The organism is Pandoraea nosoerga (genome assembly GCF_902459585.1).
GTDB lineage: Bacteria > Pseudomonadota > Gammaproteobacteria > Burkholderiales > Burkholderiaceae > Pandoraea > Pandoraea nosoerga.
Genome location: NZ_CABPSC010000001.1, coordinates 622,043 through 664,052, shown reverse-complemented (window position 1 = coordinate 664,052; position 42,010 = coordinate 622,043). Strand labels below are relative to the sequence as shown.

36 protein-coding genes (1 of these 36 only partly in view) are annotated in these 42,010 nt (G+C 67.7%); 28 read left to right on the top strand and 8 right to left on the bottom strand.

Features of this window, described 5'->3' with window-relative positions:
* The 10 genes from PNO31109_RS03050 to PNO31109_RS03010 all read left to right on the top strand — a co-directional run.
* A partial coding sequence (locus PNO31109_RS03050; RefSeq protein WP_150554130.1) for an efflux RND transporter periplasmic adaptor subunit occupies positions 1 to 1,104 on the top strand: 1,104 nt, incomplete at its 5' end.
* A complete protein-coding gene (locus PNO31109_RS03045; RefSeq protein WP_150554129.1) occupies positions 1,101 to 4,262 on the top strand; it encodes an efflux RND transporter permease subunit in 3,162 nt (1,053 codons plus the stop codon). The genes PNO31109_RS03050 and PNO31109_RS03045, both read left to right, overlap by 4 nt.
* A gap of 489 nt (positions 4,263 to 4,751) precedes the next feature.
* Positions 4,752 to 5,390, top strand: coding sequence for a type II secretion system protein (locus PNO31109_RS03040; RefSeq protein ID WP_174966247.1), 639 nt, complete (start codon positions 4,752 to 4,754; stop codon positions 5,388 to 5,390).
* Positions 5,391 to 5,428: 38 nt separating this feature from the next.
* On the top strand, positions 5,429 to 6,109 hold the full coding sequence (locus tag PNO31109_RS03035; protein WP_150554127.1) for a toxin co-regulated pilus biosynthesis Q family protein: 681 nt from the start codon (positions 5,429 to 5,431) through the stop codon (positions 6,107 to 6,109).
* Positions 6,110 to 6,156: 47 nt separating this feature from the next.
* Complete coding sequence (locus PNO31109_RS03030; protein WP_174966246.1) at positions 6,157 to 7,980, top strand: secretin GspD/PilQ domain-containing protein; 1,824 nt, start codon at positions 6,157 to 6,159, stop codon at positions 7,978 to 7,980.
* A gap of 1 nt (position 7,981) precedes the next feature.
* Positions 7,982 to 9,388: a type 4b pilus protein PilO2 gene (gene pilO2, locus PNO31109_RS03025; protein ID WP_150554125.1), complete on the top strand. Its 1,407-nt coding sequence runs from the start codon at positions 7,982 to 7,984 to the stop codon at positions 9,386 to 9,388.
* On the top strand, positions 9,378 to 9,860 hold the full coding sequence (locus PNO31109_RS21825; RefSeq protein WP_174966245.1) for a hypothetical protein: 483 nt from the start codon (positions 9,378 to 9,380) through the stop codon (positions 9,858 to 9,860). The genes pilO2 and PNO31109_RS21825 overlap by 11 nt, the downstream gene beginning before the upstream one ends.
* On the top strand, positions 9,844 to 11,568 hold the full coding sequence (locus PNO31109_RS03020) for a GspE/PulE family protein (RefSeq protein ID WP_174966244.1): 1,725 nt from the start codon (positions 9,844 to 9,846) through the stop codon (positions 11,566 to 11,568). Before PNO31109_RS21825 ends, PNO31109_RS03020 begins: the two co-directional genes overlap by 17 nt.
* 42 nt (positions 11,569 to 11,610) lie before the next feature.
* Positions 11,611 to 12,702, top strand: coding sequence for a type II secretion system F family protein (locus PNO31109_RS03015; protein WP_150554123.1), 1,092 nt, complete (start codon positions 11,611 to 11,613; stop codon positions 12,700 to 12,702).
* 2 nt (positions 12,703 to 12,704) lie between these two features.
* Positions 12,705 to 13,595 (top strand): prepilin peptidase, encoded by an 891-nt coding sequence (locus PNO31109_RS03010; RefSeq protein WP_241014099.1) that lies wholly within the window; start codon positions 12,705 to 12,707, stop codon positions 13,593 to 13,595.
* Here the strand turns inward: PNO31109_RS03010 and PNO31109_RS03005 are convergent.
* The gene (locus PNO31109_RS03005; protein ID WP_150554122.1) at positions 13,566 to 15,245 is read right to left on the bottom strand and encodes a GMC family oxidoreductase; all 1,680 of its coding nucleotides are present in this window, start codon (positions 15,243 to 15,245) and stop codon (positions 13,566 to 13,568) included. The genes PNO31109_RS03010 and PNO31109_RS03005 overlap by 30 nt on opposite strands.
* A 308-nt stretch (positions 15,246 to 15,553) precedes the next feature.
* Between PNO31109_RS03005 and PNO31109_RS03000 the strand changes: the two genes are divergently transcribed.
* Complete coding sequence (locus tag PNO31109_RS03000; protein ID WP_150554121.1) at positions 15,554 to 17,218, top strand: isovaleryl-CoA dehydrogenase; 1,665 nt, start codon at positions 15,554 to 15,556, stop codon at positions 17,216 to 17,218.
* A gap of 189 nt (positions 17,219 to 17,407) precedes the next feature.
* Entirely contained in the window at positions 17,408 to 18,772 is a 1,365-nt protein-coding gene (locus PNO31109_RS02995; protein WP_241014101.1) for a coniferyl aldehyde dehydrogenase, read from the top strand.
* Between the two features lie 118 nt (positions 18,773 to 18,890).
* Here the strand turns inward: PNO31109_RS02995 and metK are convergent, their stop codons facing one another.
* Entirely contained in the window at positions 18,891 to 20,069 is a 1,179-nt protein-coding gene (gene metK, locus PNO31109_RS02990; RefSeq protein WP_150554120.1) for a methionine adenosyltransferase, read from the bottom strand.
* Positions 20,070 to 20,257: 188 nt separating this feature from the next.
* On the opposite strand from metK, the gene PNO31109_RS02985 reads away from it, so the two are divergent.
* The 5 genes from PNO31109_RS02985 (at position 20,258) to PNO31109_RS02965 (ending at position 25,388) form a co-directional block, all read left to right on the top strand.
* Positions 20,258 to 21,154, top strand: coding sequence for a lipid A biosynthesis lauroyl acyltransferase (locus PNO31109_RS02985; protein ID WP_150554119.1), 897 nt, complete (start codon positions 20,258 to 20,260; stop codon positions 21,152 to 21,154).
* A gap of 42 nt (positions 21,155 to 21,196) precedes the next feature.
* Positions 21,197 to 22,048, top strand: coding sequence for a diaminopimelate epimerase (dapF, locus tag PNO31109_RS02980; RefSeq protein WP_150554118.1), 852 nt, complete (start codon positions 21,197 to 21,199; stop codon positions 22,046 to 22,048).
* Between the two features lie 155 nt (positions 22,049 to 22,203).
* Complete coding sequence (locus PNO31109_RS02975) at positions 22,204 to 22,872, top strand: DUF484 family protein (protein WP_150554117.1); 669 nt, start codon at positions 22,204 to 22,206, stop codon at positions 22,870 to 22,872.
* 45 nt (positions 22,873 to 22,917) lie between these two features.
* On the top strand, positions 22,918 to 23,973 hold the full coding sequence (gene xerC / locus PNO31109_RS02970) for a tyrosine recombinase XerC (RefSeq protein ID WP_150554116.1): 1,056 nt from the start codon (positions 22,918 to 22,920) through the stop codon (positions 23,971 to 23,973).
* 200 nt (positions 23,974 to 24,173) lie between these two features.
* Positions 24,174 to 25,388: a class I SAM-dependent rRNA methyltransferase gene (locus PNO31109_RS02965; RefSeq protein ID WP_150554115.1), complete on the top strand. Its 1,215-nt coding sequence runs from the start codon at positions 24,174 to 24,176 to the stop codon at positions 25,386 to 25,388.
* Between the two features lie 18 nt (positions 25,389 to 25,406).
* Here PNO31109_RS02965 and PNO31109_RS02960 read toward each other — a convergent pair whose 3' ends face one another.
* Positions 25,407 to 26,282, bottom strand: coding sequence for an EamA family transporter (locus tag PNO31109_RS02960; RefSeq protein WP_150554114.1), 876 nt, complete (start codon positions 26,280 to 26,282; stop codon positions 25,407 to 25,409).
* Positions 26,283 to 26,576: 294 nt separating this feature from the next.
* Between PNO31109_RS02960 and PNO31109_RS02955 the strand changes: the two genes are divergently transcribed.
* The 7 genes from PNO31109_RS02955 (at position 26,577) to hslU (ending at position 34,664) form a co-directional block, all read left to right on the top strand.
* Entirely contained in the window at positions 26,577 to 27,071 is a 495-nt protein-coding gene (locus PNO31109_RS02955; protein WP_150554113.1) for a Fur family transcriptional regulator, read from the top strand.
* 91 nt (positions 27,072 to 27,162) lie between these two features.
* Positions 27,163 to 28,242 (top strand): CobW family GTP-binding protein, encoded by a 1,080-nt coding sequence (locus PNO31109_RS02950; protein WP_150554112.1) that lies wholly within the window; start codon positions 27,163 to 27,165, stop codon positions 28,240 to 28,242.
* Positions 28,243 to 28,629: 387 nt separating this feature from the next.
* A complete protein-coding gene (dksA, locus tag PNO31109_RS02945) occupies positions 28,630 to 29,049 on the top strand; it encodes an RNA polymerase-binding protein DksA (protein ID WP_150554187.1) in 420 nt (139 codons plus the stop codon).
* 265 nt (positions 29,050 to 29,314) lie between these two features.
* Positions 29,315 to 29,854 (top strand): hypothetical protein, encoded by a 540-nt coding sequence (locus PNO31109_RS02940; RefSeq protein ID WP_150554111.1) that lies wholly within the window; start codon positions 29,315 to 29,317, stop codon positions 29,852 to 29,854.
* Positions 29,855 to 30,297: 443 nt separating this feature from the next.
* Positions 30,298 to 32,352, top strand: a complete 2,055-nt coding sequence (locus tag PNO31109_RS02935) for a TonB-dependent receptor (protein ID WP_150554186.1) — start codon at positions 30,298 to 30,300, stop codon at positions 32,350 to 32,352.
* A 290-nt stretch (positions 32,353 to 32,642) separates the two neighbouring features.
* On the top strand, positions 32,643 to 33,194 hold the full coding sequence (gene hslV / locus PNO31109_RS02930; protein ID WP_150554110.1) for an ATP-dependent protease subunit HslV: 552 nt from the start codon (positions 32,643 to 32,645) through the stop codon (positions 33,192 to 33,194).
* A 111-nt stretch (positions 33,195 to 33,305) separates the two neighbouring features.
* Positions 33,306 to 34,664: an ATP-dependent protease ATPase subunit HslU gene (hslU, locus tag PNO31109_RS02925; protein ID WP_150554109.1), complete on the top strand. Its 1,359-nt coding sequence runs from the start codon at positions 33,306 to 33,308 to the stop codon at positions 34,662 to 34,664.
* Positions 34,665 to 34,805: 141 nt separating this feature from the next.
* Here hslU and PNO31109_RS02920 read toward each other — a convergent pair whose 3' ends face one another.
* Positions 34,806 to 35,348: a response regulator transcription factor gene (locus PNO31109_RS02920; protein ID WP_039394779.1), complete on the bottom strand. Its 543-nt coding sequence runs from the start codon at positions 35,346 to 35,348 to the stop codon at positions 34,806 to 34,808.
* Entirely contained in the window at positions 35,345 to 36,613 is a 1,269-nt protein-coding gene (locus tag PNO31109_RS02915) for an ATP-binding protein (RefSeq protein ID WP_150554108.1), read from the bottom strand. Before PNO31109_RS02915 ends, PNO31109_RS02920 begins: the two co-directional genes overlap by 4 nt.
* 233 nt (positions 36,614 to 36,846) lie before the next feature.
* On the opposite strand from PNO31109_RS02915, the gene PNO31109_RS02910 reads away from it, so the two are divergent.
* Positions 36,847 to 37,344, top strand: a complete 498-nt coding sequence (locus tag PNO31109_RS02910; RefSeq protein WP_150554107.1) for a copper chaperone PCu(A)C — start codon at positions 36,847 to 36,849, stop codon at positions 37,342 to 37,344.
* A gap of 17 nt (positions 37,345 to 37,361) precedes the next feature.
* Positions 37,362 to 37,571, top strand: a complete 210-nt coding sequence (locus PNO31109_RS21820) for a hypothetical protein (RefSeq protein WP_174966222.1) — start codon at positions 37,362 to 37,364, stop codon at positions 37,569 to 37,571.
* On the opposite strand, the gene PNO31109_RS02905 is transcribed toward PNO31109_RS21820, so the two are convergent.
* A complete protein-coding gene (locus tag PNO31109_RS02905; RefSeq protein ID WP_150554106.1) occupies positions 37,491 to 37,763 on the bottom strand; it encodes a cysteine-rich CWC family protein in 273 nt (90 codons plus the stop codon). The genes PNO31109_RS21820 and PNO31109_RS02905 overlap by 81 nt on opposite strands.
* A 493-nt stretch (positions 37,764 to 38,256) precedes the next feature.
* On the opposite strand from PNO31109_RS02905, the gene argB reads away from it, so the two are divergent.
* Both argB and PNO31109_RS02890 read left to right on the top strand, forming a co-directional pair.
* The gene (gene argB / locus PNO31109_RS02895) at positions 38,257 to 39,162 is read left to right on the top strand and encodes an acetylglutamate kinase (RefSeq protein ID WP_150554104.1); all 906 of its coding nucleotides are present in this window, start codon (positions 38,257 to 38,259) and stop codon (positions 39,160 to 39,162) included.
* Positions 39,163 to 39,342: 180 nt separating this feature from the next.
* Positions 39,343 to 40,038, top strand: coding sequence for a Dph6-related ATP pyrophosphatase (locus tag PNO31109_RS02890; RefSeq protein WP_150554103.1), 696 nt, complete (start codon positions 39,343 to 39,345; stop codon positions 40,036 to 40,038).
* Positions 40,039 to 40,262: 224 nt separating this feature from the next.
* On the opposite strand, the gene PNO31109_RS02885 is transcribed toward PNO31109_RS02890, so the two are convergent.
* Positions 40,263 to 41,207 (bottom strand): PDR/VanB family oxidoreductase, encoded by a 945-nt coding sequence (locus PNO31109_RS02885; RefSeq protein ID WP_150554102.1) that lies wholly within the window; start codon positions 41,205 to 41,207, stop codon positions 40,263 to 40,265.
* Positions 41,204 to 42,010, bottom strand: the 3' portion of a protein-coding gene (locus PNO31109_RS02880; protein ID WP_150554101.1) for a Rieske 2Fe-2S domain-containing protein. 252 nt of this gene lie beyond the right edge of the window; only the last 807 of its 1,059 coding nucleotides appear in the window; the start codon falls outside the window, past its right edge — the gene reads right to left on this strand; the stop codon is at positions 41,204 to 41,206. Before PNO31109_RS02880 ends, PNO31109_RS02885 begins: the two co-directional genes overlap by 4 nt.

The window sequence follows — 42,010 nt, the reverse complement described above, 5'->3', positions numbered from 1 at the left end:
CCGCGCCGCTGGGTCGCCGGCGCGCTCGTGCTCGTGCTCGTCGCCGGCGCGGGCCTGTGGCTGGGCTCGCGCGGCGCGGGCAAGCCCGCCAAGGCGGCGCTCGCGCCATCCGTGACAGCCGCCACGGTCGAGGTGCGTGACGTGCCCGTGCGACTCATCGCCAATGGCACCGTCACCGCGCGGCAGACCATCGAGGTGCGCCCGCAGATTTCCAGTACTGTCCGCCAGGTCCACATCAAGGAGGGCGACTTCGTCAAAGCCGGCCAGTTGCTGTTCTCGCTGGACGCGCGCATGGACGAGGCGAACCTCAAGAAGACGCAGGCGCAACTGGCAAAGGATGAAGCCGACCTCGCCAATGCTCGCCGCACGCTGGCGCGCACGCGCGAGCTGATCGCCGAGCACTTCGTCTCGCAAAGCGCGCTCGATACCGCGCAGAGCAGTGTGGACAGCCTCACCGCGCAGGTGGCGGCCGACCGTGCCGCGATCTCGGCGAGCCAGGTCGCCGTGGACTATAACCAGATTCGCGCCGGCATCGACGGCCGCACTGGCGCCATCAACGTTCACCCCGGCAGCCTCGTCACGCCCGGCGGCGCCGCGCTCGTGAGCATCACGCAGCTCGATCCCATCGACATCAGTTTCACGCTGCCCGAAGGCGCGCTGGCCGAGTTGCAGGCCGCACGCGCGGGCGGCCCGGTTTCGGTGACCGCCACGCTGGGCACCACCGGCGTGACGGTCACCGGCCAGCTCAGTTTCATCGACAACGCCGTCGACTCGCAGACGGGCACCATTCGCCTGAAGGCCGCGTATGACAATCGCGACGCGCGGCTCTGGCCGGGCATGTATCTGAACGTCGCGGTGATCGGCCGCGTACTCAGGCAGGCCCGCGTGGTGCCGCCGCAGGCCGTGCAGACCGGCCCGGACGGCAAGTTCGTCTACGTGATCGGCGCGGACAACAAGGTCAGCGCGAAGCCCGTGAAAGTGGGCTACGTGGAAGCAACGCTCGCCGTGGTCGAAGGCGTGGAGGCCGGCGCGCGCGTCGTGCAGGAGGGCGCCGAGAACCTGCGGCCGGGCAACACCGTCACGATCGTGAAGGCCTCGTCATGAATCTGTCCGAGCTCTGCATCCGCCGCCCGGTCATGACGATCCTGCTGTGCGTGGCGGCTGTCGTGGCCGGCCTGATCGCGTATGGCCAGATCCCGATTTCCGCGCTGCCCAGCTACAACTCGCCGGTCATTCAGGTGACGGCCACGCTGCCCGGCGCGAGCCCCGAGACCATGGCCGCTTCGGTCGCGGCGCCGATGGAAAAGCAGTTCTCCACGATCGCCGGCGTGGCGGTCATCAGCTCGACCAACACGCAGGGCACCACGTCGATCATCATCGAATTCGACAGCGATCGCGACATCGACGCAGCGGCGGTCGACGTGCAGGCGGCGCTGTTCCGTGCGCAGCGCAAGCTGCCCGTGGAGATGACCACGCCGCCGTCCTATCGCAAGGTCAATCCGGCCGATGCGCCCATTCTGTTCCTTGCGATGAACTCGCCGTCGATGTCGCTCGCCGAGCTCGACGACTACGCGGAAAACCTCGTCTCGCCCACGCTCTCGACGCTGCCCGGCGTGGCGCAGGTGCTGATCTTCGGCCAGAAGCGCTTCGCCGTGCGCGTGAAGGCGCGTCCCGACGCGCTCGCCGCGCGCAAGCTCACGCTCGACGACGTGGCGCGCGCGCTCGCCTCGGCCAACGCCAACAGCCCGGTCGGCACGCTCGACGGCGCGCGCCAGACGCTCACCATCGAGGCCAATCGCCAGATGACGAAGGCCGATCAGTTCGCGAACCTCATCATCGCGAGCGTGAACGGCAACCCGGTGTATCTGCGCGACGTGGCCGAAGTGCAGGACAGCGTGGAGTCGGTCAAGACGGGTAGCTGGGTCAACGGCGAGCGCTCGATCGTGCTGGCGGTGCTGCGCCAACCGAACGCGAACACGGTCGCGACCGTCGATCAGGTCAAGGCGGCGTTGCCGCGCCTGGCCGAGCAGATGCCGCAGTCGATCCAGGTCAGGCTTCTCAACGACCGCTCGGTGTCGATTCGCGAGTCCATCGACGACGTGCAGTTCACGCTCGCGCTCACGGTGATTCTCGTCACGCTCGTGATCTTCCTGTTCCTGCGCCGGCTCGCCGCCACGATGATTCCGGTGATGTCGCTGCCGGTGTCGCTCATCGGCACCGTCGCGCTCATGAAGGGCATGGGGTATTCCATCGACAACATTTCGCTGCTCGGCATCACGCTCGCCGTGGGGCTGGTCGTCGACGACGCCATCGTGATGCTCGAGAACATCGTGCGGCACATCGAGAACGGCGTGGCGCCGCTGCGTGCGGCGCTCGTCGGCTCGCGCGAAATGGGCTTCACGATCCTGTCGATCTCGATCTCCCTCGTGGCGGTGTTCATTCCGATCTTCTTCATGCCGGGCGTGATCGGCCTGATGTTCCACGAGTTCGCCGTGGTGGTCTCGCTCGCGATCCTGGTGTCGGCGGCGGTCTCGCTCACGCTCATCCCGATGCTGTGCAGTCGCTACCTCAGGCACGAGCAGGACGAAGGGGTCGGCATGCGCGCCACGCAATGGTTCGAGGACGGTTTCGTGTGGGTGCAGAACGCCTACGTGCGCAGCGTGGATTGGTGTCTTGCTCACCGCAAATGGGTGATGGCCGCCGCCGGTGCGACGTTCGTGGCCACCGGCGCGCTGTTCGCCACGATTCCGAAGGGCTTCTTCCCCAGCGAGGACATCGGACAGGTGCAGGTGACGGCCGAAGGCGCGCAGGACATTTCGTTCTCGGCGATGTCGACGCTGCTGCGTCAGGCGGGCGAGATCATTCGCGCGAATCCGGCCGTCGACACGGTGATCGTCTCGGCCAACGACAGCAATCAGGGCCGCATGTTCATCAACCTCAAGCCGCATGGCGAACGCGCGCACATGAGCGAAGTGCTCGAGACACTGCGGCGCGACGTCAAGCAGGTGCCCGGGCTGAACGTCTATTTCAACCCGGTGCAGAACCTGCAACTGGGCGGCAAACAGAGCAAGAGCCGCTACCAGTACGTGATGCAGAGCGTAAAGCCCGGCGAAATGCAGCTCTGGTCCGACCGGCTCATGAACCTGATGCGCGCCGACCCGATCTTCCGCGACGTGACGACCGACGCGCAGATGAAGGGCCTGCAGGCGCAGCTCAGCATCGACCGCGACAAGGCCAACACGCTCGGCGTGGCCATCGGCGACATCCGCAGCGCGCTTTACAGCGCGTTCGGCGAGCGACAGGTGTCGACCATCTATACGCCGAGCGACAGCTATCAGGTGATTCTGCAGGCGGCCGACGACGACCGGCGCGACGAGAGCGCGTTCGACAAGATCTACGTGCGCGGCAAGGGCGGGGCGCTCGTGCCGCTCTCGGCGGTGGCGAGCGTCGAGCGCAAGATGGGGCCGGTGTCGGTCAACCACCAGGGGCAGCTGCAGGCGGTCACGCTTTCGTTCAATCTGGCGCCCGGCGCGGCGCTGGGCGACGCCTCGCGCAAGATCGTCGGCTACCAGCAGCAACTCGGCTTCCCGCCGAGCATCATCACGAGCTGGGGCGGCGATGCGGCCGCGTTCCAGAAGTCGCAAGCGAGCCAGGTGGTGCTGCTCGTCGGCGCGCTGCTCGTGATCTACGTGCTGCTCGGCGTGCTCTACGAGAGCTACATCCACCCGATCACGATTCTGGCGGGGCTGCCGTCGGCGGCCGTGGGAGCCTTGCTTACGCTGCGGGTCTTCGGCATGGATCTGTCGCTCATCGCGGTGATCGGGATTCTGATGCTCATCGGCATCGTGAAGAAGAACGCCATCATGATGATCGACTTCGCGCTCGACGCGCAGCGCAACGGCGGCATGACGCCAGCCGAGGCGATCCGCCAGGCGTGCGCGCTGCGCTTTCGCCCGATCATGATGACCACGCTCGCCGCGCTCATGGGCGCGCTGCCGATTGCGCTGGGGCTCGGCGCGGGCGCCGAGCTGCGTCAGCCGCTCGGGCTGGCGGTCGTCGGCGGCCTGCTGTTCTCGCAGGTCATCACGCTCTACATCACGCCGGTGATCTATCTCTACCTGGATCGCTTCGCGGGCAGCGGCCCGCTCGTGCTGCCTGGCGATCGCGCCGCCAACGACAGCCCGGAGCGTGACGACAGTTCACCTGCCGGCGGGCACGGCGCCGCGCGCGGCGAGGCGCGCCACGTTCGTCCCGCGCACTGAAGCCGCATCGGCATGCGTCGGCTTGCGCCGACGTATGCCGATTGACAACCGACGCACACCCGGCGCACACCCGACGCACACCGCTCTCTGCGCCGGTACGCGATTCTCGCGCCCATGCCGCATGGCTTGTGAATCGGCTGATTCTCCCGGCGGCCGACCCATTTCTCCAGTCCCCGGTCTGCGTCTAGTCCTCGTCTGAATTTTCTCTCCGGAGCGCGCAAGGCGTTCCAATCCCGAGGCACCCGGCCCGCACCGTTCGACGAGGGAAATCGGGGCCTTTTCCCGGTTGTGGGTACGCGTCTCCGACTATCGGAAATGGCGCGCCTATGGGCCATTTCTTGCCCGTGGAGGATGTCGATTTGCGAAAGAGGCGTGCCGCACGCAACAACCGGCGCGCGCCCATTCGGGCATAAATCGCCCCTGTCGCCGCAGACGAAGTCTCTCGAATCGCGGCGCTCTTTCTCTCAACTCCACAATCGGAATCCAGACATGAACGTACATGCAGCCGTGAGCGAAAACGCAAAATCCGGGACCACGCTCACGCCACGACTGATGCAGCGCTTACGCCGCCGCCGTCAGCGGGGTGTGACTTTGGTCGAATTGTCGGTCGCCGTGGCCGTGATGGGGCTGATCATGGCGGGCGCCATGGTCGGTGTGCCCCGTCTGATGAATGGCGTGAAGCTCTCGCAGGAAATGAAGGACTGGCAGATGGTGGTGCTGGCTGTGCAGAATGCGGTGGCCTCCGGCACGCTTACCTCGTCAACCTCGACCGGCGACCTTCTCAAGATGGCAGTCACCGAACCGTTCAACCGGACCGATAACGGCAGCAAGCTGCTCAACCGGTTCGGCGGCGAGATCGTCATGAAGGCGGTGGACGGCACCACCTATCCGGCGAGCGGGGTCGAAGTCAAGTCCGTGAGCTATCCGAGCGCGCAATGCGTGGAGTTCGCCGGAAAAATGGGCAACCTGTTCGCGACGTTGTCGATCAACGGCACCGAGCTGAAGTCCAACACGCGGGCCCTCGACATGACGCAGATCACGGACGCGTGCTCGAAGCGGGCGCCGCAGGGCGGCGGCGCGCCGACCGACGTCCCGCAGGCCGATCTCGAATTCACCATCGCTGGATGAGAGGCATTCCGGAGAACTGACACATAGGTGAACGAGGCATGAACGATTTCAGATTGCGCACCGCAGTTCTCGCACTGGCCCTCGGCGGTGGGGTCGCGTCCACGCACGCCGCCGAGCCGCCCTTGGGCGCCGACGTGACGCGAATGTTCGCCAGCCATAAACCGGTCACGCAGTGGCCGGCCCAGGCGGCGGTCCTCGGGGACGCCGCGCCGCACAGGCCGCCCACCGGGACGCTTGCTCCGGGACTCGTCGAGGAATCGCGCCGGCAGGTGGCCAGCGCAGCGGGGCTCCCGCCCGCAGGGCACGGGGTCGCGTCGGATACGGGACTCGTATTCGAGCCTGCGCCGGAGATGGCGCCGGAGAGGGCGCCGGAGATGGCGTCTGAGGTGGCGCCTGAGATGGCGGCAGAGCCCACACCCGAGTTCACCGCCGCCCCCGACCCCGCTCCGGCGCCGCTCGCGCCGGTATTGCAACTCGCTTTGCAACCGGAGGACGGCCGCTTGTCGCAGGCCGTGCGGCGATATGCGGAGCGCAACGGCTGGCAGCTCGCGTGGGAGATCGAGCGCGACTTCCCCATCGAGTATCCGGCCACGTTCGAGGGAGACTTCCTCGGCATCATCGAGCAGATCGTGCTGTCGCTGCACAACACCGACGCACCGATTCGCGTGAAGGTGTACGAGGCCAATCGCGTGCTGCGTGTCGTGCACGCAACGCAATAACGAGCGCCGCGCCACGCGCGCGGCCAATGATCACGGAAGCGGATTTCATGAAAAAGCGACTCGGCGTGTTGGGCGCCACCACGTTACTGGCGGCATGCGGCACGCCGGGCATGCTCTCCAAGACCGACGAGAACGTCACGCAGGCGCGCGAGGCTGCGCAAAGCGCGGCGCAAACCCACGCGGCGGCGCCAATGCGGGCGATAGAGCACGTCGAGGGCGCATGGCTGGCCAGGAAATCCGTGGCGGTCAACGCCAATGTCGCGCTGCCGGAATTCTTCGAACGCAATGTCCGTTTCTCCACCGGGGCGCCCGTGCCGATGTCGATGCTGCTCGCCCAGGTCGCGCGCGGCAACGGGTTGACGATCCGCATTGCGCCGGACGTGTCGTGCGACGGCAGTGCAGGCGCCGGCATACGCGACGGCGGTCCGCGCGGAGCCGCCGGCAGGCCGGGTGCGTTTGGCGGCATGGACCGCCCCGGCGCTCAGCCGGCGCGCGCATTCCTCAGTTGCAGCGAGTCGGGCGAGCCCGCCGTGCCGCTGCAGTACAACGGCACGCTCTCGGGGCTGCTCGATACCATCGCGCATCGCTCGGGCACCCACTGGACCTACCGCGATGGCGTGGTGCACTTCGCGCGCTACGTCACGCGCACGTTCCAGATCAAGATGATGCCGGGCAGTTCCTCCTACACGGCGTCGGTCGGCAAAGCCTCGAAGCTGACGGCCAAGCGCGGCGCGTCTGGCGGGGGCGGCGCGGGCGGAGGCGATACGGGTGGCGTCGATCTGAGCTTCAACGCCGATGCACGCGTGAGCGTGGAGTCCGACCTCGACTACTGGAGCGACCTGGTGAAAACCGTCACCGACATGCTGTCGCCGGGGGGGCGCGTCACGCCGTCGGTCGTCACGAGCTCGCTCGTCGTGACCGACACCGCCGACGTGATGGAACGCGTTGCGCGCTACATCGAATCCGAGAACGCGGTGCTCGGCCGGCAGGTCAAGCTGCGCGTGCAGGTGTATTCCGTCAATCTCGACGAGAAGTCCGCCGCCGGCATCGACTGGAATCTCGTCTATCAATCGGCCAGCGGCCTCGTGGCGCAGTTCGGTGGACCGGCGCTGAGCGGCATGCTGACGTCGCGCAACGGCGGGCTGAACGTCAGCAAGATTCCCAACGGCCGCCTGGCGGGCTCCACGGCGCTGTTTCGCGCGCTCAGCCAGCAGGGGCGGGTGAGCACCGTCATCGACACGACGGTCGTCACACTGAACAATCAACCGGCACCGGTTGCCGTCACGCAGAACCAGGGCTTCGTCGCGCAAACCAAGATGACGCCCGGCAACTACGGCGGGCAGGCGGTGGTGACCGCCGAGCAATCGGTGCTCACGACGGGCTTCGTCATGAATCTGCTGCCCACGCTGATGGACAACCGCAGCGTGATGCTGCAGGTGCAGATCGACATGTCCGATCTGAAGAAGCTCGAGAAGATCAATCTGCGCACGGGAAAGGAGGCGCCGAGCGGTAGCGGCGGCAGTGGGGGCGGCAGCGCAGGCGGGGGCGCGTCGAACGTCAGGGCAATGCTCGATCGGGATGGCGCGAGCGTCGACGTGGTCGGCGACCGGGGCCGCGAAGACCGCGATCGGCGCGACGACGGCATGGGCGTCGGCACCTTCATGCAGTTACCTCTCACGTCGTCGCTGCAAACCATGCAGCGCGCCTCGCTCAAGTCGGGCGACACGCTCGTGCTCAGCGGTTTTCGCCGCAAGGACGATCGCACCGACCGCGACGGCGTCTTCAATTACCAGGGCGGCACGAAGGAGGCGACGCAGAGCGTGAGCGAGGTCGTCATCGTGATCTCGCCGGAACTGACCGAGGGCGCGTGATATGGCACACGCACTCGCCAATGGCCTCGTCGTCGGCGCGCAGTGGGAGACGCTGATCGGCCTGCAAAAGGAGATCGCGGAGATCCGCAGCCTGGCCAGGAGCCGGGGCGCATCGCACTACGCCGTGGCGGACGATGGCGCCGGCACGCGCACCGTCGGGCTGCTGTCGCTCAGCGCGGCGGCCATGCCTGCGACACCCGCGGAGCCCAAGACGCAATACGCGCTGGCGGCCGCAATCGGCGCGCTGATCGACGGTCCCAACGTCGCGTTCATTCACCCCGACCCCGACAATCCGGCGAACGCGTTTTTCGTTGCGCTGCGCGATCGCCGGCCTGAGCTCGACATGGCGCTTCCTGCGTCGCAGCTCAAGGGCCATCTCGAGCGCTGGTGCTCGGAGGTCGATGGTCCGGTGAAAGTCGCCGGTGTGAGCTGCCGGGACTTGCCGCCGGCGGACATTGCGCTGACGCTCGACGACGTGCTCGCCTCGCTGCAGCAGGATCCCCCGCTCGACGCGCAGCTCAAGCCGGTGCGCACCGCGCTGCCGGTGCGTCAGCTCCGGATCGCCGCCATCGCGGTTGCGGCGCTTGCGCTGGTGGGCGGCGCGGGGCTGTGGGGCTGGTCCTGGTACGCCGACATGCAGGCGGCAAAGCGTGCGGCGGCCAATCGCGTCGATCCCGTCGAGGCGTACCGGCAGGCGCTCACGCGCGCCATCGCGGCCGAGCCGTTCTCGACGGGTGCCTCTTACGCGCGGCGACTGCAACATGCGGTTCAGCGCCTGCCGGCCGACGCGGGCGGGTGGCGTCCGGCGTCGATCGCCTGCAAGGGCAACCGCTGCGACATCGCATGGCAGCGCAGCGAGGGCGGCACGTTCGACCTGCTGCTCTCGCAGCGGCCCGACGCGCGCATCGTCGATCTCGATCACGCCAACGAAACCATGACGCTTGCCGACCCCGCGCCGCCTCCCGTGAAGGCAGCGCCGGACTCGCCCGCGGCGTCCGCCGCCGCCGGCGCTGCCAGCGCGGCCGCAGGCACGCTCGGGGCCGGCGTGGAGGGCAAGGATGGAGACGGTGACGAGGACGATGGCGACGCGGGCGTGACGCCCGTGCCGCACCACCAGTTTCTCCGCACCGCCGGCGCGCGCCTGCAGGCGCTCGGCGATTACGGCATGGACATCTCGCTCACGATGCCGGCGCCACTGGTCCCGGCGCCTCCGGACGTGGCCGCGCGTCGGGACGTGCCTCCGCCCATCTCGAAAGGCAAATGGACGATGGCGGGGCACCTCGCCTTCTTCGATTCGGTCGCCGGCCTGATGATGCGCGCGGGCAACATGTCGCTCGTCGAACTGAAGATCGTCATCGACGACAGCAAACCCGTTTTCTCTGCTCAAGGAACCTACTATGTTCACTAAGGTTTGCCGAATGGCGCCCATGGCGATGCTCGTGGCCGCGCCCGGATGGCTGGGTGGCACGACGGCCCACGCCGAGGAAACGATCGATGCGTTCGCCCGGGCGCATCTCAAGGCGTCGCAACAGGCGCAGGACGAGAAGGCCGCCAAGGCGGCGCAGGCGGGCGGGCGCCCGTCCGAGTACACCGCCGCGCCGCCGCGCGCGGACATGCCCCCCGAGCTGCTCTACATCTACGGCGTGGAGAACGCCGTCGTCGCTTATGTGCGCGTGGACGGCCGCTATGGCCGCAGCGTCGGCAAGGGCGACAGGATCGGCGAGTGGCAGGTGGTCGGTATCGGAGACGACTTCATCGACATCCGTCGCGGCACCCGACAGCGGCGGCTGTTGCTGCCGAGCGCGTTCGGGGCAGCCCCGCCGGCGCCGGACGCCGCAACGCAAAGTGCACAGGGGCACTCGCATGGCGACGTGGGCTGAACGTCTTCGCGCGGCCTTGGCGCGCGTTGGGCAACGCGCCCGCGCGCGACCGGTCGCTCGTCCCATCGCCGACCTGCGCGAAGCGGACATTCAGGCGTTCGGCTGGCGGCAGGATCTCGGCATCGTGCTCGCTGGCGCCGAACACGGCTCGCTCGTGCTCGTCGCCATGAAGCCGCGCCTGTATCTCGTGCTGCTCGAACACAACACGTTCCTGCGCACGCAGGGCTCCGATCTGCTCGAGCGCTTCGATCATGCGGTGCGCGCCAAGCACCGGCTCGATCTCGAGGGCATCTACGTCGGGACGACGGAAGAGATCCTGCTCATGCAGTCGCGCCTGCAGCAGCAGGGCGGCGGCGACGACCCGCGCGACGCGCAGCGTACCGGCGCGTATCGCAACTTCGATCTGATCATCGAGCGCGCCATCGACGCCGGCGCGTCCGACATCCACTTCGAGTTTCGCGACTCGCATGTCGTGCGCGTGCGCATGCGCATTCACGGCAAGCTGCGCATGACGCCCGACAGCGACCGGCTCGCGCGCGACTATCACGCCATGCTCGACGCCGTGTCCGCCGCCTACAACTCGCGCGCCGATCCCAGCAGCCGCAGCCACAACCACTTCGACGAGGCGCAGCATCAGAGCTGTTCGATCCCGCTCACGCTGCGTCATCGCAAGTACCAGCTCCGCTTCCAGAGCGTGAAGGAAAACCGCGGCGTGGACGTGGTGCTGCGGCTGCTCGTCAACGAGGCGCTCGAGGGCGACGTGCTCACGCTCGCGCAGCTCGGATATTCGGACGACCAGATCGAAATCCTCGAAGACGCCGTGCATCGCAGCCCGGGCCTGACGGTGATTGCCGGCGAGACCGGCTCGGGAAAGTCCACGACGCTGCGCACGCTCATGACCTACGAGCGCGACTCCGGCAAGAAATTCTTCTCCATCGAGGACCCGGTCGAGTACATCCAGCCGCACATGACGCAGATCCCGATTCAACGGCGTGCCGAGGACGGCCCCGGCGAATCGCCGTTCGGCGCGGCGGCCAAGGTGCTGCTGCGCGGCGATCCGGACAAGCTCATGCCGGGCGAGATCCGGGACGCGGAGACCGGCTCGTTCGCCAAGTCGATGACCGAGACGGGGCATCAGGTGCTCTCCACGGTGCACGCGTCGAGCGCGTTCGGCATCATCGCGCGGCTGACCAGTGAGGAGATCGGCATGCCGCTCGCTGCGGTGGCCGCCCCGAACTTCCTCACGGCGATCGTCTATCAGAAGCTCATTCCCGTCCTGTGCGAGCACTGCAAGCGGCCCGCGCAGGAGGTCCTGGACGCCGCCATGCTCGACGTGATCGGCGCGCTGGGCATCGATACGGCCAAAGTCTGTGTGGAAGGGCCGGGATGCGAGCGATGCAGCGGTCGCGGCACGAGCGGGCAGACGGTCGTTGCCGAAGTGTGCGAGTTGACCGACGAGATACTCGAAATGCTGCGCGAGTCGCGCTTCTGGGACGCCGAGCGGCTGTGGCGCGCCGGCCATGACGGCAACCTCGCCAGCCCGGACATGACCGGCAAGTCGGCGATGGAGCATGCGATGTACAAGATGTCGCAGGGCCTGGTCGATCCGCGCGACATCGAAGCCGCCTTCTGCAAACTTAAGAAATTCCACCTCCGTCAGACGACGTCGCCGGGCGCCGTCCCGCCCAGGCGGCTCGTCAGCGTGTAAGCGCCGACGCCCACGCGCGTCTGACGTTCTGTCTGCCTGCCCATGATCGAAGCCGCCAACCGCCTGCTCGCCAAAATCACCCCCGCACGCGATCCGTATCCGGGACTGACGAAAGCGAAACGCCAGTTCCGCAAGCACCGCGCGAAGTTCTACAGCGACTTCGCGGATGCCATCGAGGACGGCGCGAATCCGTTCGAGCTCTTCTCGCGCCGGTATGCGCGCGCGAAAGAACGCCGTAACCCGATGGCGCCGCTCTATGCCGTCTGGCGCGATCGCGCCAGCTCGAAGAATCTGCAGAAGTCGTGGTCGGGGACGATTCCGGACGAAGATCTCCTCGTCATCGCGGCGGGAGAGAAGGGCGATCTGCCCGGCACGTTGCGCTTTCTCGCACGCGTGGTCACCCTGCAGCAACAGACTCGCAGCGCGATCGCTGGCGCCGTGGCGCTGCCGATCTTCATGTCCGTGCTGCTCGCCGCGATTCAGCTGGGCGTCGCCTACGGCATGATGCCCATCATGACGGAGATCATGCCGCCCGAACATTTCCCGCTCGTCGGCGCGGGGCTCTATGCGATGTCGGGCTTCGTCGCAAACTGGTGGCCGTTCCTCTACGGGGTGCCGCTGCTGCTCGTCGTGCTGATGTCGCTGTCGTTTAGCCGCTGGACGGGGCCGATGCGCAGCCGTGTCGACCGGGTCGGTCCCTACGCCGTCTATCGCGACGTGCGCGCCGGCGAATTCCTCGTGGCGCTCGCGGCGCTCACGAGCGCGAAGACCTCCGTGTTCGACGCCATCTCGCTGCTGCTCTCGGGCGCCTCGCCGTGGTTGCGCTGGCATTTGCTGCGTATGCGGGCCTCGCTCAAGAGCGAGCGCAGCATGATCAAGGCGATGGACACCGGCATCTTCAACGAAGAAGTGTTCGACCGGCTCGTGGAGTACTCGGACCGCACCAATTTCGACGCCGGCATTCGCAAGATCGGCCTGATGACCATCGAAGAGGTTGCCGAGCGCATCAAGCAGCGCTCGGCCGCGCTGCGCTCGGTGCTGCTCGCCATGGTTGGCGTGACGATCATCTTCACCGTGGGCGGGATGCTGCAGATCGGCCACGCAGCCGGCGAGTACGCCAAGACCGCGTTCTGACGATGGCCGAAGCGTTCGATTCCCTGTGGCGCGAAGTCCGGATGCTGCCGCGCGAGGCGGTCGTGGCGGCCATGGCGATGCTCGGCCTCTTTGTCGGCAGCTTCCTCAACGTGGTCGTCTATCGCCTGCCGCGCATGCTCGAGACGCAATGGGCGCGCGAGGCGGCGCTCTGGGCCGGGCAGACACCGATGGTCACGCCGACGTTCAACCTTGCGTGGCCGCCGTCGCACTGCCCGCGTTGCGACGCGCGCATCGCCGTGCGCCATAACCTGCCCTTGCTCGGCTTTGCGCTGCTGCTGGGCCGGTGCGCGCACTGCCGTGCCGGCATCGCGTGGCGCTATCCGCTGGTCGAACTCGCCACCGGCGTCGCGTTCGCTGCCATTGCATGGCGGTTCGCTCCCTCGCAGCAGTATCCGACGATGCTCGCGTGGTGCGGCTTTGGCGCCGCGCTGCTCGCGCTCGCGCTCATCGACATCGATACGCGCCTGCTGCCCGATGCGCTCACGCTGCCCCTGCTGTGGGCGGGCCTGCTGTGCAGCGCGGCCGGGCTCACGCTGCCGCTGCACGATGCCGTGCGTGGCGCGGCCCTTGGTTATGTCGTGATGTGGGCCACCGCGGGCGCCTATCGGCGGCTCGCCGGCACCGAGGGGCTCGGCGGCGGCGACGCCAAGTTCGTGGCGGCCTGCGGCGCATGGCTCGGCTGGATCGGCGTGCCGCTGATGCTGGCCTTCGGCGCCGTGGGCGCGACGCTCGCCTTTGCCTTGTACGGCGCATGGCGCGGCCGTGCGCTGCGCGAACCGCTGCCCTTCGGCCCCTGGCTCGGGATGGGCGCCGTCGCGAGCGCCCTGTGGGGCGAGCGGTTTCTAGGCCTGTGGCTGCGCGCGGGCGGCTAGCACCGGCGCCGCGGCGTATCCGTCATGCGGATGCGCGGCACCCTCGGCACCCTCGGTGGCCGGCGTGCGGCCCAGCATCATGTCTGCGGCCTTCTCGCCGATCATCATCGATGGCGCGTTGGTGTTGCCGCCGATGAGCGTCGGCATCACGGATGCGTCCACCACACGCAGGCCCTCGACGCCTCGCACCCGCAACGCCGGGTCGACGACCGACGCCGCATCGCTGCCCATGCGACACGTCCCGACAGGGTGATAGATCGTGTCGGCGCGAGCGCGGATGAGCGCGGTGAGCGCTTCGTCGGAATCCACCCCTCGCGTGTGCAGTTCTTTGCCGCCGAACCGGGCGAGCGACGGCGCGGCGAGAATCCTGCGAATCACGCGCGCCCCGCGCAGCAACGTGTCCACGTCTTCCTGCGCACTCAGAAACGCGGGATCGATGAGCGGCGCGTCGCGCATGTCGCTCGAGGCGAGGGTGACGCGCCCGCGGCTTTTCGGCCGCAGCACGCAAGCATGCAACGAGAAGCCGCGCCGCAGATGCAGCCGGCGATTGTGGTTGTCGCAGATGCCGACGAGAAAGTGCATCTGCAGATCGGGGCGCGCGAGCGACGGATCGCTCTTCAGGAAGCCGCCAGCCTCCGCCACGTTGCTCGCGAAAAGACCGCGTCGTTCGCGCAGATAGGTCAGGCCCTGCGTGAGCAGGTGCCACAGGCCCGGGGGCGTGTAGCCCACCAGCTCGCGATGCGCGACGTACTTGTTGATGATGAAGTCGATGTGATCCTGCAGATTTTCGCCGACGCCGGGCGCATCGACCAGGACGTCGAGGCCGTGCGCGCGCAATTGCGCCGCCGGCCCGATGCCCGAGCACATGAGCAGTTGCGGCGAGTTGAAGGCGCCCGCGCTCAGCACGACTTCGGCGCGGGCGTGCAGCGTCTGCGGCACGCCGCGCCGCAGCAGGCGAACCCCCGACGCGCGCTTGCCGTCGAAGACGATGCGCTGCGCGAGCGCGTCGGTGACGACGTGCAGATTTGCGCGCGTCTTGCCGTGCAGATAGGCGCGCGCGGCGTTCCAGCGCTGGCCGTCCTTCTGCGTGACCTGATAGATGCCGGCGCCTTCCTGTTGCGGGCCGTTGAAGTCGTCGTTCACGGGAAAGCCGGCTTCGCGCGCCGCGTCGACGTAATGCCGCGAGAACGGATTGACCGTGCGCAAATCCGCGACGTTGAGCGGCCCGCCGACGCCGTGCCACGCGTTTGCCCCGCGCTCGTTGTTTTCGTTGCGACGGAAGTAGGGCAGCACGTCCTCCCACCCCCAGCCGGTGCAGCCGGCTCGCGCCCAGTCGTTGTAATCGTCCGGATGCCCGCGCGTGTAGATCATCGCGTTGATCGAACTGGAACCGCCCAGACCGCGCCCGCGCGGCTGATAACCGCGGCGGCCGGCCAGGCCCGCCTGCGGCGTGGTGCGATAGCCGTAGTTGCGGCGCGAGCGAAACGGCACGAGCGCGGCGAGTCCGAGGGGCAGCCGCACGAGAGCGCTGTCATCGGACGGTCCCGCTTCGACGAGCGCCACCGTGCGATCGGGCGCGCCGTCGGCCAGACGCGCGGCGAGTGCGCAGCCGGCCGAACCGCCGCCGACAATGACGTAGTCATAGTCCATGCTGTCATCCTCCCTTGGATGCACTGCCTGTGTTGCGCTGTCCTGCGCTGCCCCGCCGGGTCGCGGCTGCTTCGGTTTGTCGTTGGATTCGCATGCGCCGCCGTGGGCCGCCTCGCGCACTGTCTCGAGGATCGAGAGATCGATCGGCGATGCTGCGCGGCGGCACTCATTGTAGGCAGAGAACCCGTGCGCCCGGGGGCGAAGTGAAGCATTCCTCTAATTTGCGGGGGCGCGCGGGCCAAGCCGCTATGATGAAAGATGGCGGGTGTTGCAACGGGATACGAAGATACGGAGACACGGAGACAGGGATGACGCAAGCCTGGCAGACCCACGACGTCACCAATCAGGTGCCGCCGCTTACCGACTACAACCTCTATGCCACCGACACGGCGCTGCAAGCGGCCGTGGCGGCATTCGGCGCCGACTGGCACGCGAAGGAACTGCATCGGCAGGGCGCGCGCCTGGGCGAGGCCGAAGTGCAGCAATGGGCCGAGACGGCCAATCGTCACACGCCTGAATTGCAGACCTTCGACGCGCGCGGCCATCGCATCGATCGTGTTGAATTTCACCCGGCGTGGCACGCCCTGATGAGCCTGTTGCGTGGCGCGCAGCTGCAGTCGATGCCATGGGCGCATCCGCGCCCCGGCGTGATGGCGGCGCGCACCGCCTCTTACTTTCTGCACGCGCAGAACGAGGCGGGCGCGTTATGCCCCACGACCATGACCTTCGCGAGCATTCCGGTGCTCGCGAAGGAGGCGTCGCTCTTTCCCCCCCTCAAGGACAAGCTGCTGGCGCCGCAGCATGACCCGCGCGACGCGCCGCTCGCGCAAAAGCACGCCATGCTCGTCGGCATGGGCATGACGGAAAAGCAGGGCGGCTCCGACGTGCGCGCCAACACGACCACGGCGACCGAGCGTGGCGACGGCAGCGTGTCGATCGTCGGCCACAAGTGGTTTTTCTCCGCGCCGCAGTGCGACGCCCATCTGGTGCTCGCGCGCGAGCGCGACGCCGACGCGGTCTCCTGCTTCTTCGTCCCGCGCTACACGCCCGACGGGCGCAAGAACGCGGTGCAGATCCAGCGCCTCAAGGACAAGCTCGGCAACCGCTCCAACGCGAGCAGCGAAGTCGAGTTTCTCGACGCCTACGGCACGCGCGTGGGCGCGCCGGGACGCGGCGTGCCGACCATCATCGAGATGGCGACATATACGCGGCTCGATTGCGTGATCGGCAGCGCGGCGATGATGCGAACGGGCGTCGTGCAGGCCATCCATCATGCGCGGCACCGCGCGGCCTTCGGCGCAAAGCTCGTCGATCAGGACCTGATGACGACCGTACTCGCCGATCTCGCACTGGAGTCCGAAGCTGCAACGTGGTTGGCCATGCGTCTTGCTCGGGCGTTCGATGCGGCCGCGTCCGATGACGATTCGCCGGTGCAGCGCGCGTGGCGCCGCATCGTGCTGCCGGCGGCGAAATTCTGGGTGTGCAAGCGCGCGCTCGAACTCGCGGGCGAATGCATGGAAGTGTGGGGCGGCAACGGCTACGTCGAGACCGGGCCGCTCGCGCGCCTGTACCGCGAGGCGCCCGTCAACTCGATCTGGGAAGGCTCGGGCAACGTGATGTGTCTCGACGTGCTGCGCGCCATGAGCCGCGAGCCGGAAGTCGCGCAGGCGTGGTTCGGCTGGCTCGTCGAGCGCGCCGGCGCGCATGCGCCGCTACGCGCCGCGCTCGCGCAGTTGCATGGCTGGCTCGCGGCGGACGCGGCCACGCACGCCGTGCGCGCGCGCGCCATCGCGCAACAGATCGTGCTGCTCGCGCAGGCGGCGCTGCTGCTCGAGCACGCGCCGGCGGAGCTGGCGCACGGGTTCATCGAAAGCCGCTTCTGCGTGGCGGGAGGACGCGTCTACGGGGTCATGCCCGACACGCTCGCCGTGGGCGTGCAGCGTGCGTGGCTCGATCGGGCGTTTCTCGCGTAAGCGGCGCGGCATTCGGCAAGACGCCAGCGCATGACGAACAATGGCGACGTTCGCGAACCCGTGGACGAGCGCAGGGAGGAAGACAGCATGGGACACAACCACGAGTTCGGCGGTCTGCACGACGCGTCGTTGGACACATTGGCGGCCGACGACAGCGCACGCGCGCTGTTGCTGCCGCGCTTCGAAGCCATGCGTCGGGCGCACGACGCTTCACCGCACGTCGACTGGCCCACGCGCGAGCGGCATCTGAAGGCGCTTCGCGCGATGCTGCACAAGTACCGCAATGCGTTCGCCAGGGCCATCGACGAAGACTTTGGCGGACGCTCGGCGCAGGAGACGGATCTGCTCGAATTGTTCCCGTCGGTCGGCAACCTCAGGCACGCGCTCGCACACACTCGCCGTTGGATGCGCGGCTCGCGGGGTTGGGCCCATCTGTGGCTGCTGCCCGCGCGTCGGGCGATCGTGCCGCAGCCGCTCGGCGTGGTCGGCGTGATCGCCCCGTGGAATTATCCGGTCCTGCTCGCGGTCGGTCCGCTCACCGATGCGCTGGCAGCGGGCAACCGCGTGATGATCAAGGTGTCGGAAGTCACGCCGCGCTTTGCCGAAGTCTTCGCGGCCGCCGTGGCCGACACGTTCGCGCCGGAATGGGTGAGCGTGGTCACCGGCGACGCGCAGGTCGCACGCGCGTTCTCGACGCTGCCGTTCGATCATCTGCTGTTCACGGGCGCGACTTCCCTCGGCCATCACGTGATGCGGGCCGCCAGCGAGAACCTCACGCCGGTGACGCTCGAGCTCGGCGGCAAGTCGCCTGCGATCGTTGGCCCCGGTGCGCGCTGGGAGCACGCGGTCGAGCGCATCATGTACGGCAAGCTGGTGAACGCGGGCCAGACGTGCGTGGCGCCCGACTACGTGCTCGTGCCGCGCGAGAAGCTCGAGGCGTTCATCTCGACGGCGCGACAGATGGCGCAGCGCCTGTATCCCGACGCGGTGAACAATCCCCAGTACACCAGCATCGTCTCGCCGCGCCATTTCGAGCGGCTGTCGGGGCTCGCGAGCGAGGCCGCGGCGCAGGGCGCGACCTTGCACGCGATGTTCGATTCGCCGGCGCGGGCAGCGAGCCGGCGTCTGCCGCCCGTACTGCTGACCGGCGTGCATGACGGCATGCGCGTGATGCGCGAAGAGATCTTCGGCCCGCTCCTGCCCGTGGTGCCCTACGACGACCTCGATGCAGCCATCGCGTATGTGAACGAACGTCCGCGTCCGCTCGCGCTGTACGTCTTCGACACCGACGACGCGCGCGTGGCGCGCGTGCTGACGCAGACGATATCCGGCGGTGTGACGGTCAACGACACGCTGCTGCATGTCGCCGAGCACACGCTGCCGTTTGGCGGCGTCGGGCCGTCGGGCATGGGCGGCTACCACGGCGAGGCGGGTTTTCGGACGTTCTCCAAGGACAAGCCGATCTTTCGTCAGGCGCGCTGGAACGGCACGCGCCTGCTCAACCCGCCCTACGGCAAGCGGTTCGCGACGATGATCCGGCAGTTGCTGCGCTGAGAGCAAGGCCGCGCGTGCCACCATCATGACCAAAAACGAAACCCCCGCCGCGGTGTCCCGGGCGGGGGTCTCGTTTGGCCGGGCAGCCGCCGTCGGGCGGCTGCGGGACCCGATCAGATCAGGCCACGGCGCGCAGGCCGGCGTCGGCCAGCAGGGCGTCGGCGCGATCCGTCGCCTCCCACGAGAATTCCGGCTCTTCGCGACCGAAGTGGCCGTAGGCGGCCGTCTTCTCGTAGATCGGACGCAGCAGGTCGAGCATCTGGATGATGCCCTTCGGACGCAGGTCGAAGTGCTTCCCGACGAGTTCGGCGATGCGCTGATCGCTGATCTTGCCCGTGCCGAAGGTGTTGACCATGACCGAGGTCGGACGCGCCACGCCGATGGCATACGAGACCTGGATCACGCACTTCGAAGCGAGACCCGCGGCCACGATGTTCTTCGCGACGTACCGGCCGGCGTAGGCTGCCGAGCGGTCGACCTTCGACGGGTCCTTGCCCGAGAAGGCGCCGCCGCCGTGCGGTGCGGCGCCGCCATACGTGTCGACGATGATCTTGCGTCCCGTGAGGCCGGCGTCGCCCTGCGGGCCGCCGATCACGAAGCGGCCGGTCGGGTTCACCAGGAACTTGATGTCGCCCTTGATCAGCTCGGCGGGCAGCACCGGCTTGATGACTTCCTCGATCACTGCTTCGCGCAGCGCTTCCAGGCCGATGTCCGGATGGTGCTGCGTCGAGAGCACGACCGTGTCGATACTGTGCGGACGGCCATTTTCGTACCGGATGGTGACCTGCGACTTGGCGTCCGGGCGCAGCCAGGGCAGACGGCCGTCGCGGCGCACCTGCGACTGGCGCTCGACCAGGCGGTGCGACAGGTAGATCGGCAGCGGCATGAGTTCCGGCGTCTCGTCGCAGGCGTAGCCGAACATCAGGCCCTGATCGCCCGCGCCCTGGTCGAGGTTGTCGTCGTGCGCACGGTCCACGCCCTGGGCGATGTCCGGCGACTGGCGGTCGTAGGCCACCAGCACGGCGCAGCCCTTGTAATCGATGCCGTAGTCGGTGTTGTCGTAGCCGATGCGGCGGATGGTCTCGCGCGCGATCTGCTGGTAGTCGACCGTCGCCGTCGTGGTGATTTCGCCGGCGAGCACCACGAGACCCGTGTTGCACAGCGTTTCCGCGGCAACGCGGGCGTACTTGTCCTGCGTCAGGATGGCGTCGAGAACGGCGTCGGAAATCTGGTCGGCGACCTTGTCCGGGTGACCTTCGGAGACCGATTCGGAAGTAAAGAGATAGTCGTTCGCCACTTCTGGCTCCTCTAAAAGAATTTGGCGACTCACGTTGCCGGCATCGGAGGGGAAGCGGCGACGCTTTAGCGGAAAATTAGTCGAATGCGCTGCCTGGATGGGATGGCACATTCGAATCGCCCCGCAAGTTGTCAGTTAACTCGGCGATGTCGCTTATTATACGCCCCTGTAGAAATTCTGCTGGCGACATGGCAACTACCCCCAAGAAATCTCTCGGTTACTACCTCGGCGTCGGCCTGCTGCGCGGGCTGAACCTGCTGCCGTACAGTTGGGTGGCCCGTTTCGGCGCCGGCCTGGGCCGTCTGCTGTACGCCATTCCCAGCTCGCGCCGACGCGTGGTCCATACCAACCTGCGCCTGTGCTTCCCCGACTGGGACGACGCGACGCGCGAGCGCGTGGCGAAGGCCGCCTTCGTCCATGCCATTCGCAGCTACGCCGAGCGCAGTGTGCAGTGGTTCGCCGGCGGCAAGAAGATGGAACGGCTCGTGGCCCTCGATTCGGCCATCGACCTGCTCGACCCGGACCTGCCGCCGACGATCTTCCTCGGCTTTCACTTCGTGGGCATCGAGGCCGGCTCGATCTTCCTGAATTACTCGCTGCACCGGCCCTGTGCGTCGCTCTACACGCCGATGTCCAACCCGGCGTTCGACGCGATGGCCAGGGAGCAGCGCGGCCGCTTCGACGCCGAGATGATCCCGCGCGGCGACAGCGCCCGCGACGTGCTGCGCGTGCTGCGCAAACGCAAGCCGGTCATGCTGGCCGCCGACATGGACTACGGCACGCGCAATTCGACGTTCGTGCCGTTTTTCGGCGTGCAGGCGTGTACGCTCACGGCCATCTCCCGGCTCGCGCAGGTCGGCCGGGCGCAAGTCGTGCCGTTCGTGACGGAAGTGCTGCCGAACTACCGCGGCTACCGTCTCAAGATATTTCCGGCGTGGCAGAACTACCCGAGCGACGACCCCGACGCCGACGCGCGCACCATGAACGCGTTCCTCGAGGAGCAGATTCTGAAGATGCCGGAGCAGTACTACTGGGTGCACAAGCGCTTCAAGACGCGTCCGCAAGGTCAGCCGGGCGTGTATTGACAGCGGCGGATGGGCGCCGGCCTTCTCCACTACAATAGCGGCATGAAGCTCAAATTCACCAAGATGCAAGGCGCCGGGAACGACTTCGTCGTGATCGACGGCATCTCGCAGACCATCGATTTCACGCCCGGCCAGTGGCGCGCGCTCGCCGACCGCCACTTTGGCGTCGGCGCCGACCAGTTGCTGCTCGTCGAACGCCCGACGCTGCCCGACGTGGACTTTCGTTATCGCATCTTCAACGCCGACGGCGGCGAGGTGGAGCACTGCGGCAACGGCGCGCGCTGTTTCGTGAAGTTCGTGCGCGACACCGGGCTCACCGACAAGCGCTCCGTGCGCGTGCAGGTGCAGCAGGGCGTGATCACGCTCACCATGCGCGACGACGGCCAGGTCAGTGTGGATATGGGTGCGCCGGTGCTCGCGCCGTCGGACGTGCCGTTCGACGCGAGCGGTCTGGAAGGCCGGGCCGAAGGCAGCGACACGCTCTGGCCGCTCGACGTGGCGGGCCGCACGGTGTGGATTTCCGTGGTTTCGATGGGCAACCCGCACGCCGTGCAGGTCGTGGACGACGTCGACGCCGCGCCGGTCGGGACGGACGGCCCGCTGATCGAGCGCCATGCCCGTTTTCCGCGCCGCGTGAACGCCGGTTTCCTTCAGGTGGTGGACAAGCACCGCGCACGGTTGCGCGTGTACGAACGCGGCGCGGGCGAGACGCTCGCCTGCGGCACCGGCGCCTGTGCGGCGGCGGTGGCGGGCATCCGCCGCGGTCTGCTCGCCTCGCCCGTGGCGCTCGAGACGCACGGCGGCACGCTGACCATCGACTGGGACGGCGCAAGCGGCCCGGTCATCATGACGGGGCCGGCCGCCACGGTCTTCGAGGGCACCATCGAGATCTGACGCACGAGCGCCGGTTTCGGCGTCCCGCCCCGGCGGCGGCACGGCGCCATCGATTTGGTTTCAGACGGATTCTGATTTAGCGACCCAGGCGGCCGCAGGCGGTCCTCGTGCTTCGGGGATGGCGGGCGGCAGTCCACGACAGCAGACGGACACTCATGAACGACCGAGATATTGCGGAGTACCTGATTGCGCATCCCGACTTCTTCGAGCGCCACGCCGAGTTGCTCGCCGGCGTGCGCCTCACCAGCCCTCACGGCCAGCGCGCGGTGTCGCTGCAGGAGCGCCAGATCGAGATGCAGCGCGAGAAGACCAAGCAGATCGAACGACGCCTCGCCGAGCTGCTGCGCTACGGTCACGAGAACGACGACATCTCGGGCAAGCTCCATCGCTGGACGCTCGGTCTGCTCGGCGAGCGCGACCCGCACGCGCTGCCCGAGGCCATTGCGCGCGGCCTGCGCGACGTCTTCAACGTGCCGTTCGCGGCCGTGCGCGTGTGGAACGTCGCCGCCCAATACCAGCCGGCCGAGTTCGCGCGCAGTGTAAGCGAGGAAGTGAAGATCTTCGCCTCGAGCCTTGTCACGCCGTATTGCGGCGCCAACACCGGGTTCGAAGCGGTGACGTGGCTGGGCGCGCCGAGCGATCCGGCGTCCGTGGCGCTGCTCGCGCTGCGCGATCCCCAGGTGCCGGAATCGCCCGTCTTCGGCCTGCTCGTCATGGGCTCGGAAGACGCACGACGCTTCCATGAAGGCATGGCGACCGACTTCCTCGCGCAGATCGGCGAGCTCGCCGGCGCGGCGCTCGGCAAGCTGCGCGCCGACGACTGACGCGCGACGACGGCCCCGGACGACAGCGACGCCCGCGACACGCCCATGGCCACGCCGCCTCGCGCCCCGGCCCCGCGCTCGCGTCACGCGCCGCGCACTTCCGGCGCCGTGCCGGCCGCCAAGTCAGCGGTGCGCGCTACAGCGCCCGCGGCGCCGGCTCGTTCCGCCGACGACGACACGCCGCTCGAAGCCGGCCTGCGCGCTTATCTGAGCTCGCTCGCGAGCGAGCGCAAGCTCGCCGGCCTCACCCTCGAGAACTACACACGCGACCTGCGCCAGTTGCAGCGCATGGCGCGAGGCCGCCCGCTCGAATCGCTGCAGCACGGCGACATTCGCCGCTTCGTCATGCAAATGCACAGCGAAGGCCTGGTCGGACGTTCGATCGCTCGCAAACTCTCGGCGTGGCGCGGCTATTTCGCCTGGCTCGCGCAGCGCACCGCGCTGGCCGCCAATCCCGTCGAGGGCGTGCGCGCCCCGAAGCAACCCAGGCCGCTGCCCAAGGCGCTGTCGCCGGATCAGGCGACAGCGCTGGTGGAGTTCGCCTCCGGCACGTCCGCCGAGGCGGTGCGCAATCGCGCGATGTTCGAACTGCTGTATTCGTCCGGCCTGCGTTTGTCGGAACTCACGAGTCTCGATCACCGCTACGTCGAGGCCGACGGCTACCGCTCGTCGAGCTGGCTCGATCTGGCCGAACGTGAGGTGGTCGTGACCGGCAAGGGCAACAAGCGTCGCCGCGTGCCGGTGGGCGAGAAGGCCGCGCAGGCGCTCGCCCAGTGGCTGCAGATGCGCGGCGCGCTGGACGCAGCGGAGCCGCACGCGTTGTTCCTGTCCGCACGGGGCAAGCGGATCGGCGCGCGCGCGGTGCAGCAGGGCCTTGCCCGTCATGCGCTTTGCGCCGGCTTGCCGACGCACGTTCATCCGCACATGCTGCGTCACTCGTTCGCCACGCATGTGCTGCAATCCTCGGGCGACCTGCGCGCCGTGCAGGAAATGCTCGGCCACAGCAACATCTCCACGACGCAGATCTACACGAAGCTCGATTTCCAGCATCTGGCCAAGGTCTACGACCAGGCCCACCCGCGCTCACGCAAGAAGACCTGAGCGGCTGCGCGAGAACCGAATGCGTTCGGGCGCGGGGCCGGCCGCCTGCCGAACGGGCGACTCGGTGTAGAATCGCGTCCTTCCCAGCAGACTCCCGCCCGCCGTCCGACCACGGCGGCCACCGACTCCCGTCGGGTGGCGCCGCACGCCGCGCCGCGAGGTCTGCCGCCCTTCCGAATGCAACCGTTGGCCCGCTCCGCATGAACATCTTGACCCTCAAGCCCGGCAAAGAAAAATCCTTGCTGCGCCGCCACCCCTGGATTTACGCCACTGCCGTGGCGCGCGTGGACGGCAAGCCGGCTTCCGGCGCCACGGTCGTGGTGCGCGCCGCCGACGGGCGCTTCCTCGCGCGCGCGGCATTCAGCCCGGTGTCGGCCATCCGCGCCCGCGTGTGGACGTTCGACGAGAACGAGCCCGTCGATCACGCGTTCTTCAAGCGTCGCGTGGCCGCCGCGCTGGCCTACCGCGAGCAGATGGTGCATGGCACGGGCGCCACGCGCCTGATCTTCGGCGAAGCCGACGGCCTGCCCGGCCTGATCGTCGATCGCTACCAGTCCGCGCCGGGCCTGCCGGCGAGCGACCAGCTCGTGTGCCAGTTCATGGCGGCTGGGGTGGAGGCATGGAAGGACGCCATCGTCAAGGCGCTCGTCGGCGCGACCGGCTGCCCGAACGTCTACGAACGCTCCGACGCGGCCGTGCGCGAGCGCGAAGGCCTGCCGAGCATCACCGGCGTGCTGGCCGGCGCCGAGCCGCCCGAAGCGCCGGCGCTGCTGAGCACCTACGAGGGTGGCGTGAAGTATTACGTCGACGTGCGCAACGGCCACAAGACGGGGTTCTACGTCGACCAGCGCGATAACCGGCTGCTCGTGCAACAGCAGGCGAGGGGGCGCGACGTGCTCAATTGCTTCTGCTACACCGGTGGTTTTTCGCTGGCGGCGCTCGCGGGTGGCGCGCAGAGCGTGCTCTCGATCGACTCGTCGGGCGAGGCGCTGGCCATCGGGGCGCGCAACGTCGAGCTCAACGGCTTCGACGCCGCGCGTGCCGAATGGCGCGACGCCGACGTGTTCAAGACGCTGCGCGCGCTGCGCGAGGAAGGCCGCACATTCGACATGATCGTGCTCGATCCGCCGAAGTTCGCGCCGTCGGCCCACCACGTGGACCGCGCCGCGCGAGCGTACAAGGACATCAACATGGCGGGCTTCAGGCTGCTGCGTCCGGGCGGTCAGCTGCTGACGTACTCGTGCTCGGGCGCAATCGATGCCGATCTGTTCCAGAAGATCGTGGCCGGCGCCGCCGTGGACGCGGGCGTGGACGCTCGCATTCTGCGCCGGCTCTCGGCGGGCATGGATCACCCGATGCTCACGCAATTCCCCGAGGGCGAATACCTCAAGGGCCTGTGGCTGCAACGCATCTGAGCGCCCGGCCGGGCGCGCTCAACCCAGCGTCAGCGCCACCACACCCAGCGCGATCAGGACGGCGCCGCCCACGCGGCGGTGCATCTCGCCCTCGCCCAGCAGCCGCACGCCGAGCAGCGCGGCGACCATCATCGACATCTCGCGCGCCGGCGCGACGTGCGAAACCGGCGCGTACTTGAGCGCGGTGAGAATCAGGAAGTAGGACATCGGCGAGATCAGCGAAATCAGCACGACCTTGCGCCAGTTCGCCTGCCAGAGGACCGCCATGCGCGCAGGGCGCGAGCAGGCCATCGGTGCGCAGAGCACGACGCGCAACACGTTCTCCAGGTAGTAGTAGACGAGCGGGGCGAGCATCAGCGTGCGGATGGCGTAGGCGTCGGCGAGCGTATAGGCGGCGATGAATCCGCCGGTGAGCACGCCCCAGCCCGCACCCGCGTGCATGCTGCCTCGCCGGAACAGACGCTCGCCGCCGGCGATGATCAACACGCCGGCGACGACCAGGCCGATGCCGGCGAGCGCCAGCCAGCCCGGGCGTTCGCCCAGCAGCACGATCGCGCCCAGCGACGAGAGCAGCGGGCCGGTGCCCCGCGCGAGCGGATAAACGACCGACAGGTCGCCCACGCGATAGCCGCGCTGCAGCACCAGTGTGTAGCCGTAGTGCAGCAGGGCGCTTGCGGCGATGACGGGCCAGGCGCGCGCGTCCGGCCAGGCCGCATGCGAGCCGGCGAGGAAGTACAGCGCGAGCGGCGTGTACAGCACAACCGTCAGCAGCGCGTAGAGGAAAACGAGTTGTGGCCCGCCTCCTTCGCTGGTGTCGATGCGTTTGGCGAGGAAATTCCAGCTGGCGTGCAGAAAAGCAGCGGTAACGACGAGAGCGAGGGCGGTGGGCGACATGATGGCGGGGTTTTTTGTGTCAATTGTATGACGCATCGCGCCTGCCGCCCCGCCAGACTGCGGCGAAATTCCGGCGGTATCTTGGCCCGGCGCCAGCAAGATCCCGCCACAATCCCCCCCTTCCATCGCGCTCCATCGCGCTCCAGCGCGGCCAGGCGGCCAGGCGGCCAGGCGGCAACCCAGCGGCAACCTCGCGCGAGCCCCCGGGCCCGGCCCGCGTCGCCCTTGCCCTCCGTCCACCGCGTTTTTGCAACTCGGTTGCAGCGCTTGCGGGCCTGTGCTTAAATCGATTTCATGAGCCTTACTCAACTTCAACCGTATCTGGAAGCTGCCCGCGCGAGCTTGCAGGAGCAATCGGGCCGTGTAACTTCCGGGCGCGTGCGCGTGCTGGCGTTGCTGCTCAAGGCCGGCCGGCCCCTCACTCACCAGGAAGTGCTGGCCGACCTGGCCACCGACGCCGACCCGCTCGACCGGGTCACGGCCTATCGCGTGCTCGACTGGCTGGTCGCGCAGGGTTGGGCCATCAAGCAGGCCGGCGACGATCGCATCTTCCGCTTCGTCATGGCCGAGCACGTCGACCCGCAGCGCTCCGCATCGCCCCGCCCGCACACGCAGCACGGTCATTTCCGCTGCGTGCGCTGCCATCGCACCTTCTGTCTTGACGACTGGCCCCAGCATCCCCAATTAAGCGAGCGCGAACTCAAGCGCCTGCCCAAGGGCTTCGTGGGCGAACAGGTCGAGCTGCTGATTCACGGCACCTGCGCGCACTGCGCGGGCGCTCCCAACTGACGCGTCCCGAGCCGGTTTTCGCCGCCTCGGGTACAGTGGACGACATTCAGGCGGCCGCTGACCCGCCGCTTCATTACAGGACATTGCATTCATGACACCCGTCACCATCCTGACCGGCTTTCTCGGCAGCGGGAAAACCACGCTGCTCAAGCGCATTCTCACCGAAGCGCACGGCATGAAGATCGCCGTCATCGAGAACGAATTCGGCGAGGAGAACATCGACAACGACATCCTCGTGCAGGACAACGCCGAGCAGATCGTGCAGATGAGCAACGGTTGCATATGCTGCACGATCCGCGGCGATCTGGTGCAGGCGCTCTCCGATCTGAACAGCCAGCGCGACGCGGGCAAGATCCAGTTCGATCGCGTGGTCATCGAGACGACGGGGCTGGCCAATCCCGGGCCGGTGGCGCAGACCTTCTTCATCGACGACGAAGTCGCCGACACCTATCGCCTGGACGCCATCATCACGCTCGTCGACGCCAAGCACGGCCAGCAGCAGCTCAATCAGCACGAAGTGGTGCAGCGCCAGGTCGGCTTCGCCGACCGGCTGTTCATCACCAAGGCCGACCTGGTCACGCCCGAGGCGCTCGACGATCTCAAGCATCGCCTCGCGCACATGAACCCGCGCGCGCCGCAGCAGGTGGTCGACTTCGGCCGCGCCGATCTGAACCAGATCTTCGACATCCACGGCTTCAACCTGAACGACAAGCTCGACATCGACCCGGACTTCCTCGCGGCAGACGAGCACGCCCACCACGACCATGACCACGATCATTCGCATTGCGATCACGATCATGGCAAGTGCGAGCACGAGGGTCACGACCACGGGCATGACCACGGGCACCATCACCACCATCACGCGCACCACGACGACGCCATCAAGTCGTTCGTCTTCCGCAGCGAGCGGCAATTCGACCCCGCCAAGCTGGAGGATTTCCTCGGGAGCATCCTGCAGGTGTACGGCGAACGCTTATTGCGTTATAAAGGCGTATTAAACATGCGCGGCATCGACCGCCGGGTCGTGTTCCAGGGCGTTCACCAGATGATGGGCAGCGACGTGGGCGCGAAGTGGCAACCCGGGGAGACGCCGAACACCAAGATGGTGTTCATTGGCGCAGAACTGCCGAAAGACATCATCCTGCAAGGGCTGGAACGCTGTCTGGTCTGAGCGGGACCGCCGAAACGTGCAAGGGGAAAGCCCTTAACCGGGGCGCCCGGACGATTCGGTTACAATACCTGCCCACCGGGGCTGCCGCCAGCGAGTTGACGCGGTATTCCGGAGGGTAGGCAGGGGAGCACCGTCATGGCTACCGCCTCTCGCAAGACTGCCACCGCAAGCCCCGCGCGCCGGTCGGGACCGGCGACGGATGCGGTCGCCAAGCGTGCTCCAGCAGGCAAATCGAAGACGGGCGAGAAGGCCGCCGCCAAGAAGGGGCCACCGAAATCGTCCGGCAGGACCGTAACCCAAGAAGCCGCCCGCGGCATTGCCGGTAAGCAAGACGCCCCGTCCGCAGGGGCATTGCCGGACCATCCGAAAGAGACGCCACAGAAACCCATGAGCAAGCAACGACTTTTGACCGAGGCCGAAATTCTGAAGATGTCCGACAAGGACTATATGAACGAGGCTCAACTCGCCTTCTTCAAGAATCGTCTGGAAGCGCTGCAATCGGAAATTCTGAAAAACGCCGATCAAACGACCGAGAACCTGCGGGAAACCATTCTGGTCCCGGACCCGGCCGATCGTGCCACGATCGAAGAGGAGCACGCGCTCGAGCTGCGCACGCGTGATCGTGAGCGCAAGTTGCTCAAGAAGGTGCAGCAATCGCTCGCCCGCATCGAATCGGGCGAATACGGCTGGTGCGAAGAGACCGGCGAGCCGATCGGCATCCCGCGTCTGCTCGCCCGCCCGACGGCGACCCTGTCGCTGGAAGCGCAGGAGCGTCGCGAGTTGCGTCAGAAGCTGTTCGGCGACTGATCGCGCAACGCGCACCGGTCCGGCGCCGCGCGGTGGCGGCGCTGCCGGACCCCTCGGTTTGCGAAGGGCATGTCCTCAGGGCATGCCTTTTTTATTGCCCGCGCGTCAGTATCGCCTGCTCTGACCCAGTCTCTCGCCACGCACGCAGCGCATGCGAAGTCGTGGCCGGCGCCTGCCACTGTCGCCTGGACGCAACGTCGGCGAAGCCTCGCGAGCCCCGGCGTTTTATGGCAAAATTGCAACTCAGTTGCAATTACATCGAGCCATGTCTTCCATTGATTCCGTCTTCCGCCGGTGGCGTGCGCGCATGCGCGCGCCGGTCGGCCGTGGGCGCGGCGGCATGTGGATGGCGTGGCCGGTATGGCGGGCGTGGCTCGTCGCCGCGCTGCTTTGCGTACAGGTCTGGGGGCTGCAGCACGAAATCCTGCACGCCCGTTCGCTCTCGCAGGCGGCGACGGCCGCCGATGTGTCGGGCGAGAGCGGGTCATATGTCGCCGGCACCGATACCGCCGACGACACCGGCGCCGCCCCACACGCCGCCCGCGCCGCCCGCGCCACCCGCGCCACCCGCGCCGTAACGGCGTCGCTGGCCGGTGCGCATGTCGCGCCGCTCGACTTCGGCGGCCACCATCATCACTGCCATCTGTTCGAAGGGGCGACGCTCGCGGCCACCATGGCCACCGCGGCCTGGCACTGGGGCGGCGAAGCCCGCGTCGACGATACACCGCCGCGCGCCACCGGCCGCGTGCATGCCAGTGCACCGCGCCTGCCGTTCGAGTCCCGCGCACCGCCCGTCCCGGCGTGACACCACGCGCTACCACGCGCTTCTCGCGCGAATCCCGTCGTGATTTTCCGACGCCGTGCCGCCCAAGGGCGGCCGATGGCCGGGCGTTGCTCGCGCGTTCATCCGCGTCAATCCCCGCCAATCCGCGTCGGTCCACGTCAATCCGCGTCAGTCCGCATCCCTGCGCGCGGGCCGGGATTCGTTCGCGCCGTTTCACGGGGAACCCGGAGGACGTCCGACGCACGGCGCCCTTCGCCCAGACCAACAGAACTCGAACCGACATGGCAATCTCCTCATCCAACGCCGCGCGAGCGGCGATCGGCGAACGCGCGCCGTCTTCGGCGCCTTCCAGCCGCCGCAACACCCGCGCCACCTCCATCTCTCACAGCCCTCGCAGCGCTCGCAGCCCTCGTGCCGCCCGCCCAGGCGTGCTGCGTCCCGCGCAGTTGCCGCTCGCTGCGGCGATGACCCTCGCGGCGCTCACAGCGGCAAGCTTGCCCGCGCGGGCGCAGGACGCCGGCGGCGTCGGGCCCGCGGCTACCGCAACGGCCGCGGACACGGCATCGCCCGTCACGCTGCCGGGCACCTTCGTCACCGGCAATCCGCTCGGACGCGCCGCCGCCGAACTCACCGTGCCCGTCACCGAACTCGATGGACGCGCCCTCGTGCTGCGCCGCGCGAGCACGCTGGGCGAGACACTCGATGGCCTGCCCGGCGTCTCTGCCACGTCATACGGCCCGAACGTGAGCCGTCCGATCATTCGGGGCCTGGACGGCGACCGCATCCGCGTGCTGCAAAACGGCACCGCCGCGCTCGACGCGTCCTCGCTCTCGTATGATCACGCCGTCGCGCAGGACCCGCTCACCATCGAGCGCGTGGAGATCGTGCGCGGGCCGGCGGCGCTGCTCTATGGCGGCAACGCCGTGGGCGGCGTGGTCAACACGATCGACAACCGCATTCCGAAAGCGCCGCTCGACGGCGTGTCCGGGGCGACGGACTTCAGCTACGGCGGTGCCAATCGCGAGCGGGCCGGCGCGGCGTTGCTCGAATTCGGCAACGGCCAGTTCGCGTTTCACGTGGACGGCTTCGCGCGCAAGAGCGCCGACCTGCGCATTCCGGGCTTCGCCCATTCCGCGCGCCAGCGCGAACTCGACGGCGAAGGCGCGCCGCAGGCCTCCGGCACCCTGCCCAACAGCGACGGCCAGGCGAGCGGCGCCGCGCTCGGTGCGTCCTGGACGTGGGCGAACGGTTACACCGGCCTGTCGTATTCGGGCTACGACACCGACTACGGCACCGTCGCCGAAGCCGACACGCGCATCCGACTGCGCCAGCAGCGCCTCGCGCTTGCGAGCGAAGTGCGCGAACTGAGCGGCCCGCTTTCCGGGTTTACCGCGCTCAAGTTCAACTTCGGCTACACGGATTACGAGCACAAGGAAATCGAGGACGGCCAGACGGGCACGACCTTCAAGAACCGCGGCTATGAGGGCCGTATCGAAGCGCGCCACGCGAAGATCGGTCCGCTCGAAGGCGCGCTCGGCGTGCAGTTCTCGCAGAACACGTTCTCGGCGCTCGGCGAAGAGGCGTTCGTGCCCAAGAGCGATACGACCAACGTGGCGCTCTTCGCACTGGAAGAGTGGGCGGTGAATAAGGCCGTGAAGCTCTCGTTCGGCGCACGCATCGAACATTCGCGCGTGAAGCCGTCGGCCGGCGGCAACGAACGCTTCGACGGCCTGCCCGCGCGCAACTTCACGCCGGGCAGTCTGTCGGCGGGCGCTGTCTTCGCGCTCGCGCCGAAGTGGTCGGTGGCCGTCAATACGTCGTACACCGAGCGCGCGCCCACGTTCTACGAGCTTTACGCGAACGGCCCGCATCTGGCCACCGGCGTATGGGAGATCGGCAGCCCGCAGGCGAGCCTCGAAAAAGCGCTCTCGACCGATCTCTCGCTGCGCTACGAGAACGGCCCGCACAAGGGCAGCGTCGGACTGTTCTATAGCCGTTTCTCGAACTTCATCGCGCTGGAGAACACGGGCCGCACGGCCGAGGTGGACGACAGCAATCTACCGGTCTACCAATACGCGGGCGTGCCCGCCGAACTGTACGGCGTGGAAGCCGAGGGCCGCGCGCGCGTCTGGCAAGGCTACGGCAATCTCGACGTGGAGCTGCGCGGCGACTACACCGTCGGGCGCAATCGCGACACGGGCGAGCCGCTGCCGCGCATCGCGCCGTTGCGTCTGACGGCGGCGCTCGTGTATGGCCTGGGGCGTTGGGGCGCCCGTCTGGAAATGGTGCACGCGAGCAATCAGGCGCGCGTGCCCGCCAACGACCTGCCGACGAACGGCTACACCACGCTGGGCGCCGCGCTCACGTATCAGTTCAGGGCAGGCGGCGCGCAGTGGCTGGCGTACCTCAAGGGCGAGAACCTGACGAATCAGGAAGTGCGTCTGGCCAGCTCGGTGCTGCGCGACATCGCGCCGCAGGGCGGACGCTCGGTTCGCATCGGTTTGCGCACCACGTTCTGAGCGGAACGATTCCGCAAAAATGGGGCGATTTCCGAGAAATTGCCCCGCGTTTCCCGGTTCGCGCGGCGCCGTGCCGCGCGAATCCCGTCGTCCATGCCGCGTTGCGCGAGATCGGGCCCGCGCCGAAGGCGCCGCATCGACGAGCACCGTCGACGCCTCTTGATATTCTTTTGATTGCCCTAAACTACAGTGACGTCCCGCCCGGCCGGGGCGCCTCGCCACTGTCGTGAGACGCGCGGTACACCGGGCCAATCGTTACGGGGCGCACAGCCCCCGGAAAAGGAACAGGCATGGAGCAATATCACGGCACCACCATTGTCTCCGTTCGGCGCGGCGATCAGGTCGCGCTCGGCGGCGACGGTCAGGTCACGCTCGGCAACATCGTGATGAAGGGCACCGCGCGCAAGGTGCGCACGATTTACGACGGCAAGGTCATGGTCGGCTTCGCCGGCGCCACCGCGGACGCCTTCTCGCTGCTCGACCGCTTCGAGGCGAAACTGCAGAAGCATCAGGGCCACCTCACGCGCTCGGCCGTCGAACTCGCCAAGGACTGGCGGACCGACCGCATGCTGCGCCGGCTCGAAGCGATGATGATCGTCGCCGACGCCGAGACCACGCTGGTCATCACCGGCAACGGCGACGTGCTCGACCCGGAGGGCGGCGTTGCGGCCATCGGTTCGGGCGGCTCATACGCGCAGGCGGCAGCCCGCGCGCTCGTCGAGAACACCGACCTCTCGCCGGCCGAGATCGTGAAGAAGGCACTCACGATCGCGGGCGACATGTGCATCTACACGAACGGCAACCACATCATCGAATCGCTGCCGCCGAAGGCAGCGAAGTGACGACGGACGACGCGCGCGCCGCAGCAGGTGGACTCCTGCGGCGCGACCTGCCGGCCGGTGCATGACCGGCCGGGCGTCCCCTTCCTTGCGAACCCCTAATTGGCGAACGTCATGACCCATATGACCCCCTCCGAGATCGTCTCCGAGCTCGACAAACACATCATCGGCCAGCACAAGGCCAAGAAGGCTGTCGCGGTCGCGTTGCGCAACCGCTGGCGCCGTCAGCAGGTGGCCGAACCCCTGCGCCAGGAAATCACGCCGAAGAACATCCTGATGATCGGTCCGACCGGTGTCGGCAAGACCGAAATTGCGCGCCGTCTGGCCAAGCTGGCCGACGCGCCGTTCATCAAGGTCGAGGCGACCAAGTTCACCGAAGTCGGCTACGTGGGCCGGGACGTGGACAGCATCGTGCGCGACCTCGCGGAAATCGCGATCAAGCAGACGCGCGAAGCCGAGATGAAGAAGGTGCGCACCAAGGCCGAAGATCGCGCCGAAGACCGCATTCTCGATCTGCTGCTGCCGACCGGGCGCGAATCGTCGCGCGACATCCGTTTCGGCTCGGCAGCGCACGAGCCGGAACCGGGCTCGGAAGACAACGCCACGCGTCAGACCTTCCGCAAGCGCCTGCGCGAAGGGCAGCTCGACGACAAGGAAATCGAGCTCGAAGTCGAAGTCCCGGTGCAGGGCATGGAAATCATGGGCCCGCCCGGCATGGAAGAGATGACCGAGCAGATCAAGGGCATGTTCGCGAACCTGGGCAACCAGCGCAAGAAGCGCCAGAAGCTCAAGATCAAGGACGCGCTCAAGGTGCTGACCGACGAAGAAGCCTCCAAGATGCTCAACGACGAAGAGGTCAAGCAACTGGCGCTGCGCAACGTCGAGCAGAACGGCATCGTGTTCCTCGATGAGATCGACAAGATCGCCACGCGCAGTGAAGTCGGCGGCGGCGACGTGTCGCGTCAGGGCGTGCAGCGCGACCTGCTGCCGCTCGTCGAAGGCACGACCGTGAGCACCAAGTTCGGCATGATCAAGACGGATCACATCCTGTTCATCGCGAGCGGGGCGTTCCATCTGGCCAAGCCGAGCGATCTGATTCCCGAACTGCAGGGCCGCTTCCCGATTCGCGTCGAACTCGAATCGCTGTCGGTCGAAGACTTCGAAGCCATCCTCACGCAGACGGACGCGAGCCTCGTCAAGCAGTACCAGGCGCTGCTTGCCACCGAAGACGTGAAGCTCGAGTTCGCGCAGGACGGCATCAAGCGCCTCGCGGAGATCGCGTTCTCGGTCAACGAGAAGACGGAAAACATCGGCGCGCGCCGCCTGTACACGGTCATCGAGAAGCTGCTCGAGGACATCTCGTACAACGCGGGCAAGCAGTCGAACGAGGTGGTGACGATCGACGCCGGGTACGTCAATCGCTTTCTCGGCGAGGTGGCGCAGAACGAGGATCTGTCGCGCTACGTGCTCTAAGCCGCCGGCGCCGGATGTGAAAAAAGGCCCTTCGGGGCCTTTTTTTCGTCTCGCGCGGGCCTGCGTGCCCGGGGCGGCGCGTCACGCGTGGCGCTCGCCGCTCGGGTTGGCGCGCGCCCTGTGCGCTGCCGCGCCGCCAGATTACTGCTTTACCGGGCGCTTGAGCAACTTGCGCTGCAGCGTGCGGCGGTGCATGTTGAGTGCACGCGCCGTGGCCGAGATGTTGCCGTTGTGCTCGGCGAGCACGCGCTGGATGTGCTCCCACTCGAGACGCGCGACGGACAGCGGCGACGGGTTTTCGATCGCTTCATCGGCCTGCGTCTCGCTCGCGTCGCTGCGCAGCGATGCGAGGATCGTGTCGGCGTTGGCCGGCTTGGCGAGATAGTTGTCCGCGCCGTCCTTGACGGCCTGCACGGCGGTGGCAATGCTCGCGTACCCGGTGAGCACGAGCATGCGCGCCTTCGGCTGCAGGGCGCGCAGCGGGGCGATGAGCGGCAGTCCCGAATCGTGGCCCAGGTGCAGATCGACCGAGATCAGGTCGAACTGGCGCGTGCGCGCCGCCAGCAGTGCCGCGGCGCTGTCCGCTGCGATCTGCACGTCATAGCCGCGGCGCGTCAGGGCGCGGGCGAGCGTTTCGGCGAAGACGACGTCATCGTCGATGAGAAGGAAGTGGGAGGCGTTCATGTCTGACTCCGCGAACCGAAGAAGAAAGTGGCCATCGGCAGACGCAGTTGCGCGCGCGTGCCCGTCGGCGTGTTGGGGCTGAGTTCGATGTCGCCGCCGAGCCGCTGCGCGCTGGCGAAGGCAAGGTACAGCCCCATGCCGTGTCCGCCGTGCGTGCTCATGACGGGCGAAGTGCCGAGCCGCGCGAGCAGGTCGGCGCTCATGCCGGGGCCTTCGTCGCACACGGTGAAGCGCACGTCGTCCGGCGTGACGGCAACCTCCAGCACGACCGACGACGGGCTGAAGTACGCCGCGTTATCGAGCAGGATCGTGAGGATCTGGCCGACCTGCACGGTATCTTCGATGCGTGCCGTCAACTGCGGCGGCACGTGCAGCTGGAACTGCACCTGCGGATGGCGCAGACGCCACTGCGTCGTGAAGGCGGGCAGCCACTCGGCCAGCGGCTGACGCACCGGTGCGGCCGCGCGCGTCTGCACGTGGCCGATGGCGCTCTTGCACAATGCGATCTGCTGCTCCAGCGTCTGGAGATCCGGCTCGAACGGCGCGAGCGCGGCGTTGCCGCGGCTCTCGCTGCGCAACTCGCCCACGACCACCGCCATGGTGGAGAGCGGCGTGCCCAGCTCGTGTGCCACGCTCGCGGCCTGCGCGCCGAGCGCGGCCATGCGTTCGTCGCGCAGCAGCCGCTGTTCGGCGCGGGCGAGCTGGGCGTCCCGGGCGCGCAGCGCGCGCGACATCCGCGAGACGAACCAGGCGATCACGAGTACGCTCACCACGAAGTTCACCCACATGCCCGCCAGATGCAGCCGCAGCAGATTGCCGGGGTCGGCCAGATCGAGCGGGACGTACTGGAAATTGAGCGCGCCGTAGGCGACCAGCGAGAGCAGGGCAAGCTGCGAAGCATTGCGCCACGGCAGCACGGCCGCGGCGATCGCGAGCCCGGGCAGGAACAGCGAAACGAAGGGATTGGTGGCGCCGCCGGAGAAGAAGAGCAGCGCCGTGAGCGCGGCCAGGTCGACGAGCAGTTGGCCCATCAGATCGAGATCGGTGCGGCGCTTGGCCCGCTCCACACCGCTGCGTGCGCGCACCCAGGTGAGCACGTTGAACAGCACTTCGAGCGCGACGATGGTGAGCATCGGCTCGAGCGGCAAACGCACGCCGAGCCAGAGTTGCGCCACGCCGATGGTCGCGAGCTGGCCGACGATGGCCAGACAGCGCAGCCAGAAAAGCTGCACGACGTTGGTTCGCTCGATAGGGAAATGAGTCATCCGACAAGTGTACCAAGTCCGGGTCCCGCGCCATTGGGCCATTCCGGCGCTGCGACACTCTGCCGCACAGCGCAATGCCGGGCGCCCCGCGGCGGCGCGCACACGCCGCGCGGGGCGCGACTACAATGGTCGTCCACGTCGCGCGCGCTCTCGCGCCGCGCAACGACTCATGCGATACCGGGCGACGCCCGTTCGTCCGTTCGTCCGTCCACCGATAACGACAAGGAGTTTGCATGAAGCACAAGCTATGGATGGCCGCCGCGCTCAGTCTCGGCATGGCCTCGGCGTTTGCCCAGACCGGCGCCGTGGACGTCACCGATGCATGGGCGCGCGGCACCGTGCCGGGCCAGAGCGCGACGGGCGTCTTCATGACGCTGCAGGCGCATGGGCCGACCACGCTCGTCGGGGTGAGCACGCCGGCGGCGGCCAACGCCGAAGTGCACGAGATGAAACTCGAAGGCACGCTGATGAAGATGCGTGCGCTGCCCCACGGACTGCCGTTGCCGGCCAACGAGCCCGTGCAGCTCAAGCCGGGCGGCTATCACATCATGCTTACCGACCTGAGAGCACCGCTCAAGAAGGGCGACAGCGTGGCGCTCACGCTGCGCTTCGAGTCGGCAGACCACAAGAAAACCGAGCAGCAGGTGCAGGTGCCGGTGCGCGACCTGACGGCCGGCGCTCCCGGCGGTGGCATGGCCGGCATGGCGCACGGCACCCACGGCAGCAAGTAAGCGCTGCGCGAGGCCCCATGGCCAACAAGACCCTCGGCACGCGGCAGAAGATGATGTTTCGCGGGGCGTCCGGCAAGTCGGGCAGCCCCGGCGGCCCCGGCGTTCCGGGGCGCACGCGTGCGCCGGCGCCTCGCCGCGGCACGCCGTCAGGGGGCGCGGTCGGCGGCGGTGCCGTCGATCGCTACACCGGCGTCAAGCAACGCCGTGCGAAGACAAGCGGGACATAGGCAGGCGAGGGCGCCCGTGCGTGCGAGCACGGGCAGATGCGGCCAGTCCAGACACCAGCAGCGCACCTCATGTGCATTCGGCGACAACGCTGCGCCGCACCTCACCGCCGCGCCGCAACGCGGGCATTGCGGCGCATCGCCGGCTGCGGCCGCGGCGCCTTCCCGCTTTCCGGCGACATCTTTGTCGATCATCTCACCGCCCCTGCGACTCCTGCCGCCCCCACCACTCCTGCCACTCCGGCTGCTCCGATCGCTCCGATCGCTCCGATCGCTCCGATCGATATGCGCGCAGCCTCCCCTTCGACCTTCGTGTTCCCTTCATGCGCGTGGCACGAACGCGTCTGGCGGCGAGCCAGTTGCGCCACTGCAACAGCGCCGCGCCGACCATTGAGCGCATCGGCGTGTGCGCTCGGCGGGGCAAAAAAGGCAATGCCGTAAAAATCGGCCATTGAGCGGCGTCCGTCAACGAGTGAAAGGGGTGATACGCACCTGCGACCGGGTGCCGCTGGCGGGGCGGGAATTGCCGCCTTCGCGGTTACGCCCGAGCATGCGCCCAAGGGTGACGACGGGCCAACTCCGAGGCCGGCGTCGGCGTGCTCCGAAACGCGTCGAAGCCCCGCACGCACGGGCCTCTTGGCTGTACAATGCGCCGTGTTTCTGGTCCACCTGCAAAAACCTTCCCGCCATGTCCGATCTGCCACTGAATTCCATCGACGACATCGCACCCGCTCTCAAGGCAGAAATTCTGGCCGAGGCGATGCCGTACATCCGCAAGTATCACGGCAAGACCGTGGTGATCAAATACGGCGGCAACGCAATGACCGAAGAGCGCCTGAAGCAGGGCTTCGCGCGCGACGTCATTCTGCTCAAGCTGGTCGGCATCAACCCGGTGGTGGTGCATGGCGGCGGCCCGCAGATCGATCAGGCGCTCAAGAAGATCGGCAAGCAGGGCACGTTCGTGCAGGGCATGCGAGTGACCGACGAAGACACCATGGAAGTGGTCGAATGGGTGCTCGGCGGCGAAGTCCAGCAAGACATCGTGATGCTGATCAACCAGTACGGCGGTCAGGCCGTGGGCCTCACCGGCAAGGACGGCGGTCTCATCAACGCACGCAAGATGCTCATGCCGGATCGCGAGAACGCAGGGCAGTTCCTCGACATCGGTTTCGTCGGCGAAGTCGAGTCGATCAACCCGGCCGTGGTGCGCGCGCTGCAGGATGACGCGTTCATCCCGGTGATCTCGCCGATCGGCGTGGGCGAAGACGGCCAGGCGTACAACATCAACGCCGACCTCGTGGCCGGCAAGCTCGCGACGGTGCTCGGCGCGGAGAAGCTCGTGATGATGACCAACATTCCGGGCGTGATGGACAAGGACGGCAATCTGCTGACCGATCTGTCGGCGCGCGAAATCGATGAGCTGTTCGCGGACGGCACGATCTCGGGCGGCATGTTGCCGAAGATCTCGTCGGCACTCGACGCGGCCAAGAGCGGCGTGAAGTCGGTGCACATCGTGGACGGCCGCATCGAACATTCGGTGCTGCTCGAGATTCTGACCGAGCAACCGTTCGGCACGATGATCCGCTCGCACTGAGCGCAGCGGCGCGAGCGGCCGATCGACGATCGCCGTCGGCTCATGGGCGGACCCTGCGGGGTCCGCTTTGCATTGCGGCCTGTGCTCTCCATGCACGTCCCCACATCCTCACATCCCTCCCCCACTGCGCGCGCCCATCGTCGCGCGCGCCCCCTTTCCCGAACTTTCTGACGATCGACCATGCCCACCCCTGCCTTTTTTTCGTGGAGCGGCGGTAAGGATTCCTGCCTTGCGCTGCATCATGCGCTGTCGTGCGACGCGAGCGGCGCACCGCACTATGACGTGCGGCGTCTGCTGGCGATGTTCGACGAGACCGGCGACAGCTCACGCTCGCACGGCTTGCCGCGAGCGCTGATGCAGGCGCAGGCCGACGCGCTGGGCATCGCACTCGACGTCGGACAGGCAGGCTGGCAGACCTACGAAGCGGCGTTCGTGGCGCGGTTGCGCGCCATGCGCGCACAGGGCGTCACGCATGGCCTGTTCGGCGATATCGATCTGCAGCCACATCGCGACTGGGAAGAAAAAGTGTGCGCGGCGGCCGGCATGACGGCGGTGCTGCCGCTCTGGCAACGCGATCGGCTCACGCTCGCGCACGAGTTCATCTCACTGGGTTATCGCGCGGTGATCGTGTGTGTGGACGGACGCCATCTCGGCCCCGGGTTCGTCGGACGCGAATACGACGCCGCGCTGCTGGCCGACTTGCCGGCGAGCGTCGACGCGTGCGGCGAGAACGGCGAGTTTCATACCTTCGCCTATGACGGACCGCGCTTCACGCGAGCGGTGCCGTGGCGCATCGAACGCGTCGAGACGATTCACGGCCCGAAGGAATACGGCGCCACGCCGTACCACCGCGCGCATATCGTCGCCGCCCCGTGAGGCGCCACGCCGTGCCGCTTGCGCGCGCAGGCCGCACCAGCCGGTGCGACATGCCGATGCGACATGCCGGCGCGACCCGATGTCTCATGCCGGCCGCCAGCTGACGCAATTCGTCGAGCCGCTTGGCGGCGGGGCTCGGCAGAATGCCCTGACGGCGACGAAAGCGAGACCGCCCCGCTCGCGACGCGAAGCGGGGCGGCTCGCCCAGGCGGGGGGAGCGCGCGCTACAGGTCGAGCACCAGCATGGCCGACCGACTGCGCGAGCAGCACGGCAGGATCTGGTCGTTGGCCGCGCGCTCTTCGTCGGTGAGATACACGTCGCGATGGTCCGGCGTGCCGTCGATCACGCGCGTGAGGCAGGTGCCGCACACGCCTTGCTCGCAGGAAGTCTGCACTTGCACGCCTTGCGCGGCCAGTGCGGCGACGATGGTCTCGCCGGCTGCCACGTCGATCACGCGGCCGCTCGAATGCAGCTTCACCTGGAACGGCCGGTCACCGTCGGTATCCGCATGCGCCGGTGCCGCGAAGTACTCGCGGTGCACATTGCCTTCGGGCCACTGCGCGGCGTCGGCGCGCGCGAGCACCGCTTCGATGAAGCCGGCGGGGCCGCACACGTACAGATGCTTGCCGCCCGAGGGCTGCGCGAGAATGGCGTCGAGATCGGCGCGCTCGCCTTCGCTGTCGAAATAGAGCCGCGTCCTGGCCGCGAGATCCGCCTGCGCGAAGCGATCGCGAAATGCCGTGCGCGCCGGTTCGCGCGTGCAGTAGTGCACTTCGAAGGAGGCGCCGCTCGCGGCAAGCGACTGCGCCATGCACAGGATCGGCGTCACGCCGATGCCGCCGGCGAGCAGAATACTGTGCGTGGCCTGCGGCGCGAGCGGGAAATGATTGCGCGGCTCGCTGATCTCGACTTCGGCGCCCGCGGCGAGCGCATGCATTGCCACGGAGCCGCCGCGAGAAGCCGGATCGCGCAGCACGCCCACACAGTACCGGTGCGTCTCGCCCGGTGCGTTGCACAGCGAATATTGCCGCACGAGCGCGCCGCCGAGATGCACGTCGATGTGCGCGCCGGCCGTGAATGCCGGCAGCGCACTGCCGTCGATACTCACGAACTCGAATTCGCAGATGTCGGTCGCGACATCGCGCCTGTTCGCCAGCCTGACCTTCATGCCGCGCTCTCCACGGCCGGACCGGAAGCCGCGCGTTCGGCCTCGATCAGACGATCGAGCACCTTGCGCGACTGCACGCCGCCGGCGTCAATGTTCAGCTTGAGAATCTTCTTGTCCGGATATGCCGAAAGATTGCGCTGCTGCGCTTCGAGCACTTCCTGGTCTTCGGCGAAGATGCCGCCCTGGCCGCGCTTGATCGCGGCGGTCAGGTCGGCGTCCTGCGGCTTGAAGTTGCGCGCCATGCCCCAGAAGTACCAGATCGACTCGTCCGTCTCGGGCGTGATGAAGTCGACGACGATGCTGCCGGCCTTCTTGTCGGCGGGGGCGTGGTAGCCGCCATGGCCCGCGTGCGCGACGCCCACTTCGATCATCACGTGGCTTGGCGGTGTGAACCGGCAGATTTGCCAGCGATCGCACGGCACCTGATCGTCCAGACCGTTCGCGCGCAGCGCGCTTGCCCAGAACGGCGGCGCCTTGATGTTCTCCATGTGGCGCTCGGTGATCACCATGTCGCCTTCGACGGTTGTCTTCGGCGGCGCTTCTTCGATCTCTTCCTGGCCGATGCTCGTCGCGTGTACGTAGGTCTCGTGCGTGAGATCCATCAGGTTGTCGATCATCAGGCGGTAGTCGCACTTGATGTGATACAGACCGCCGCCGTAGGCCCACTGGTCGCTTACCGCCCATTCCAGATGCGGAATCTCGTCGGGATTGGCGAGCGACGCGTCGCCCGGCCACACCCACACGAAGCCGTAGCGCTCCACGCACGGGTAGCCGCGCGTCTTCGGAAAGCCGCCCACGCGCTG

Coding starts and splice junctions, on each gene's coding strand:
- PNO31109_RS03045 (WP_150554129.1), top strand. CDS start 1,101: ATGAATCTGTCCGAGCTCTGCATCCGCCGCCCGGTCATGACGATCCTG.
- PNO31109_RS03040 (WP_174966247.1), top strand. CDS start 4,752: ATGAACGTACATGCAGCCGTGAGCGAAAACGCAAAATCCGGGACCACG.
- PNO31109_RS03035 (WP_150554127.1), top strand. CDS start 5,429: ATGAACGATTTCAGATTGCGCACCGCAGTTCTCGCACTGGCCCTCGGC.
- PNO31109_RS03030 (WP_174966246.1), top strand. CDS start 6,157: ATGAAAAAGCGACTCGGCGTGTTGGGCGCCACCACGTTACTGGCGGCA.
- pilO2 (WP_150554125.1), top strand. CDS start 7,982: ATGGCACACGCACTCGCCAATGGCCTCGTCGTCGGCGCGCAGTGGGAG.
- PNO31109_RS21825 (WP_174966245.1), top strand. CDS start 9,378: ATGTTCACTAAGGTTTGCCGAATGGCGCCCATGGCGATGCTCGTGGCC.
- PNO31109_RS03020 (WP_174966244.1), top strand. CDS start 9,844: ATGGCGACGTGGGCTGAACGTCTTCGCGCGGCCTTGGCGCGCGTTGGG.
- PNO31109_RS03015 (WP_150554123.1), top strand. CDS start 11,611: ATGATCGAAGCCGCCAACCGCCTGCTCGCCAAAATCACCCCCGCACGC.
- PNO31109_RS03010 (WP_241014099.1), top strand. CDS start 12,705: ATGGCCGAAGCGTTCGATTCCCTGTGGCGCGAAGTCCGGATGCTGCCG.
- PNO31109_RS03005 (WP_150554122.1), bottom strand. CDS start 15,245: ATGGACTATGACTACGTCATTGTCGGCGGCGGTTCGGCCGGCTGCGCA.
- PNO31109_RS03000 (WP_150554121.1), top strand. CDS start 15,554: ATGACGCAAGCCTGGCAGACCCACGACGTCACCAATCAGGTGCCGCCG.
- PNO31109_RS02995 (WP_241014101.1), top strand. CDS start 17,408: ATGCGTCGGGCGCACGACGCTTCACCGCACGTCGACTGGCCCACGCGC.
- PNO31109_RS02985 (WP_150554119.1), top strand. CDS start 20,258: ATGGCAACTACCCCCAAGAAATCTCTCGGTTACTACCTCGGCGTCGGC.
- dapF (WP_150554118.1), top strand. CDS start 21,197: ATGAAGCTCAAATTCACCAAGATGCAAGGCGCCGGGAACGACTTCGTC.
- PNO31109_RS02975 (WP_150554117.1), top strand. CDS start 22,204: ATGAACGACCGAGATATTGCGGAGTACCTGATTGCGCATCCCGACTTC.
- xerC (WP_150554116.1), top strand. CDS start 22,918: ATGGCCACGCCGCCTCGCGCCCCGGCCCCGCGCTCGCGTCACGCGCCG.
- PNO31109_RS02965 (WP_150554115.1), top strand. CDS start 24,174: ATGAACATCTTGACCCTCAAGCCCGGCAAAGAAAAATCCTTGCTGCGC.
- PNO31109_RS02960 (WP_150554114.1), bottom strand. CDS start 26,282: ATGTCGCCCACCGCCCTCGCTCTCGTCGTTACCGCTGCTTTTCTGCAC.
- PNO31109_RS02955 (WP_150554113.1), top strand. CDS start 26,577: ATGAGCCTTACTCAACTTCAACCGTATCTGGAAGCTGCCCGCGCGAGC.
- PNO31109_RS02950 (WP_150554112.1), top strand. CDS start 27,163: ATGACACCCGTCACCATCCTGACCGGCTTTCTCGGCAGCGGGAAAACC.
- dksA (WP_150554187.1), top strand. CDS start 28,630: ATGAGCAAGCAACGACTTTTGACCGAGGCCGAAATTCTGAAGATGTCC.
- PNO31109_RS02940 (WP_150554111.1), top strand. CDS start 29,315: ATGTCTTCCATTGATTCCGTCTTCCGCCGGTGGCGTGCGCGCATGCGC.
- PNO31109_RS02935 (WP_150554186.1), top strand. CDS start 30,298: ATGACCCTCGCGGCGCTCACAGCGGCAAGCTTGCCCGCGCGGGCGCAG.
- hslV (WP_150554110.1), top strand. CDS start 32,643: ATGGAGCAATATCACGGCACCACCATTGTCTCCGTTCGGCGCGGCGAT.
- hslU (WP_150554109.1), top strand. CDS start 33,306: ATGACCCATATGACCCCCTCCGAGATCGTCTCCGAGCTCGACAAACAC.
- PNO31109_RS02920 (WP_039394779.1), bottom strand. CDS start 35,348: ATGAACGCCTCCCACTTCCTTCTCATCGACGATGACGTCGTCTTCGCC.
- PNO31109_RS02915 (WP_150554108.1), bottom strand. CDS start 36,613: ATGACTCATTTCCCTATCGAGCGAACCAACGTCGTGCAGCTTTTCTGG.
- PNO31109_RS02910 (WP_150554107.1), top strand. CDS start 36,847: ATGAAGCACAAGCTATGGATGGCCGCCGCGCTCAGTCTCGGCATGGCC.
- PNO31109_RS21820 (WP_174966222.1), top strand. CDS start 37,362: ATGGCCAACAAGACCCTCGGCACGCGGCAGAAGATGATGTTTCGCGGG.
- PNO31109_RS02905 (WP_150554106.1), bottom strand. CDS start 37,763: ATGATCGACAAAGATGTCGCCGGAAAGCGGGAAGGCGCCGCGGCCGCA.
- argB (WP_150554104.1), top strand. CDS start 38,257: ATGTCCGATCTGCCACTGAATTCCATCGACGACATCGCACCCGCTCTC.
- PNO31109_RS02890 (WP_150554103.1), top strand. CDS start 39,343: ATGCCCACCCCTGCCTTTTTTTCGTGGAGCGGCGGTAAGGATTCCTGC.
- PNO31109_RS02885 (WP_150554102.1), bottom strand. CDS start 41,207: ATGAAGGTCAGGCTGGCGAACAGGCGCGATGTCGCGACCGACATCTGC.